The 55,704-nt window shown below is 72.1% G+C and carries 54 protein-coding genes, 1 tRNA gene and 3 riboswitches (1 of these 58 only partly in view); of the genes, 38 read left to right on the forward strand and 17 right to left on the reverse strand.

Features of this window, described 5'->3' with window-relative positions; genetic code table 11:
- Positions 1-21: 21 nt before the first annotated feature.
- Together MJ604_RS08355 and MJ604_RS08360 are read right to left on the reverse strand one after the other, a co-directional pair.
- A tRNA-Arg gene (locus MJ604_RS08355) sits at positions 22-95 on the reverse strand.
- A 38-nt stretch (positions 96-133) separates the two neighbouring features.
- Positions 134-1,801 (reverse strand): SulP family inorganic anion transporter, encoded by a 1,668-nt coding sequence (locus MJ604_RS08360; protein WP_243057874.1) that lies wholly within the window; start codon positions 1,799-1,801, stop codon positions 134-136.
- Between the two features lie 86 nt (positions 1,802-1,887).
- Between MJ604_RS08360 and MJ604_RS08365 the strand changes: the two genes are divergently transcribed.
- The 7 genes from MJ604_RS08365 (at position 1,888) to MJ604_RS08395 (ending at position 9,748) form a co-directional block, all read left to right on the forward strand.
- On the forward strand, positions 1,888-3,687 hold the full coding sequence (locus MJ604_RS08365; protein ID WP_243057875.1) for an alkyl/aryl-sulfatase: 1,800 nt from the start codon (positions 1,888-1,890) through the stop codon (positions 3,685-3,687).
- Positions 3,688-3,929: 242 nt separating this feature from the next.
- Positions 3,930-5,465 (forward strand): ABC transporter substrate-binding protein, encoded by a 1,536-nt coding sequence (locus tag MJ604_RS08370; protein WP_243057876.1) that lies wholly within the window; start codon positions 3,930-3,932, stop codon positions 5,463-5,465.
- Positions 5,466-5,472: 7 nt separating this feature from the next.
- Positions 5,473-6,465, forward strand: a complete 993-nt coding sequence (locus tag MJ604_RS08375) for an ABC transporter permease (protein ID WP_243057877.1) — start codon at positions 5,473-5,475, stop codon at positions 6,463-6,465.
- Entirely contained in the window at positions 6,462-7,325 is an 864-nt protein-coding gene (locus tag MJ604_RS08380) for an ABC transporter permease (RefSeq protein ID WP_243057878.1), read from the forward strand. The genes MJ604_RS08375 and MJ604_RS08380 overlap by 4 nt, the downstream gene beginning before the upstream one ends.
- Positions 7,322-8,302, forward strand: coding sequence for an ABC transporter ATP-binding protein (locus MJ604_RS08385; protein WP_243057879.1), 981 nt, complete (start codon positions 7,322-7,324; stop codon positions 8,300-8,302). Before MJ604_RS08380 ends, MJ604_RS08385 begins: the two co-directional genes overlap by 4 nt.
- Complete coding sequence (locus MJ604_RS08390; RefSeq protein WP_243057880.1) at positions 8,299-9,222, forward strand: oligopeptide/dipeptide ABC transporter ATP-binding protein; 924 nt, start codon at positions 8,299-8,301, stop codon at positions 9,220-9,222. Before MJ604_RS08385 ends, MJ604_RS08390 begins: the two co-directional genes overlap by 4 nt.
- 118 nt (positions 9,223-9,340) lie before the next feature.
- Entirely contained in the window at positions 9,341-9,748 is a 408-nt protein-coding gene (locus MJ604_RS08395; protein WP_243057881.1) for a hypothetical protein, read from the forward strand.
- Here the strand turns inward: MJ604_RS08395 and MJ604_RS08400 are convergent.
- Both MJ604_RS08400 and MJ604_RS08405 read right to left on the reverse strand, forming a co-directional pair.
- The gene (locus MJ604_RS08400) at positions 9,745-10,221 is read right to left on the reverse strand and encodes a DUF6328 family protein (RefSeq protein WP_243057882.1); all 477 of its coding nucleotides are present in this window, start codon (positions 10,219-10,221) and stop codon (positions 9,745-9,747) included. The genes MJ604_RS08395 and MJ604_RS08400 overlap by 4 nt on opposite strands.
- A gap of 34 nt (positions 10,222-10,255) precedes the next feature.
- On the reverse strand, positions 10,256-11,629 hold the full coding sequence (locus tag MJ604_RS08405; protein WP_243057883.1) for an aminopeptidase P family protein: 1,374 nt from the start codon (positions 11,627-11,629) through the stop codon (positions 10,256-10,258).
- Between the two features lie 58 nt (positions 11,630-11,687).
- Here MJ604_RS08405 and MJ604_RS08410 point away from each other — a divergent pair, with 58 nt between their 5' ends.
- The 6 genes from MJ604_RS08410 (at position 11,688) to ettA (ending at position 20,275) form a co-directional block, all read left to right on the forward strand.
- The gene (locus MJ604_RS08410) at positions 11,688-12,800 is read left to right on the forward strand and encodes a PrsW family intramembrane metalloprotease (protein WP_243057884.1); all 1,113 of its coding nucleotides are present in this window, start codon (positions 11,688-11,690) and stop codon (positions 12,798-12,800) included.
- Positions 12,797-14,503: a dynamin family protein gene (locus MJ604_RS08415; protein WP_243057885.1), complete on the forward strand. Its 1,707-nt coding sequence runs from the start codon at positions 12,797-12,799 to the stop codon at positions 14,501-14,503. The genes MJ604_RS08410 and MJ604_RS08415 overlap by 4 nt, the downstream gene beginning before the upstream one ends.
- A gap of 79 nt (positions 14,504-14,582) precedes the next feature.
- A complete protein-coding gene (locus MJ604_RS08420) occupies positions 14,583-16,238 on the forward strand; it encodes a GTPase (protein ID WP_243057886.1) in 1,656 nt (551 codons plus the stop codon).
- Between the two features lie 98 nt (positions 16,239-16,336).
- A complete protein-coding gene (locus MJ604_RS08425; protein WP_243057887.1) occupies positions 16,337-17,995 on the forward strand; it encodes a methyl-accepting chemotaxis protein in 1,659 nt (552 codons plus the stop codon).
- A gap of 147 nt (positions 17,996-18,142) precedes the next feature.
- Positions 18,143-18,529 carry a single-stranded DNA-binding protein gene (locus MJ604_RS08430; protein ID WP_243057888.1) on the forward strand — a complete coding sequence of 129 codons (387 nt, stop codon included), beginning with the start codon at positions 18,143-18,145 and terminating at the stop codon, positions 18,527-18,529.
- A gap of 63 nt (positions 18,530-18,592) precedes the next feature.
- The gene (gene ettA, locus MJ604_RS08435) at positions 18,593-20,275 is read left to right on the forward strand and encodes an energy-dependent translational throttle protein EttA (RefSeq protein ID WP_243057889.1); all 1,683 of its coding nucleotides are present in this window, start codon (positions 18,593-18,595) and stop codon (positions 20,273-20,275) included.
- Positions 20,276-20,409: 134 nt separating this feature from the next.
- Here the strand turns inward: ettA and MJ604_RS08440 are convergent, their stop codons facing one another.
- The 3 genes from MJ604_RS08440 to MJ604_RS08450 all read right to left on the reverse strand — a co-directional run bounded on the left by MJ604_RS08440 (position 20,410) and on the right by MJ604_RS08450 (position 22,906).
- Positions 20,410-20,919: a MarR family winged helix-turn-helix transcriptional regulator gene (locus MJ604_RS08440; RefSeq protein ID WP_243057890.1), complete on the reverse strand. Its 510-nt coding sequence runs from the start codon at positions 20,917-20,919 to the stop codon at positions 20,410-20,412.
- Positions 20,920-21,036: 117 nt separating this feature from the next.
- Positions 21,037-22,251, reverse strand: a complete 1,215-nt coding sequence (locus tag MJ604_RS08445; RefSeq protein ID WP_243057891.1) for an acetyl-CoA C-acetyltransferase — start codon at positions 22,249-22,251, stop codon at positions 21,037-21,039.
- Positions 22,252-22,327: 76 nt separating this feature from the next.
- Complete coding sequence (locus MJ604_RS08450) at positions 22,328-22,906, reverse strand: TetR/AcrR family transcriptional regulator (protein WP_243057892.1); 579 nt, start codon at positions 22,904-22,906, stop codon at positions 22,328-22,330.
- Between the two features lie 115 nt (positions 22,907-23,021).
- On the opposite strand from MJ604_RS08450, the gene MJ604_RS08455 reads away from it, so the two are divergent.
- Both MJ604_RS08455 and MJ604_RS08460 read left to right on the forward strand, forming a co-directional pair.
- Complete coding sequence (locus MJ604_RS08455; protein ID WP_243057893.1) at positions 23,022-23,213, forward strand: hypothetical protein; 192 nt, start codon at positions 23,022-23,024, stop codon at positions 23,211-23,213.
- A gap of 57 nt (positions 23,214-23,270) precedes the next feature.
- The gene (locus MJ604_RS08460) at positions 23,271-24,131 is read left to right on the forward strand and encodes a thioesterase family protein (protein WP_243057894.1); all 861 of its coding nucleotides are present in this window, start codon (positions 23,271-23,273) and stop codon (positions 24,129-24,131) included.
- Here MJ604_RS08460 and MJ604_RS24205 read toward each other — a convergent pair.
- The 3 genes from MJ604_RS24205 to MJ604_RS08475 form a co-directional block, all read right to left on the reverse strand.
- A complete protein-coding gene (locus tag MJ604_RS24205) occupies positions 24,095-24,682 on the reverse strand; it encodes an RNA polymerase sigma factor (RefSeq protein ID WP_243057895.1) in 588 nt (195 codons plus the stop codon). The genes MJ604_RS08460 and MJ604_RS24205 overlap by 37 nt on opposite strands.
- 2 nt (positions 24,683-24,684) lie before the next feature.
- Complete coding sequence (locus MJ604_RS24210) at positions 24,685-25,395, reverse strand: hypothetical protein (protein ID WP_243057896.1); 711 nt, start codon at positions 25,393-25,395, stop codon at positions 24,685-24,687.
- Between the two features lie 190 nt (positions 25,396-25,585).
- Entirely contained in the window at positions 25,586-25,960 is a 375-nt protein-coding gene (locus MJ604_RS08475; protein ID WP_243057897.1) for a globin, read from the reverse strand.
- A 112-nt stretch (positions 25,961-26,072) separates the two neighbouring features.
- Here MJ604_RS08475 and MJ604_RS08480 point away from each other — a divergent pair, with 112 nt between their 5' ends.
- Positions 26,073-26,498 carry an OsmC family peroxiredoxin gene (locus MJ604_RS08480; protein WP_243057898.1) on the forward strand — a complete coding sequence of 142 codons (426 nt, stop codon included), beginning with the start codon at positions 26,073-26,075 and terminating at the stop codon, positions 26,496-26,498.
- 104 nt (positions 26,499-26,602) lie between these two features.
- On the opposite strand, the gene MJ604_RS08485 is transcribed toward MJ604_RS08480, so the two are convergent.
- On the reverse strand, positions 26,603-27,622 hold the full coding sequence (locus tag MJ604_RS08485; protein WP_243057899.1) for a mechanosensitive ion channel family protein: 1,020 nt from the start codon (positions 27,620-27,622) through the stop codon (positions 26,603-26,605).
- A gap of 61 nt (positions 27,623-27,683) precedes the next feature.
- On the opposite strand from MJ604_RS08485, the gene MJ604_RS08490 reads away from it, so the two are divergent.
- A complete protein-coding gene (locus tag MJ604_RS08490; RefSeq protein ID WP_243057900.1) occupies positions 27,684-28,040 on the forward strand; it encodes a hypothetical protein in 357 nt (118 codons plus the stop codon).
- Positions 28,027-28,410, forward strand: a complete 384-nt coding sequence (locus tag MJ604_RS08495) for a DUF5130 family protein (protein WP_243057901.1) — start codon at positions 28,027-28,029, stop codon at positions 28,408-28,410. The genes MJ604_RS08490 and MJ604_RS08495 overlap by 14 nt, the downstream gene beginning before the upstream one ends.
- 273 nt (positions 28,411-28,683) lie before the next feature.
- Here the strand turns inward: MJ604_RS08495 and pepN are convergent, their stop codons facing one another.
- Positions 28,684-31,221 (reverse strand): aminopeptidase N, encoded by a 2,538-nt coding sequence (gene pepN, locus MJ604_RS08500; protein ID WP_243057902.1) that lies wholly within the window; start codon positions 31,219-31,221, stop codon positions 28,684-28,686.
- Positions 31,222-31,276: 55 nt separating this feature from the next.
- Here pepN and chrA point away from each other — a divergent pair, with 55 nt between their 5' ends.
- The gene (gene chrA / locus MJ604_RS08505; RefSeq protein ID WP_374458344.1) at positions 31,277-32,641 is read left to right on the forward strand and encodes a chromate efflux transporter; all 1,365 of its coding nucleotides are present in this window, start codon (positions 31,277-31,279) and stop codon (positions 32,639-32,641) included.
- A gap of 39 nt (positions 32,642-32,680) precedes the next feature.
- Positions 32,681-33,280 carry a DsbA family protein gene (locus MJ604_RS08510; protein WP_243057904.1) on the forward strand — a complete coding sequence of 200 codons (600 nt, stop codon included), beginning with the start codon at positions 32,681-32,683 and terminating at the stop codon, positions 33,278-33,280.
- 285 nt (positions 33,281-33,565) lie between these two features.
- Here MJ604_RS08510 and MJ604_RS08515 read toward each other — a convergent pair whose 3' ends face one another.
- Positions 33,566-34,246 (reverse strand): GPP34 family phosphoprotein, encoded by a 681-nt coding sequence (locus tag MJ604_RS08515; protein WP_243057905.1) that lies wholly within the window; start codon positions 34,244-34,246, stop codon positions 33,566-33,568.
- Between the two features lie 60 nt (positions 34,247-34,306).
- On the opposite strand from MJ604_RS08515, the gene metG reads away from it, so the two are divergent.
- Genes metG through MJ604_RS08535 form a run of 4 tightly spaced genes read left to right on the forward strand, consistent with a single transcriptional unit; the run spans position 34,307 to position 38,216 of the window.
- Positions 34,307-36,094, forward strand: a complete 1,788-nt coding sequence (gene metG, locus MJ604_RS08520; RefSeq protein ID WP_243057906.1) for a methionine--tRNA ligase — start codon at positions 34,307-34,309, stop codon at positions 36,092-36,094.
- A gap of 7 nt (positions 36,095-36,101) precedes the next feature.
- Positions 36,102-36,767, forward strand: coding sequence for a CTP synthase (locus tag MJ604_RS08525; RefSeq protein WP_243057907.1), 666 nt, complete (start codon positions 36,102-36,104; stop codon positions 36,765-36,767).
- A 9-nt stretch (positions 36,768-36,776) separates the two neighbouring features.
- Positions 36,777-37,388, forward strand: coding sequence for a LysE family translocator (locus tag MJ604_RS08530; protein ID WP_243057908.1), 612 nt, complete (start codon positions 36,777-36,779; stop codon positions 37,386-37,388).
- 6 nt (positions 37,389-37,394) lie between these two features.
- Complete coding sequence (locus MJ604_RS08535; protein ID WP_243057909.1) at positions 37,395-38,216, forward strand: SAM-dependent methyltransferase; 822 nt, start codon at positions 37,395-37,397, stop codon at positions 38,214-38,216.
- On the opposite strand, the gene MJ604_RS08540 is transcribed toward MJ604_RS08535, so the two are convergent.
- The 3 genes from MJ604_RS08540 to MJ604_RS08550 are packed head-to-tail and all read right to left on the reverse strand — an operon-like array spanning position 38,200 to position 39,344.
- The gene (locus MJ604_RS08540; RefSeq protein ID WP_243057910.1) at positions 38,200-38,511 is read right to left on the reverse strand and encodes a putative quinol monooxygenase; all 312 of its coding nucleotides are present in this window, start codon (positions 38,509-38,511) and stop codon (positions 38,200-38,202) included. The two genes, MJ604_RS08535 and MJ604_RS08540, sit on opposite strands and share 17 nt — an antisense overlap.
- A 3-nt stretch (positions 38,512-38,514) precedes the next feature.
- Entirely contained in the window at positions 38,515-38,937 is a 423-nt protein-coding gene (arfB, locus tag MJ604_RS08545; RefSeq protein WP_243057911.1) for an alternative ribosome rescue aminoacyl-tRNA hydrolase ArfB, read from the reverse strand.
- A complete protein-coding gene (locus MJ604_RS08550; RefSeq protein ID WP_243057912.1) occupies positions 38,934-39,344 on the reverse strand; it encodes a CoA-binding protein in 411 nt (136 codons plus the stop codon). Before MJ604_RS08550 ends, arfB begins: the two co-directional genes overlap by 4 nt.
- Positions 39,345-39,491: 147 nt before the next feature.
- Here MJ604_RS08550 and MJ604_RS08555 point away from each other — a divergent pair, with 147 nt between their 5' ends.
- From MJ604_RS08555 to MJ604_RS08580, 6 genes are all read left to right on the forward strand, one after another.
- Complete coding sequence (locus MJ604_RS08555; protein WP_243057913.1) at positions 39,492-40,394, forward strand: DUF6801 domain-containing protein; 903 nt, start codon at positions 39,492-39,494, stop codon at positions 40,392-40,394.
- A 103-nt stretch (positions 40,395-40,497) separates the two neighbouring features.
- Positions 40,498-41,670, forward strand: a complete 1,173-nt coding sequence (locus MJ604_RS08560) for an acyl-CoA dehydrogenase family protein (RefSeq protein WP_243057914.1) — start codon at positions 40,498-40,500, stop codon at positions 41,668-41,670.
- An 8-nt stretch (positions 41,671-41,678) separates the two neighbouring features.
- Positions 41,679-41,873: riboswitch (cobalamin riboswitch) on the forward strand.
- Positions 41,874-41,928: 55 nt separating this feature from the next.
- The gene (locus tag MJ604_RS08565; RefSeq protein ID WP_243057915.1) at positions 41,929-42,753 is read left to right on the forward strand and encodes a nitrite reductase; all 825 of its coding nucleotides are present in this window, start codon (positions 41,929-41,931) and stop codon (positions 42,751-42,753) included.
- Positions 42,750-43,406: a precorrin-8X methylmutase gene (locus tag MJ604_RS08570; RefSeq protein ID WP_243057916.1), complete on the forward strand. Its 657-nt coding sequence runs from the start codon at positions 42,750-42,752 to the stop codon at positions 43,404-43,406. Before MJ604_RS08565 ends, MJ604_RS08570 begins: the two co-directional genes overlap by 4 nt.
- Positions 43,403-44,884 carry a precorrin-2 C(20)-methyltransferase gene (locus MJ604_RS08575; RefSeq protein WP_243057917.1) on the forward strand — a complete coding sequence of 494 codons (1,482 nt, stop codon included), beginning with the start codon at positions 43,403-43,405 and terminating at the stop codon, positions 44,882-44,884. The genes MJ604_RS08570 and MJ604_RS08575 overlap by 4 nt, the downstream gene beginning before the upstream one ends.
- A complete protein-coding gene (locus tag MJ604_RS08580) occupies positions 44,881-45,618 on the forward strand; it encodes a cobalt-precorrin-4/precorrin-4 C(11)-methyltransferase (protein ID WP_243057918.1) in 738 nt (245 codons plus the stop codon). The genes MJ604_RS08575 and MJ604_RS08580 overlap by 4 nt, the downstream gene beginning before the upstream one ends.
- On the opposite strand, the gene cbiE is transcribed toward MJ604_RS08580, so the two are convergent.
- Positions 45,585-46,769 carry a precorrin-6y C5,15-methyltransferase (decarboxylating) subunit CbiE gene (gene cbiE, locus MJ604_RS08585; protein WP_279235693.1) on the reverse strand — a complete coding sequence of 395 codons (1,185 nt, stop codon included), beginning with the start codon at positions 46,767-46,769 and terminating at the stop codon, positions 45,585-45,587. The two genes, MJ604_RS08580 and cbiE, sit on opposite strands and share 34 nt — an antisense overlap.
- Positions 46,770-46,828: 59 nt before the next feature.
- A riboswitch (cobalamin riboswitch) is annotated at positions 46,829-46,970 on the forward strand.
- 86 nt (positions 46,971-47,056) lie between these two features.
- On the opposite strand from cbiE, the gene MJ604_RS08590 reads away from it, so the two are divergent.
- The 8 genes from MJ604_RS08590 to MJ604_RS08625 form a co-directional block, all read left to right on the forward strand.
- Positions 47,057-48,949: a VWA domain-containing protein gene (locus MJ604_RS08590; protein ID WP_243057920.1), complete on the forward strand. Its 1,893-nt coding sequence runs from the start codon at positions 47,057-47,059 to the stop codon at positions 48,947-48,949.
- A complete protein-coding gene (gene cobO, locus MJ604_RS08595) occupies positions 48,949-49,563 on the forward strand; it encodes a cob(I)yrinic acid a,c-diamide adenosyltransferase (protein WP_243057921.1) in 615 nt (204 codons plus the stop codon). Before MJ604_RS08590 ends, cobO begins: the two co-directional genes overlap by 1 nt.
- The gene (locus tag MJ604_RS08600) at positions 49,560-51,857 is read left to right on the forward strand and encodes a cobyrinate a,c-diamide synthase (RefSeq protein ID WP_243057922.1); all 2,298 of its coding nucleotides are present in this window, start codon (positions 49,560-49,562) and stop codon (positions 51,855-51,857) included. The genes cobO and MJ604_RS08600 overlap by 4 nt, the downstream gene beginning before the upstream one ends.
- 11 nt (positions 51,858-51,868) lie before the next feature.
- Positions 51,869-52,909 carry a nicotinate-nucleotide--dimethylbenzimidazole phosphoribosyltransferase gene (gene cobT, locus MJ604_RS08605; protein WP_243057923.1) on the forward strand — a complete coding sequence of 347 codons (1,041 nt, stop codon included), beginning with the start codon at positions 51,869-51,871 and terminating at the stop codon, positions 52,907-52,909.
- The gene (locus MJ604_RS08610; protein WP_243057924.1) at positions 52,906-53,814 is read left to right on the forward strand and encodes a cobalamin biosynthesis protein; all 909 of its coding nucleotides are present in this window, start codon (positions 52,906-52,908) and stop codon (positions 53,812-53,814) included. Before cobT ends, MJ604_RS08610 begins: the two co-directional genes overlap by 4 nt.
- Positions 53,811-54,479 carry a ferredoxin gene (locus tag MJ604_RS08615; protein WP_243057925.1) on the forward strand — a complete coding sequence of 223 codons (669 nt, stop codon included), beginning with the start codon at positions 53,811-53,813 and terminating at the stop codon, positions 54,477-54,479. The genes MJ604_RS08610 and MJ604_RS08615 overlap by 4 nt, the downstream gene beginning before the upstream one ends.
- Before the next feature lie 19 nt (positions 54,480-54,498).
- Positions 54,499-54,566, forward strand: a riboswitch (cobalamin riboswitch).
- Between the two features lie 57 nt (positions 54,567-54,623).
- Positions 54,624-54,842 carry a CbtB-domain containing protein gene (locus MJ604_RS08620; RefSeq protein WP_243057926.1) on the forward strand — a complete coding sequence of 73 codons (219 nt, stop codon included), beginning with the start codon at positions 54,624-54,626 and terminating at the stop codon, positions 54,840-54,842.
- Positions 54,843-54,917: 75 nt separating this feature from the next.
- Positions 54,918-55,704, forward strand: the 5' portion of a protein-coding gene (locus tag MJ604_RS08625; protein WP_243057927.1) for a CbtA family protein. 14 nt of this gene lie beyond the right edge of the window; only the first 787 of its 801 coding nucleotides appear in the window; the start codon lies at positions 54,918-54,920; its stop codon lies off the right edge, out of view.

Genomic DNA, 55,704 nt, shown 5'->3' on the forward strand with positions numbered 1-55,704 from the left:
CGCGAGGCCAGATTCCATGGGCGCCCCCGGCAGGATTCGAACCTGCGACCGTCGGATTAGAAGGCCGATGCTCTATCCAGCTGAGCTACGGAGGCCGAGGGCGCAAAGCCCGCGGCAAGTATGACTGATCGGCTCAGCGGTTCCGCGCCACCCAGGCGACCGCGTCGTCGAACGCCGCGTCGAGAGCCGCGAAGAACACCGGTGTGCGCAGGACGACGTCCTCCTCGCCGAGCATCTCGGTGAGGCCCGTGCGCGCGAACAGGTCGGCCTGAGCAACGTCCAGGCCGGCGACCATCAGCCGGCACCCCTGGGCGTCGAGGGCATCCGCGCGCTTGCGCAGCGCCTTGAGGATCGTCGAGGAGGGGATGTCCGGCATCGAGCGGGCGTGCAGGATCACGACCGCGTTGTGCGCGTCCGTGCTGCGCGGCCATTCCTCCTCGAGGCGGGCGACCTCGGCGAACAGCCCGGCGCCCTCGTAGTGGAGCACGGTGACGGCGTCGCTCGGCAGGTCGTCCGGTACGTCGGTGGCGCGCCAGCGGCCGTCGGGCTCGCGGACGAGGGCGGTGAAGCGCCCGCTGCGCTCGGCCCTCACGCAGTAGAGCAACAGCGAGAGCCCGGCGCCGAGGAGGATCGCCTGCTGCAGCGGGAGCTGCGTGGTGGCGAGGAACGTGGCGACCATCCCGGCGGCCGGGAGCCAGCCGGTGCGGAGGACCAGCCGGATGTCCGGCAGCCGCCCGACCACGAGCTCCGCACCGATCACGATCACCAGCCCGCCGATCACCGGCATCGGGATCACCTCGGCGGCGCCCCCGGCGAGCAGCACCACCAGCGTCAGGAAGATGCCCGCGAAGATGCCGGCCCACCGCGTCTGCGCGCCGGCACTGGTCGCGACACCGGTGCGGGAGAGCGAGCCGCCGGTCGGAAGTGCACGGAAGAAGCCGCCCGCGAGGTTCGCCACGCCCTGGGCGGTGAAGTCACCGGAGACGTTGGTACGGCTGCCGTCCGGGTTCGGTACGGCGGCGCCGATGCCGGCCGCCTGGGCGAGCGCGACCAACGCCACCGCGACCGCGCCGGCGAGCAGGTCCGGCGCCACGTCCGGGTCCGGGAGGACCGGGAGCGGAAGCCCGCTCGGGATCGTTCCGATGTCCCCGACGGTCTCGACGTCGATGGAGAACACGACGGCCACCGCGGTGACCACGACGAGCGCGGCCAGGATCGCGAACGGCTCGAGCCTGGGGACGATCCGCACGACGAACCAGACCGCGACCGTCGCCAGCGTGACCGCCAGGGTGGTCAGCTCCCAGTCGGCGACGTGCGCGACCGCGTCGACGATCTTCAGGATCGTGTTGTGGGCGTCGGGTCTGTAGCCGGTCGCGTCGTCGATCACGCCGGCGACGATCTGCAACGCGATGCCGGTGGTGAAGCCGGTCATCACCGCGTTCGACACGAAGCTCATCACCGACCCCAGCCGCAGCAGGCCGAAGATCACCATGATCGCGCCGACCAGCACCGTCAGGGTCGCGACGTTGTCGATGTCGTTCGGGTCGAGGCCCGCGCTGGAGAGCACGCTCTGCGACGTCAGCGCGATCGCGGAGGTCAGCGTGGTGGTCATCAGCACGGTGCGCGAGAACAGCGAGCCGACCGTCGTCGGCACCATCCCCGAGTACAGGCCGAGCGCGGGGTTGAAACCGCCGATGCTCGCGTAGGCCATGCCCTCGGGGATGCTGAACAGCCCGGTCACGAACCCCGCGACGGCGTCCTTCGGCGTCGGGCGTCCCAGCCCCAGCTTCGGTCGGCGCACCCGCCCACCCTCTCGGCCGGATGAACACTTCACGTCACCCAGTTCGGGTGACGCGAGCGCCATACGCCCTCCCTAGCGTCGAGGCCATGGCACTCGACTACTCGGACCGGACTGACTTCGACAACGCGACGCGGGGACTCGTCGCCCGCCTCGAGCCGGCGCAGGTCGCCAAGGCCGACGGCAGCCCCGTGTACGACGCCGACGTCTACGCGCGGGTGACCGCGGGCGACTGCCCGGACACCGTGAACCCGAGCTTCTGGCGGCAGAGCCAGCTCACCGCGATCCAGGGACTCTTCGAGGTCACCGACGGCATCTACCAGCTGCGCGGCATCGACCTCTCGAACATGACGATCGTCGAGGGCGACGCCGGCATCATCGTGATCGACCCGCTGATCTCCGCCGAGGTCGCGGCGGCCGGGCTCGCGCTCTACCGCCGGCACCGGGGCGAGCGTGAGGTCACGGCGGTGATATACACGCACTCGCACATCGACCACTTCGGTGGCGTGCTCGGTGTCGTCGACGCCGACACCGACGTCCCGATCGTGGCGCCGGCCGGCTTCCTCGACCACGCCGTGTCTGAGAACGTGTACGCCGGCACCGCGATGCTGCGCCGCGGGATCTACCACACCGGCATGGGCCTGCCGGTCAGCGCGGAGGGCACGCTCGGTGTGGGCCTCGGGTCCGGCAGCTCGACCGGGACCACCAGCCTGCTCGCCCCGACCCTGGACATCACGCACACCGGCCAGGAGGAGGTGCTCGACGGGGTCCGGATCGTGTTCCAGATGACGCCCGGCACCGAGGCGCCGTCCGAGATGAACTTCCACTTCCCGGACCGGCGTGCGCTCTGCCTGGCCGAGAACGCCACCCACACGCTGCACAACATCCTCACCCTGCGCGGCGCCGAGGTGCGCGACGCACGCGGCTGGTCGCGCTACATCGCCGAGGCGATCGAGCTCTTCGCCGACGACACCGACGTCGCCTTCGCCTCCCACCACTGGCCGACCTGGGACCGCGAGAACATCGTCCGGTTCCTCACCGAGCAGCGCGACCTCTACGCCTACCTGCACGACCAGACGCTCCGGCTGCTCAACAAGGGCTACGTCGGCGCCGAGATCGCCGAGATGTTCGAGCTGTCGCCGGGCCTCGACTCCGCCTGGCACGGCCGCGGCTACTACGGCTCGATCAGCCACAACGTGAAGGCGGTCTACCAGCGCTATCTCGGCTGGTACGACGGCAACCCGGCGCACCTGTGGCAGCACCCGCCCGAGGCGCTGGCGGCGCGCTACGTCGACGTCATCGGCGGCGTCGACGCGACCGTCGCCAAGGCGCGGGAGTACGCCGACTCCGGGGACCTGCGCTTCGCCACCGAGCTCGCGAACCACGCGCTGTTCGCCGACCCGCGGCACCAGGGTGCGCTGGACCTCCAGACCGAGCTGTTCACGAAGCTGGGGTACGGCTCGGAGTGCGGGACCTGGCGCAACAACTTCCTCACCGCGGCGGCGGAGCTCAGCGAGGGGCCGATCGCGATGAAGACCGACGCCAGCGGGATGATGGCCGCGCTCACGATCACCCAGCTCTTCGACAGCGTCGCGATCCGCATCGACGCGCAGAAGGCGGGGAGCACGTCCGTCTCGGTGCGGTGGCACTTCACCGACCGCGACGAGACCTACCGGATGGAGCTCTCGAACGGCGTGCTCGTGCACTTCCCGACCCAGAAGGACCACGCGGCCGACCTCGTCGTCACGCTCACCAAGCCGCAGCTGCTCGCGCTGCTGGGTGGAGCGGGCAACGACGGCGTCGGGTTCGAGGGCGACCCGGCGACCCTGGGCACGATCCTGTCGGTGCTGGACGACCCGGACCCGGCGTTCAACATCGTGATCCCCTGACGGAAGCCGTCATCGGGGCCGCTGATCGGCACGGGGCCGACAGGTTCTGACCTGCGACCGCCCGGCATTCGTCCACGTAACGAGACGGTGCCGGGCGGTTTTGCGCTCGGCCCGGTGTTACGGACAAGTAACCCCCACTAACCCCTTGTCGTCGGCAACGAGGTCGTGGTTCTCTCTCCGGCTATATCGTATAAACTAGCCGATCTACGATTCGGCCCTGACTGATGGGTGTTCGTATGCGCGTGGTCAGTTCCCCCTCCTCCCGCCGGGCGAAAGCCACCGTTCTCGGTGTCGCCTCGCTCGCTCTCACCGTCGTGCTGAGTGGCTGCGGCGGCTCCGACGACACGGCCTCCGGCGGCGGCGAGGAGGTGACCGACGCGCACGTCACGCTGGCGAGCACGGCGATCACCAACAGCCTCGACCCGGCCGCCGCGCTGTCGTCGGTCGGCCGCACCTACACCAAGCAGGTCTTCGACCAGCTCGTGGTCTTCAACGAGGCGGGCGAGATCCAGCCCAGCCTCGCCACGGAGTGGGAGCGCGTCGACGACACCACGATGGAGTTCACGCTGCGTGACGACGTCACGTTCAGCAGCGGCGCCGCCCTCGACGCCGAGGCCGTGGCGGCCAACGTCACCCGGGTCCTGTCCGGGGACCCGGCGTACGCCACCGTCGCCGGTCGTCTCGCGACCGTCGCCAGCGCCGAGGCGGTCGGCGAGGACGTCGTCCGCGTGGTCACCAACGCCCCCGACCCGATCCTGCTGAACCGCATGTCGCTCTTCGACATCGTCGACCCGGCCACGTTCGGCGACGACCGTCCGGCCGGCTCCGGCCCGTTCGAGGTCACCGAGTACGAGGAGGGCGTCAAGGTCGAGCTCACCCGCAACGAGGACTCGTGGCGGCCGAGCGAGTCGGTCAAGGACCTGACCATCCAGGCGATCCCGAACCCGACCACGCTCGCCAGCGCGCTGCGCACCGGCGCCGTCGACGCGGTCTTCGGCCTGCCGGCCGACGTCGTCACCCAGCTCGAGGGCAACGGCTTCGAGACCACCTCGATGCCGGCCGGCTCGTCGGCCATCACCAGCCTGATCGCCGACGTCGAGCCGAAGCTCGAGGACCCCCGTGTCCGTGAGGCGATCAACCTGGCGGTCAACCGCGAGGAGTTCGTGGACGCCGCGCTCGGCGGCTTCGGCACGCCGAACGGCAGCCAGCTCCTGCAGGAGGGCTACTTCGGGTACGACGACTCGCTGCCGTCGTACGAGTACGACCTCGACCGCGCCGAGGAGCTCATCGCCGAGGCCGGCGCCGAGGGCCTCGAGCTCCCGATCGCGACCACCGCACTGTTCAAGGCCCCGGCCGAGGCCGTGGCCGGCTACCTCAACGCGGTCGGCTTCAAGAGCGAGGTCGTGATCCAGGACCTGTCGGCGTTCATCCCGACGCTGCTCCAGCAGAGCGAGTACCCGCTGCTGTACTGGCAGACCGACTACTACGACCTGCGCGACATCACCTCGGTCGCGCGCTTCGGCCCGACGGCGCCCGGCCAGCAGGCGCACATCCCGGTCAACGACTACCAGGACCTGTACGTCAAGCAGACCACCGAGCTGGACGAGGACGCCCGCGAGGCCGACATCCAGTCGATGGCGAGCATCCTCAACGAGGAGGCCGGCGTGCTGTTCCTGGCCTGGCCGGACACGGTGTACTCGTCGGCGCCCCGGGTCGGGGAGCTGCCCCTGGGCGGCGACAGCCTGATCCGCGCCGAGGCCATCGTCGTCACCGAGTGATCGCCGGATGAGCACTGACGTGACGGGGGTGTCGCCGACCGCTGCTGCGGCCGGCGGCGCCCCCGCGCGTCGCCGCCCGAGGCTCGGCCCGGTGGCGACGACCGCACTCCGCCTGGTCCTCACGCTGCTGGGCCTGCTCACCCTGCTGTTCTTCCTCGTCCGGCTCAGCGGTGACCCCGCCGCGGTGCTCGCCGGGCCGTCGGCCACCTCCGAGCAGCTGGAGGAGATCCGCACCGGCCTGGGCCTCGACGAGCCCCTGCTCTCGCAGTACGTCGCGTTCCTCGGCGACATGCTGCGCCTCGACTTCGGCGAGTCGGTCTTCACCGGTGAGCCTGCGCTGGACTCCGTGCTCGCGGTGCTCCCCGCGACCCTGATCCTCGTCGTGACCACGGTCGTGACCTCGGTCGTCGTCGGCATCCCGTGCGGCGTGCTGCTCGCCCGCGCCGGCCGGGTGGCCCGCCGCGGCGTGAGCTTCGCGATGACGCTGGCGCAGGCCGTGCCGTCGTTCGTGCTCGGCGTCGGGCTCATCTTCGTCTTCGCGGTGAACCTCGGCTGGCTGCCCGCGTTCGGCAGCGGCACGCCGGCCACGCTGGTGATGCCGACCATCGCCCTGGCCGCCTTCGCGGTGGCGCGTACGGCGCGCATGGTCGCGGCCGAGCTCGAGCAGGGCGAGGACCACGACTACCTGCGGACGGCGTACGCCAAGGGCGCCTCGTCGCGCCGGGTCCTGTGGCGCCACGCGCTGCCCAACGCGCTGCCGGCCGTCGCGTCGGCGATCGTCGTCGAGGTGTCGTACCTGCTCTCCGGTGCGGTCGTCGTCGAGGTGCTGTTCGCCTACAACGGCATCGGCAAGCGGCTCGTCGACGCGATCTTCGCGCGCGACTACCCCGTGGTGCAGGCCGCCGTCTTCGTGATCGGAGTCTTCGTGATCGTGGTCAACCTGATCGGCGACGCGCTGGTCCGCGTCATCGACCCGCGGACGACCCGGGGATCGGCATGAGCCGCCGGTCCGCGAACCTCTCGCTCTGGCTGTCGCTGGGCACGCTGCTGGCGATCACGCTGGCCTGCTTCCTCGGCTCGGCGCTGCTGCCGGACGACGCCGGCGAACAGGCGCTGTCCGAGCGGCTCCGGCCGCCGTTCTGGTCGCCGGACGCGCTGGCAGGCAGCCCGCTCGGCACCGACGCGTTCGGCCGCGACATGCTCGCCCGCACGCTCGAGGGCGGCCGCGTGTCGCTCGAGGTCGGGTTCGGCGCCGCCACCGGCGCGGTGCTCATCGGGACGCTGCTCGGGGTGGTCGCCGGCTTCTGGGGCGGCTGGCTCGACCGTATCGTGATGGCGCTGGCCGACGTGTGGCTGGCGTTCCCGTTCCTGGTGATCGCGCTCGCGACCGTCGCCGTCGTCGGCTCCGACCTGCCGGTGCTGATCGCGCTCCTCACCCTCGGCGGCTGGGTGCTGCCGACCCGCGTCACCCGCACCATCGCGCAACGGGTGCGCAGCGAGGACTACGTCGTCGCCGCGGCCGGCGCGGGCGCGAGCGACGCCTACCTGATGCGCCGGCACGTGCTGCCGCAGGCGCTGCCGGTCGTGCTCGTCGTCTGGTCGTTCACCGTCGGCGCGCTGGTCGTGATCGAGGGCGCGCTGTCGTTCCTCGGTCTCGGCGTGAAGCCGCCGACGCCGTCGTGGGGAAACATCATGAGCGACGGCACGGTCTACCTCGACACGGCGTGGTGGATCGCCGCCTGGCCCGCCACGATGATCGTGCTGACGGTCATCTGCGCCAACGGCCTGGGCAACGGGCTGCGGCGCCGGTGGGCCACGCCGGACACCAGCCGCGTCGGTGAGAAGGCGGCGGCGCGATGACCGACGTGCTCTCCATCGAGGACCTCTGGGTCGAGGCCGGGGACCCGCGCGACCCGGTCACGCTGGTGCGTGGCGTCAGCCTCAGCGTCGAGGCCGGGTCGGTCGTCGGGCTGGTCGGCGAGTCCGGCTCCGGCAAGACCGTCACCTGCATGGCGTCGCTCGGCCTGGCCGGTCGCGGCGTCCGGATCACCCGCGGCTCCGTGCGACTCGGCGGCACCGAGCTGGTCGGCGCCGACGAGCCCACGATGCGCCGCGTCCGTGGCGGCGTCGTCGGGACCGTGTTCCAGGACCCGCTCGGCGCGCTCAACCCACTCCAGCGCGTCGGCGACCAGATCGCCGAAGCGGTCCAGCTCCACCGCGGCGGACGGCGTCGTGCGCACCGTGACCGCGTCGTGCACCTGCTCACCCAGGTCGGGGTACCGGACCCGGCGCGACGGGCGCGGGCGTACCCGCACGAGCTGTCCGGCGGCATGCGCCAACGCGTCGCGATCGCGATGGCGCTGGCCAACGACCCCTCGTTGGTGGTCGCCGACGAGCCGACCACCGCGCTCGACGTCACCGTGCAGGCGCAGGTGCTCGACGTGATCCGCCGGGCCACCAAGGACGACGGGCGCGCCGCGCTGATCATCACCCACGACCTCGGGCTGGTGGCCGAGGTCGCCGACCGGGTCGCGGTGATGTACGCCGGCCAGATCGTCGAGAAGGGCAGCGTCGCCGAGGTGTTCGCGGCGCCACGGCACCCGTACACGCAGGGGCTGCTCGCGAGCCGGCCGGCGCTCGAGCCGGGACGCCGCCGGCTCAGCGCGATGGGCGGGCGCCCGCCGCTGCCCGGCAGCTGGCCCGTCGGCTGCGCGTTCGCCCCGCGGTGCCCGGTCGCCGTCGAGGCCTGTACGACGCCGCCGCCGGTCGACCAGTCCGACGGCCGGTGGTCGCGCTGCTGGCACCCGCAGGTCGAGTCCATGGAGGGAGTGTCATGAGCCCGGTACTGGAGCTGGACGCCGTCGCGAAGCGGTACGCCGTCGGCGGCCGGACCCTGACCGCGGTCGACGGCGTCAGCCTGCGGATCGAGGCGGGGGAGACCTACGCGCTGGTCGGCGAGAGCGGCTGCGGGAAGTCGACGCTGGCCCGCATCGCGGCGATGCTCGGCGGCACCGATGAGGGCCGGGTGCGCTGGTCGGGCAAGGAGGTCTCCCACCTCGGCCGCCGCCGGATCCGCGCCGAGCGGTCCCACACGCAGTTCGTGTTCCAGGACCCGTCGGCGGCGCTGTCGCCGCGGATGACCGTCGGTGAGGCCGTGGCCGAGCCCTTCACGATCACCGGGCGCAGCGGCGACGTACCGGCCCTGCTGCACGCGGTCGGCCTGGACGAGGCGCTGGCCGCGCGCTATCCCGCCCAGCTCAGCGGCGGCCAGCGGCAGCGGGTCGTGATCGCGCGGGCGCTCGCGCTGGAGCCGCGGCTGCTGGTGCTCGACGAGCCGGTCGCCTCGCTCGACGTGTCGGTGCAGGCGCAGGTGCTCAACCTGCTCGCGGACCTGCAGGAGGAGCGGGCGATCTCGTACCTCCTCATCGCCCACGACCTCGCGGTCGTGAGCAGCGTCGCCGACCGGATCGGCGTGATGTACCTCGGCCGCGTGGTCGAGGAGGGGCCGGCCACCGAGGTCGTCGCCCGGCCGCGCCACCCGTACACGCAGCTGCTGATCGCCTCGGCGCCGCGGCGCGACCCGGGGGAGCGGGTCGAGCGGATCGTGGTGTCCGGCGACCCGCCGAGCCCCCTCGACCTGCCGCCGGGCTGCGCGTTCGCGTCGCGGTGTCCCGCCGCCACGGCGGTGTGCCTGACGCAGGCCCCGCCGCCCCGAGAGCTCGACGGCGTGACCGTGCGGTGCCACCACGCCGCGTGACCGGAGGGCCTGCGGCGCGGGCCGCTGCGGATCCGGCGCTTGCGTCGAGCGGACGGCAGGTGAAGGTCGTCCGATCCGGGTGATCTCGACGGACGGTTCCCGTCCCTAGCCTCGGCGCATGAGCCAACGCAACGCGAGCCCGCGCCAGATGATGTGGGCGGACGGCGGGACGATCTTCGCCGCCGTGATGCTGACGACCGTGGGCGTCTTCCAGGTGCTCGAGGGCATCTCGGCCATCGCCGAGGACGACGTCTTCGTGAGCGCGACGAACTACGTCTTCAACATCGACCTGACCGCGTGGGGCTGGGTGCACCTGCTCGTCGGGGCGGCCGCCGTCCTGGTGGGCCTCAGCATCCTCTACGGCCAGGGCTGGGCGATGATCGCGGGCATCGTGGTCGCGATCTTCTCGGCGCTCGCGAACTTCATGTTCATCCCGTACTACCCGCTCTGGGCGCTGGTCGTGATCGCGTTCGACCTGTTCGTGATCTGGTCGCTCAGCACGGTCTGGGGGCAGCGGTCCCGCTAGTCCGGGTCGGAGGACTCCCCGCCGGCGAGGCTGTACGGCAGGGCGAGCATCAGGCTCGCCACGACGAGACCCATCGCCCCGGCGACCACGAATGCCGCCGTACGGTCGATGACGACGTCGAACGTGAAGAAGATGATGCCGACGATGATGGTCGCCAGCGTCGTGAGCGCCGCGGCCATCAGGCGGTGCGTCGACCGCACGACGCGCTCCTTCACGTGGGTGCCGGTGAGCTTGCGGTGGATCGCCACTGGGGTCAGCAGCAGCGCGGTCGTCAGGCCGGCGCCGAGGACGAGCGCCAGGTAGACGCCGCGCTGGAACTGGTCGAGGTCCTCGAACGGCTCCTGGAACGGCAGGGTCAGCAGGAAGCCCGCGGTCAGCTGTGCCCCGGTCTGCATGACCCGGAGCTCCTGGAGCATGTCCTGGAACTTGCGGTCCAGGCGCTCTTCGTCGGACTCGTCGCGATCGTCTCCCACAGGGGAGACGTACCCCGGACGGCGGTCGGGGAACCTAGCGCCGGTGCTCGGCCATCCACGCCTCGACCTCGGTCGAGGTGCGGGGGAGCGCCGCGGAGAGGTTCCGGTAGCCGTCGGCGGTGACCAGGATGTCGTCCTCGATCCGGATGCCGATGCCGCGCAGCTCCTCGGGGACGAGCAGGTCGTCCTCCTGGAAGTACAGGCCGGGCTCGACGGTCAGCACCATGCCCTCGGCGAGGGTGCCCTCGGCGTAGGTGTCCGGCGCGGCGCGGCCGCAGTCGTGGACGTCCATGCCGAGCATGTGGCTGGTGCCGTGCAGCGTCCACCGCGCGTAGACGCGGCTCTCGGGGTCGAGCGCCTCCGCAGCCGAGACCGGAAGCAGCTTCAGGTCCTCGAGGCCGTGCGCGATCACGTGCATCGCGGCGTTGTGCGCGACCTTGAACGGCTCACCGGGGCGGATCGCCTCGATGCCGGCCTGCTGGGCGGCGTACACGAGGTCGTACAGCTCGCGCTGGAGCGCGGTGAAGGTGCCGTCGACCGGCAGCGTGCGGGTGACGTCGGCGGTGTAGAGCGAGCGGTTCTCGACCCCCATGTCGAGCAGCACCAGCGAGCCGGGCGTGATCGCGCCGGTGTTCTCGATCCAGTGCAGCGTGGTGGCGTGCGAGCCGCCGCCGACGATCGAGTCGTAGCCGATGTCGTTGCCCATCGCGCGAGCGCGGCGGAAGAACGTGCCCTCGATCCAGCGCTCGCCGTACGTCAGCGCCTGGTCCCACTCGCGGACGGAGTCCTCGAAGCCGAGCGTCGTGATGTCGCACGCCTCCTGCAGCTGCTCGACCTCCCAGTCGTCCTTGATCAGGCGCAGCTCGTCGGCGACCCGGGCGAGGTCGTCGTCGGTGGTGACGTCGCGGGTCTTGCGGTCGTCGTCGAACGACGGCAGGTCCTCGATGTGGCGCACCTCGATGCCGAGGGAGTCCGAGATCTCCTTGAGCGACGGCCGGCGGCCGACCCACAGCTCGCCGTACTGCCGGTCGCGGAAGAACTCGTCGGTGTCACGCGAGGAGCGCGGCCGGGCGTAGAGCACCGACTCGCCGTCGTCGACCACCAGGACGGCGTCGCTGGTCTGGTTGCCGGAGAAGTAGGTGTGCGCGGTGTCGGGGCGGAACCGGTAGTCGGTGTCGTTGGCCCGGACCTTGAACGTGCCGGCGGGCAGCACCAGGCGCTCGCCCGGGAACGCCTCGGCCAGCTTGGCGCGGCGAGCGGCGGCCGGGCCGGCGACGGCCTCGACGGGGAGGTCGAGCTCGCGGTCGCCCCAACCCTCACGCATGAACGCGGCGTACGCCGCCGGGACGGCGGGGTCGTGCGACTCGGTCTTGGGCTCCGCCGACTGGCTCTCGTTCTGCTCGCTCACGCCGCCACTGTACGCCGCTGGCGCGGCTCCACCGGAATGCCCGGATAGGCTTCCCCCCATGCCCAGGACCGGTCGTGCGTTCACGGTCGTCGTGACGGTCCTGACGTGTCTCGGAGCGCTCGCGATCCTCGCGCTGCTCGCCTTCTCCGGAGCGCCCGGCACGCTCGCGCTGGCGACCGTCCTCGCGGTGCTCCCGGTCGGCCCGCTCGTCGCGTGCTACCTGTGGCTGGACCGCTACGAGCCCGAGCCACGCTCCCTGCTCGCCGCCGGGCTGTTGTGGGGGAGCTTCGTCGCGACCGCGGCGGCGCTGGTCCTCGCCGGCGTCGGCGGCCTGGTGCTCGGCCTCGGCGACGACGCGAGCCTGGTCCTCGAGGCGCCGGTCGTCGAGGAGGCCTGCAAGGGCATGTTCCTCGTGCTGCTCCTCTGGTGGCGGCGCGCCGAGCTCGACGGCGTGCTCGACGGGATCGTGTACGCCGGCATGGTGGGGATCGGGTTCGCCTTCACCGAGAACATCCTCTACCTGCTCGCGGCGTACAACGGCACGGACGGCACCGGCCCGGGAGGCACCGAGGCGCTGACCGCGACCTTCGTGATCCGCTGCCTGTTCAGCCCGTTCGCCCACCCGCTGTTCACGACGTTCATCGGCATCGGGGTCGGGCTCGCGGTGAACGCGCGCAGCAGCACCGCGAGGTGGCTCTGGCCGATCGGTGGGTACGTCGTGGCTGTGACCGCCCACGCGATCTGGAACTCGTCGACCGCCTACGGCTTCGACAGCTTCCTGCTGACCTACTTCGTGCTGATGGCTCCGGCGTTCGTCGGGCTCGTCGGCCTCGCGGTCTGGGCGCGCAGCTCCGAGCGCCGGATGCTGACGTCCGCGCTCACCGACGCCGCCGGGCGCGGCCTGATGCCCGCGACCGACATCGGCTGGGTCGTGGACCTGGGCGGACGGCGGCAGAGCCGTGCCTACGCACGGGCCCGGGGCGGTCGCGAGGCCGAGCAGGCGATGCGGGACTATCAGCAGGCGGCGGTGGAGCTCGGGTTCCTCCACTACCGTTTCCTGCGCGGCACCCCGCCGCCCGACTACGCCGCGCGCGGACAACAGTTCCTCCAGAGGATCGACGACCTACGCCCGTCGATCGCTTTCCCCGGACAGGTGGTACCCACGCGATGACCGTCTCCAGCGACCAGAACACGCGGATGCTGACCGCGCTGGTGCGGCTCCGCGGTGCGCTGCAGGAGGCCCGGCTGCCGCTCGAGGTCGCCGGGGTCGCGCAGCACCGCATCGAGCTCGAGCAGATGATCGACCAGCTCGAGGACTACGTCATCCCGCGCCAGATGAGCGTCGAGGCGCCGCTGCTGGTCGTCGTCGGCGGCTCGACCGGCGCCGGCAAGTCCACGCTGGTGAACTCCCTCGTGGGGCGCCGCGTCACCACGTCCGGCGTGCTCCGGCCCACGACGCGATCCCCGGTCCTGGTGCACCACCCCGACGACGGCCACTGGTTCGGCCAGGACCGGCTGCTGCCGGACCTCGCCCGGGTCGATCACGTCACCAACGACCAGAGCTCGCTGCAGCTGGTCGCCTCCGACACCGTCCCCGCGGGCCTCGCGATCCTGGACGCGCCGGACATCGACTCCGTCGAGGAGCACAACCGGACGCTCGCCGGGCAGCTGCTCGCCGCGGCCGACCTGTGGCTGTTCGTCACCTCGGCGGCCCGCTACTCCGACCAGGTCCCGTGGGACCACCTCAAGCGCGCCGCTGAGCGGTCGACCGCGGTCGCCGTCGTGCTCGACCGCACGGCCGCCGACGCGGTGCCGACCGTGGCCGCGCACCTGGCCCGGATGCTCGCCAGTCGCGGCCTCAAGGACTCGCCGCTCTTCACCGTCGCCGAGGCGACGGTGGACGAGGAGGGGCTGCTGCCCGCGACCGAGGTCGCCGACATCCGCAGCTGGCTGGTCTCGCTGGCGGCCGACCCCGGGGCTCGGGGCGCGGTGGTCCGGCAGACGCTCGACGGGACGATCCGCACGCTCGCGCGGCGTACGCACGTGCTCGCGGACGCGTTCCAGGAGCAGGTGTCCGCGGCCGAGGAGCTGCGCGCCGCCGCCGCCGCGGCGTACGACGAGGCCGCCGCCGCACTCGCCCTCCAGACCGGTGACGGCACGCTGCTGCGCGGCGAGCTGCTGGCGCGCTGGCAGGAGCTGATCGGCACCGGCGACCTGCTGCGCTCGCTCGACCGCCCGGTCGGCCGGCTGCGAGGCCGCGTCGTGAGCGCGGTCAAGGGCGCGCCCCAGCAGGCGGACCGGGTCACGCTCGCGGTCGAGTCGGCGCTGGAGAACCTCGTCCTCGACCACGCCGAGCTGGCCGCCGCGCGGACCCGCACCGCGTGGGAGGAGAGCGACGCCGGCCGCGCGCTGGTCGCGGGTGAGCCGTCGTTCGGGCGTGCCGGACCGGACCTGCGCCGCCGCGCCGAGGCCGAGGTACGCGCCTGGCAGGAGGAGCTGCACGGGATGGTCCGCGCCGAGGGTGCCGAGCGGGCGGGCAAGTACCTCGCGCACGGCGTGCCCTCGCTCGGCGTGGCGCTGTCGGTCCTGGTGTTCGCGCGCCGCGTCCCCGAGCTGCACGACGCGGAGCTCGGCCGGACCCTGCTCGACGCGGTCCTCGGTCCGGAGGCGGTGGCCACGGTGGTCGAGCGTGCCGGTGCCTCGCTGGAGCGGCGGATGGGCGAGCTGATCGAGCGCGAGCGCGGCCGTCGCCTGGAGATCATCGACGGGCTGGAGCTGCCCGCGGAGGCTGCCGAGCAGCTCCGGGCCGCCTCCCGGCGCATCGACGACCGGCGCTTCGAGCAGTCGACGGGCCGTGCCGACGACACGCCATGACGACCATCACCACCGCACCCCCTAGGGTAAGAACAGAACTGTTCACCGCTGCCCTCCTGCGGGCGGGTCGAGGGAGAAGATGACGTCCTTGCTCGAGGGTGCCAAGAGGCTGGTCACCCGTGGCACCGACATCGGTGCCCGGATCGAGGGGCTCGACGCCGCTGCGCACGCTGCCCGCGGTCGCCTGGACGACGCTCTCGTCGACGAGGCGAGCACGGTCGTCGACCGCGCCACCGGCCGGCTCCGGCTCTCCGCGACCCACACCGTGGTCGCGATCGCCGGCGCGACCGGGTCCGGCAAGTCCTCGACGTTCAACGCACTGACCGGCCTCGAGCTCTCCGCGGTCGGCGTCCGCCGGCCCACCACGTCGTGGGCCTCCGCGTGCGTGTGGGGGAGGGACGGTGCCGACGAGCTGCTCGAGTGGCTCGGGATCCCGCCGCGCCACCAGACCACCCGCGACTCGATGCTCGACAACGGCCGCCGCGACCAGCAGTCCGAGCTCGACGGCGTCGTGCTCCTCGACCTGCCCGACCACGACTCCACCGAGGTCTCCCACCACCTCGAGGTGGACCGGCTCGTCGACCTCGCCGACGTCCTGGTGTGGGTCCTCGACCCGCAGAAGTACGCCGACGCCGCGATCCACGACCGCTACCTCGCGCCGTCCGTCGATCACCAGGACGTGCTCGTCGTCGCGCTGAACCACATCGACACCGTGCCCGAAGAGCGTCGCCAGTCGATGCTCGACGACGTACGCCGGCTGCTCGACGACGACGGTCTCCACCGGGTCCCGGTGCTCCCGATCAGCGCCCGTGAGGGCATCGGCATCCCCGAGCTGCGCGCCGAGATCGCGCGCCGGGCCGCCGAGAAGCAGTCCACCCGGCTCCGCCTCGACGCCGACATCCGGTCGATCGCGACCCGCCTCGAGTCCGCCACCGGCGACGCCCCCACCCGGGTGCTCCCGGCCGAGCGGGTCGCCGCGCTCGACGACGCGTTCGCCGACGCGGCCGGCGTCCCGGTCGTGGTCGACGCGGTCGAGCGGTCCACCCGGATGCGCGTGGGCCGTGCCACCGGCTGGCCGGTCGTCGGCTGGGTCTCCGGCCTGAAGGCCGACCCGGTCAAGGCGCTGGAGCTCGACCTCGGCGACGACAGCCGAGAGTTCGCCGGTCGCGGTCGCACGACGCTGCCGCAGGCCACCCAGGTGCAGCGCGCCCGGGTGGACGGCGAGGTCCGGTCGCTCGCCGACGACGTGTCCGCCGGGCTGGCGCAGCCGTGGGTCGAGGCGGTACGCCGCGCGTCGACCGCGCGGCTCGGCGAGCTGGGCGACCGCCTGGACGCCGCGCTCGCGACCGCGCAGGTCAAGGCCGGCCGGACGCCCTGGTGGGCACACCTCGTCCGCGTCCTCCAGTGGCTCCTCCTCGCCGCTGCTGTCGGTGGTCTCGTGTGGACGGGCGTGCTGGCCGCCACCGGCAAGCTCCAGGACGCCGACACGCCCCAGGTCGCCGGCGTCGCGCTGGCGCTGGTGCTGCTCGTGGGCGGTCTCGTGCTCGGCATCGTGATCGGGCTGGGGTGCCGCCTCGCGGTCGCCGGGGTCGCCCGACGTCGCGCGGAGGACGCCGACCAGCGGCTGCGCGAAGCGGTCCGCGAGGTCTCGCACGAGCTCGTCGTCGACCCGGTCGAGGTCGAGCTGGCGGCGTACACGAGCGTCCGGACGGCGCTCGGCAAGGCGTTGGCCTAACCCGAAAGGGCGAACTTCTCAGCGCGGGTTCAGGTTCTCGGCGGGACGGCCGATGGGGCGATCAACGTCTTCGACCTTCAGCCTAAGGACCACCCCGCATGAGCTCTCCCCTGGACGTCTCCCCGGAGACGACCGCCGGTACGTCGCGACCCGGCCGGTTCCGGCCGCTGCGTCGCTTCAACGACCTCGGGGTGCGCCCCAAGGTCCTCTCTGCGGTGGCGGTCGGCGCCGTCGTCTCCGTGTCCGTCGGTGTGATGGGCCTGGTCTCGCTCAGCGACTCGGCCGACCAGGCCGACCTGATCTACTCGTCGAACGTCAAGGGCGCCGACATGCTCGGCGACCTGCAGGTGGCGGTCGGTGACATGCGGATCCAGGCGCGCAGCGTTGCGCTGGCCCCGACTCACGACGAGCGGGTCGACGCGGCCCAGAAGATGACGGAGGCCCACGCCGCCGCCGTGGAGCTCGCCGACGCGTACACCGCGACCGGAGTCTCGTCCGAGCAGGCCCGGCACCTCGCCGACCTGATGACGAACATCGCCGGTTACCTGGGAGTCCAGCAGGACGTGCTCGTCCCTCTGGCAGACAAGGAGCAGACCGACCTCTGGTGGGCGGCGAACAACGAGCAGGCCAGGCCGTTCACCGACGCCATGGCCGAGCAGTTCGACTGGCTCACGGACAAGGAGGCCGACAACGCGGCCGATGCGGCGGCCGCGGTCAAGAGCAGCTACGAGTCCAACCGGCTCACCGCGATCCTGCTCCTCGTCATCGGCACGCTCGTGTCGGTCGCGCTCGGCTGGTGGGTCGCCACGGCGCTCGCCCGCCGGATCGCGAAGGTGAAGTCCGTCGCCGAGTCCCTCGCCGACGGCGACCTCACCCGCAGCGCGGACCTCGACTCGCGTGACGAGGTCGGCCGGCTCGGCGACGCGCTCGACGAGGCGACCGCCAAGCTGCGCGGCCTGATCGGCACCGTGATGGGGTCCTCGGACGCGGTGGCTGCCGCCTCGGAGGAGCTCGCGGCCTCGTCGCAGCAGATCGCTGCCGGTGCCGAGGAGACCTCGGTCCAGGCCGGTGTCGTGTCCGCCGCCGCGGAGGAGGTGTCGCGCAACGTGCAGACCGTCGCCGCCGGCGCCGAGCAGATGGGTGCCTCGATCCGCGAGATCGCCGGCTCCGCGAACGACGCCGCCCGCGTCGCCGCCCAGGCCGTCGGGATCGTCGAGACCACCAACGAGTCCGTCGCCAAGCTGGGCGCGAGCTCGCAGGAGATCGGCAACGTCGTCAAGGTGATCACCTCGATCGCCGAGCAGACCAACCTGCTCGCGCTGAACGCGACCATCGAGGCCGCGCGTGCCGGTGAGGCAGGCAAGGGCTTCGCGGTCGTGGCGAACGAGGTCAAGGAGCTCGCTCAGGAGACCGCGCGGGCGACCGAGGACATCGCCCGCCGGGTCGAGGCGATCCAGTCCGACACCACCGGCGCGGTGAACGCCATCGGTGAGATCTCCACGATCATCTCGTCGATCAACGACTACCAGCTCACGATCGCCTCGGCGGTCGAGGAGCAGACCGCGACCACCAACGAGATGGCGCGCAACGTCGCCGAGGCCTCGACCGGCTCGGGCGAGATCGCGATGAACATCTCCGGTGTGGCCGGGGCGGCCGAGACCACCACGCAGGCGGTCACCCAGACGAACTCCGCCGTGGACGAGCTGTCCCGGATGGCCGCCGACCTGCGGACCACGGTCTCGACGTTCCGGACCTGATCCGCACGGGGGTCCGCCCCGAACCGGTTTCCTTGCACAGCGTCGCTTCCGACGCGGTGCTCCACAGGCTGCCGGCGCCGACAGCAGGACTGTCGGCGCCGGCGCCGAGCCTCGGTGTGTCCACCCGATCGAGGCAAGGAGACCTCCATGAACGACACGACCATCACGCTGCAGGGCTGGCTCGGGAGCGACGTCGACCTGCGCCGCGCCGGCGACGTCCCGGTCGCCAGCTTCCGGCTCGCCTGCACCCCGCGCCGGTTCAACCGGCGCACGGAGAACTGGTCCGACGGCGTCACCCAGTGGTACACCGTCAACGCCTGGCGCTCCCTGGCGGAGAACGCCGCCGGCTCGCTGCACCGCGGTGACCCGGTGGTGGTGACCGGCCGGCTCCAGGTGCGCACCTACGTCAACAAGGAGGACGTGGAGGTCGCAGTCTTCGAGGTCGAGGCGACCCACCTCGGACACGACCTGAGCCGGGGCACCAGCGCCTTCACCCGTACGCCGAAGCCGGAGCAGGCGGAGGTGGCCGCCTGACGAGAGTCCGGGCCGTCCCCCCGATACGACTCCGAGGGCCGTTGCCCCGTAGGCTCGGGGACCATGGCGGAGTATGTGTTCACCCTGCGCAATGTGCGTAAGGCCCACGGCGACAAGGTCGTCCTCGACAACGTGACGCTGTCGTTCCTGCACGGAGCGAAGATCGGCGTCGTCGGCCCGAACGGCACGGGCAAGTCCTCGCTGCTCAAGATCATGGCGGGGCTCGACCACGCCAACAACGGCGACGCGATCCTCGACCCCGACGCGACCGTCGGGATGCTGCAGCAGGAGCCCCCGCTGACCGAGGGCAAGACGGTGCTCGAGAACGTCGAGGAGGCCGTCGCCGAGATCAAGGGCAAGATGGCCCGGCTCGACGAGCTGTACATGCTGATGGGCGACCCGGACGCCGACCAGGACAAGGTCGCGGCCGAGGCCGGCGACCTGCAGACCGAGCTCGACGCGGCGAACGTCTGGGACCTCGACAGCCGCCTCGACCAGGCCATGGACGCGCTGCGCTGCCCGCCGGCCGACGCGATCGTCGACAACCTCTCCGGTGGTGAGCGCCGCCGGGTCGCGCTCTGCAAGCTGCTGCTCCAGCAGCCCGACCTGCTGCTCCTCGACGAGCCCACCAACCACCTGGACGCGGAGTCGGTCCAGTGGCTGGAGGGTCACCTCAAGGACTACCCGGGCGCCGTGCTCGCGATCACCCACGACCGGTACTTCCTCGACAACGTCGCCGAGTGGATCCTCGAGCTCGACCGTGGCCAGACGCACCCCTACGAGGGCAACTACTCGACCTACCTCGAGACCAAGAAGGAACGTCTCAAGATCGAGGGGCAGAAGGACGCCAAGCGCGCCAAGATGCTGGAGAAGGAGCTCGAGTGGGTCCGCTCCAACGCCAAGGCACGCCAGACCAAGAGCAAGTCGCGTCTGGCCCGCTACGAGGAGATGGCGGCCGAGGCCGACCGCGCCCGCAAGATCGACACCTCCGAGATCAACATCCCGGCGGGTCCGCGGCTCGGTGACGTCGTCCTCGAGGCCAAGGGCCTCACCAAGGGCTTCGAGGGACGCACCCTCATGAACGACCTCACGTTCAGCCTCCCGCGCGCCGGCATCGTCGGCGTCATCGGCCCGAACGGCGTCGGCAAGACCACGCTGTTCCGGATGATCACCGGCACCGAGACCCCGGACTCCGGCGAGCTCAACGTCGGCCAGACCGTGAAGCTGTCGTACGTCGACCAGAGCCGCGGCGGCATCGACCCGAACAAGAACGTCTGGGAGGTCGTGTCCGACGGGCTCGACTTCATCAAGGTCGCCAACTTCGAGATGAACTCCCGCGCCTACGTCGCGTCGTTCGGCTTCAAGGGCCCCGACCAGCAGAAGAAGGCCGGCGTCCTCTCCGGCGGCGAGCGCAACCGTCTCAACCTGGCGCTGACGCTCAAGATGGGCGGCAACCTGCTGCTCCTCGACGAGCCCACCAACGACCTCGACGTCGAGACCCTGTCCTCGCTCGAGGACGCGATCCTCGACTTCCCGGGCTGCGCGGTGGTCACCTCGCACGACCGGTGGTTCCTCGACCGCGTCGCCACCCACATCCTCGCCTGGGAGGGCGACGACGAGGACTCGGCCAAGTGGTTCTGGTTCGAGGGCAACTTCGCGTCCTACGAGGAGAACAAGATCGAGCGCCTCGGCATCGAGGCGGCCCGGCCGCACCGGGTCACCCACCGGCGGCTCACGCGCGACTGACGCGAGGCCGGTGGTCGCGCTCGTCGAGACCCCGTGACTGACGAAGGACGGCGACCCCATGGGTCGCCGTCCTTCGTCGTCTCACCGGATCTCGTCACGCCGGTCGCCTCGCTCGACCAGCGTCGTGGGGTCCGCTACGCGTCCCTCACCCGGATGTCCATCTCGGGGTGTCCGGCGGCCAGGTGGTCGGTGACGGCGTCCATGACCCGGCCGAGTGCGCGGAAGTCCTCGGGGCTGACCAGGTCGACGAGGTTCTTGCGCACCCCGCCCACGTGCACGGGCGCCATCCGGATCAGCAGGTCGTAGCCGGCGTCGGTGAGGGTGGCGACCACGCCGCGGCCGTCCTCGGGGGAGCTGGTGCGCTCCACGAGGCCGGAGCGCTCCATCCGGGCCACGGTGTGAGTGACCCGGCTGCGGCTGTGCGCGAGCGCGTCCGCGAGCTGGGCCATCCGCATCTGCCGATCGTCACGCTCCGACAGCCGGACCAGGATCTCGTACTCCACGAGCGACAGGTTGCACGAGCGGTGCAGGTCGTCGTCGAGGCGGTCGAGCAGCAGCGTCATGCCGATCATCAGCGCACGCCACGAGTTCTGCTCGTCCTCGTCGAGCCACCTTGTCTCCGTCGTCCCCGGGGTCTCGGTCACCTCGGCAGTGTAGGACGTGTTACACCCTGGATCTCGACACGGTGGTCGCGACCTCGTGCCTCGGTCGCGCACCTCGCTCGATCACCATCAGCGGGTCTCGCGGTCGCTTCGCTAGCGCTAGACCCGCTCCAGGATCAGCGCCATGCCCTGGCCGCCACCCACGCACATGGTGATCAGGCCGGTGGACTTGTCGTGCCAGTCGAGCGAGTTGAGCATGGTGTTCTGCAGCCGAGCCCCGGTCATGCCGAACGGGTGGCCGACCGCGATCGCGCCGCCGTTGACGTTGAGCCGGTCGATGTCGATGCCGAGGTCCTGGTACGACGGCACCACCTGCGCCGCGAACGCCTCGTTGATCTCGACCAGGTCGATGTCGCCGATGCTCATCTTGGCGTTGGCCAGCGCGCGCTTGGTCGCCTCGACCGGGCCGAGGCCCATGATCTCGGGGGAGAGGCCGGACACGCCGGTGGCGACGATCCGGGCGAGCGGCTTCGCGCCCAGCTCGGCGGCCTTGGTGTCGGACATGATGACGACCGCGGCGGCGCCGTCGTTCAGCGCGCAGCAGTTGCCGGCGGTCACGACGCCGTCGGGACGGAACACCGGCTTGAGGTCCTTGATGCCGTCGTAGGTGACGCCGGCCCGCGGGCCGTCGTCCGCGCTCACGACGACGCCGTCGGGCGTGGTGACCGAAGTGATCTCGCGCGCCCAGAAGCCGTCGTTGATCGCCTTCTCGGCGAGGTTCTGCGAGCGCACGCCGAACTCGTCGAGCTCCTGGCGCGACAGGCCGCGCAGCCGGGCGACGTTCTCGGCGGTCTGGCCCATCGCGATGTAGGCGTCCGGCAGCTGGCCGTCCTCGCGCGGGTCGTGCCAGTCGATGCCGCCCTCGGCCATCTTCTCGGTACGCGCCATCGCGTCGTCGTACCGGTGGTTCTTGGTGTCGGGCCAGTGGTCGGAGGTGCCCTTGGCGAAGCGGGACACCGTCTCGACGCCGGCGGAGATGAAGATGTCGCCCTCGCCGGCCTTGATCGCGTGGAACGCCATCCGCGTGGTCTGCACCGACGACGCGCAGTAGCGGGTGATCGTCGCGCCGGGCACCAGGTCCATGCCGTTGAGCACGTTCACGATGCGCGCCATGTTGTTGCCGGACTCGCCGCCGGGCAGGCCGCAGCCGAGGTAGAGGTCGTCGACGGTGTTCGGGTCGAGGCCGTCGACCTTGTCGAGAGCGGCCTTGATGATCAGCGCGCTCAGGTCGTCGGGCCGGAAGTCCTTCAGCGAGCCCTTGTTGGCCCGGCCGATGGGGGACCGGGCGGCACTGACGATGACTGCCTCGGGCATGGGGACTCCATTCGCTGGGGGACTGCTCGGAGCGCCAAGACTAGACCGTGTTCTAGTTCTGCGGGCGAGGCGTACGTCACCCTTCGCCGGGGCCGGCCAGCGAGCTGCTGAGCAGCTCCAGGGTCTGCGTCAGGAACTCGCGACGCTCCGCGGGCGGCTTGAGGAGCGCCGCGATCAGCGCTCCGTCGTACGACGCCACCAGCGCCTCGGCCCGCTCGCGGCTGTGCTCCTTGCCGAGCGAGCCCATGATCGCGTCGACCAGCTCGACGAGCCGGGCCCGGTGCACGGCGAGCCGCGCGGCCAGGTCGGCGTCGCGGGTGGCCAGCATGGTCAGCTCCAGCCGGGCGACGAGGAGCTCGCGCTGGTCGAGCCAGCGCAGGAACAGGTCGAGGGCCGCCTCGACGCCCTCGTCGGACGGCGGGGCGTCGCGCAGCCGCTCGGCGAGCTCGTCGACGTCGGCGACCAGGGTGGCGGCGACGTGGTCGGTCAGCGCCTGCTGGAGCGCGCTGCGGGTGCGCAGGTAGGCCGAGCAGCTGCCCTCGGGGAGGCCGGCTCGGCGGTCGACGGCACGGTGGGTGAGCCCACGCAGGCCCTCGTCGGCGATCACGTGGAGTGCCGCGTCGAGCAGCTGGCGACGCCGGGGACTAGCGGCCATCACATCTCTCCTGCCGGTTGTGAGGGGGGACACTACCGCTCCGACTGGCGTCCGGGCAGGCACCGGGCGTACCTTCTACATACGTAGAAATCTACATCTGTAGAAAGGATTCATCATGGACCTCTCCTCGAACCTCACCACCCTCGACATGACCGCGATGGTCACCGTCGTCGCCCTCGCCGTCCTCGGTGCGCTGATCTCCACCGCCGTGATCGCCAAGACGGTCGCCACGAACCGGCACGAGCGGATCTCGCGCCAGGAGTCGCTGCGCACGTACTACGGCCGCCAGCTCTCCCCGTCGCACTGAGCCCGACCCGCTGAGACCGGTGCGCCACCACTGCCGCGGTCTGGCACGATCGGGCAGGTGCGGCACACCTACGAGTGCCCGATGCGCTGGGCCGATCTCGACCTGCTCGGGCACGTCAACAACGTGGTCTACGTGGACTACCTCCAGGAGGCCCGCGTCGACCTGTTCCGTGCGAACGGCGCGAACCGCATCGACGACCCGGACGACGGCCTCGCCGAGGCCGCGGTCGTGGTGCGCCACGAGGTCAGCTACCTCGCGCCGCTGAACTTCGGGTCCCGCCCGGTCAGCATCGACTGCTGGGTGACCGAGATCCGGATCGCGTCGTTCACGCTCGCCTACGAGCTCTTCCACGAGCGCGACGGCGAGCGGGTGGTGTACGCCCGGGCCAAGACCGTGCTCACGCCGTACGTCTTCGCCACCGAGCGCCCCCGCCGCCTGACCGACGTCGAGCGGGAGACGCTCGGCGCCTACCTCGAGCCCGAGGAGAAGGTCGCCCGGAACCCGCTCCCGGCCGCCCGTCCCGAGACCGCCACCCGCTACCCGGTGCAGGTCCGGTTCTCCGACGTCGACGTCTACGGGCACGTCAACAACGTGAAGTACTTCGAGTACCTCCAGGAGGCGCGGATCCGGCTGATCGGTGAGGTCTGGAAAGGCCTCGACCCGATCTCGATCGTGGTCGCCCAGACCGACGTCGACTACAAGGTGCCGATCCTCTTCCGTCAGGAGCCGTACGACGCCTGGAGCTGGGTCGCCCGCGTCGGCAGCCGCTCGGCCACCATCGAGTCGCTGATCGTCGACGGCGAGACCGTGCTGGCCCGCGCCCGGGTCACGATCGTCTTCTTCGACCAGGTCACCCAGCGCTCGACCGCGCCGCCGGAGCCCTACCTCGAGAGGCTCCGGGCGCTGCTGCCGTCCTGAGCCTGCCCGTCGTCGAGGACGCTGCGGAGCCGCTTCAGTCCGCGGTGGTGCGCCACCCGGACGGCCACGGCGGAGATCCCCAGCGCTGCCGCCGTCGTCGCGACGTCCAGCCCGACGACCTCCCGGCAGCCGACGACGTCGCGCTCGCGCTCCGGGAGCACGGACAGCGCTCGCACGATCCAGTCGTCGGCGGCGTACGACGCCTCCGGCCCCGGCACGGACGGCAGGGTGCCGAGCTCGTCGGCCACGCCCAGGTCGGTCGGGTGCGTCTGCCGGCGCTGCCCGCGGCGGCGGGTGTTCGCGCCGTGGTTGCGGGCGATGCCGAACAGCCAGCCCGCGAAGTCGTCGGAGGTCCCGGTGAAGCCGTGGATGCGTTCGGCGGCGGTCAGCCAGGCCTGGGCCGCCAGGTCGTCGGCGCCCTCGGAGGAGTCGCCGGTCGGGCGGGTGCTCAACCACACCAGCAGCCGGCCCGCGTGGGCGCGGTACAGCGCCCGCCAAGCCTCGCTGTCCCCGCGCTTGGCGAGCGTGATGAGTTCGTCGTCCCCGGCCACTTCTAGTCCACCCGGCTCCTCGGTCCGCGGTCCGGTTTCGGCCCGGGCGGCGAGTGGTTGCCGTTGTTGGACTTCGTGGTCGCGTGCTCGTTCGGGTGGTCCCCGGCGTGCGCGTTCGGCCCGCGGTCCTTGTCCTTGTCCTTGTTCTTGCCCTGGCTCTTGCCGGGGTCCGGGTTGCCGCCGGCGTTGTTCCCACCGGCGTTGCCGCTGGTGCTTCCGGCGCCGTTGCTGTTGCCGGCGCCCTGCCCCGGAGTGGCGCCCGCGCTGTGACCGGCGCCCTTGCCCGGCTCGCCGGCGTGGCGGCCGGGCTGGCCGCTGTGCTGGCCGCTGTGCTGGCCGCTGCTCTGGCCGGCGGGCGGCTGGGTGGACGCGGTGCTCGCAACCCCCGGCACCGCTGGGTCGAAGGCGCCCGGGCCGCTCGTGCCCGGGTTCGAGAACCCCGGTGAGCCCGACGACGTGGTCGACTCGGGCGCCGGCGGACTGGTGGCCGGTCCCGGGGCGGGCTGCGGGCTGCCCGTGGGGCTGAGGCCCGCGAGCCAGGCCACTCCGACCAGGATCGCCGCGACCCCCGCCGCGGCCAGCGTCACGCGCCACGCGCTCACGGGGGAGCGCCGCCCGGTGGCGACCGGCGCTCCAGCGGCGGCGAGCGCGCTCAACCGAGCGACGAAGGCGTCGTCCGGCTCGAGTGTGGGGATCGGTGTCCGGAGGTTCACCACTGTCTCCTACCCAGAAGGACGGTCCCGGACTCCGGGGACGTTGTTGGCTCCGGGACCGCCCAGCCTGGGGTCAGCTCCCGGACCCCTCGTGGGTGGTCCCGCGCATGTGGATCCTCCGGAGCCGGGGGCGGCGGTTGTCCGCCCGTTCACCCCACTCCTGTCGCGACCGTGCCGCCGCGTTACACGCCTACTCGAAAGAGTTGACCATGAACTGTGCGGCGTGGGTCACGTAGCCCCAGAACTGCGCGTCCTGCTCCGGCGTCAGCTGCACCTCGTCGAGCCCGGCACGGAAGTGCAGCAGCCAGCGGTCCCTCGCATCCGGGGTCACCGCGAACGGCGCGTGCCGCATCCGCAGCCGCGGGTGGCCGCGGTTGTCGGAGTACGTCGTCGGCCCGCCCCAGTACTGCACCAGGAACAGCAGGAAGCGCTCCTCGGCGGGGCCCAGGTCCTCCTCGGGGTAGAGCGGCCGCAGCACCTCGTCCTCGGCCACGCCCTCGTAGAACTTCGCGACGATCCGCCGGAAGGTCTCGAAGCCGCCGATCTCCTCGTAGAACGTGGTCACCCGTCCATTCTGCAAGGGAGCCGGTCGCCGGCTGACACCGGCGTGCCAGACTCGCTGTCACAGTCCTGTAGAGCAAAGTCCTGTTGAGCAACGCACGAGGAGTGATCCGCACATGGCAACGACCCGCAACGCCACCACGCACTGGGAAGGCACCCTGTTCGAGGGCGCCGGCAAGGTCACCCTGGAGTCCTCCGGCGTCGGCACGTTCGACGTGTCCTGGCCCTCGCGCGCCGAGGAGGCGAACGGCAAGACCAGCCCCGAGGAGCTGATCGCCGCGGCTCACTCGTCCTGCTTCTCGATGGCCCTGTCGAACGGCCTGGCCAAGGCGGGTACGCCGGCCACCTCGCTCGACACCAGCGCAGCGGTCGACTTCGTCCCCGGCACCGGCATCACCGAGATCCGGCTGACCGTGAAGGGCGTCGTCGAGGGCATCAGCAACGACGACTTCGTCGCCGCGGCCACCGCGGCCAAGGAGGGCTGCCCGGTCAGCCAGGCGCTCTCCGCCGTGACCATCAAGCTCGAGGCGTCGCTGGCCTGAGCGGGGACGCGCAGCGGACCCGCTGATGGTGGTCGAGCGAGCCGCGCGGCTGAGGAACGAAGTCGCGACCGGCGTGTCGAGACCCAGCTAGCGCATCGGCAACATCAGTCGCGGACGGGCTCTTCCCCCTCGGGGGAGGGGCCCGTCTTCGCTTGCCGCTGCCAGACGACCTGCTGGGGGATCGCGATCTCGATGCCCTCGTGGTCGAAGCGGGCCTTGATCCGCTCGCGCAGCGCCCGGGCGATCGCCCACTGCTCCATCGGCTGGGTCTTGAGGAGCACCCGCAGCGTGATGCCGTCGGGGTCGAACAGCTCGACGCCGGTGACCTCGGGCTCCTCGATGACCACGCCCCGGAAGTCCTCGTCGTCCCACAGGTCGTGGGCGACGTCGCGCAGCACCGCCTGCACCCGCGCGAGGTCCTCCTGGTAGCCGACCTTGATGTCGACCACCGCGCGCGACCAGTTCTGGCTCATGTTGCCGACGCGCAGGATCTCGCCGTTCGGGACGTACCAGACCGTGCCGTTGAGGTCGCGCAGGCGCGTGACCCGCAGGCTGACCGCCTCGATCGTGCCGCTCGCCTCGCCGACGTCGACCACGTCGCCGACGCCGTACTGGTCCTCGAAGATCATGAAGATGCCGGACAGGAAGTCCTTCACCAGCGACTGGGCGCCGAAGCCGAGCGCGATGCCGATGATGCCGGCGCTGGCGATGATCGGCGCGATGTTCACGCCGAGCTCGCTGAGGATCATCGTCCCGAAGATCGCGATCAGCAGGCCGGTGATGATGCTCTTGAGCAGGTCGCCCATCGTCTTGGCTCGCTGCACCCGGCGCGTCGCCGTGGCCAGGTCGCGGGCCTCCGCGTGCTGGGCGGCCTTGCCGCGGAACCCGAACCGGCTGATCTTGTCGGGCAGCATGCCGTCCTCGGCGCTGGCCACCAGGCGGTCGACCACCCGGTTCAGGATCCAGCGGATCACGAAGAACAGCAGGAGCAGCATCGCGATCGTGAGCGGCCGCCCGATCAGCACGTCGGAGGCGTTCGCCAACGTCTGGTTGTCGGTCCAGTCCATGACCTGCTCGCAGATGTCGTGACCTGACTCACAGGTGGCGTCGTCGAAGCCGAACATGGGCCCCATGTCTACCGCACCGGGCAAGAACTCGGGGGCGCGGGGACGATACGCTTCACCCGTGACCACGAAGCTCGCTCACCTCGTCCGCCGTACCTCCGCCGTCCTCGTCACGGTGGGTCTCGTCGCCCTGGCCGGGCCGGCCGGCGCGGACACTCCCGAGAACTGGACGGGTGAGCCGCCGTACGAGATCGACGGCGTGCACGCGGCGCTGATCTTCGTCGGCATCCCGGTCCTGCTGTTCGCGGTCATCACGCTGCTCGTGCTGCTGCCCAGCCTGATCCGCGGCGAGCGGTTCACGGTCGGTGGCCAGGCGACCGCCGACCAGTGGTTCGGTGGCCCCTCGAAGGGCACCGCCGAGCTGCCGGCGGCCGACGACAAGGACTCGAAGGCGGGTGGCGCAAGTGCCCGTTGGTGAGCTCAACACCGCGGAGCGGTACCAGGTCGACGAGGCGATCCGTCAGGCCGAGCAGATCTCGCGCTTCGAGTTCAGCGTGTTCGTCGGGCGCGTCGACGGCGAGCCGCGCGCGTTCGCGACCCGGCTGCACAACTCGCTGGTCGCGCCGGCGCGCAGCATCCTGATCCTGGTGGACCCGAACGCCCGGGTCCTCGAGATCGTCACCGGCGGCGTCGTACGCCGCAACCTCACCGACCGCGAGGTCGAGCTGACCGCGTTCCAGATGCAGGCGTCGTTCGCCGAGGGCAACCTGGTCGACGGCTTGCGCCGCGGGATCCAGCAGCTGGCTGAGCACGCGCGGGCGCCTGAGACGCTCCACGCCGAGTCGTAACCGCGCGGGGGCGCGGCTCCGGATGCGGTCCTCGCCCGGCATGAGCGTCCTGCCTCGCCGCCGGCGGCGGCCCCGCGGCTGCGCCACGGGTCGCTTACCTCGCCGTGTCTCCGCTTCGCTCCGCCACGCCTCGGTTTCACGCTTCCCCGCGGCGCTGCCCCGTGCCGCCGGCGGCGGCTGTGTTGGCTGCTCGCGTTCTCGGTTGTCACCTTCGTGAAATGGGAGAAGGGGCCGTGAGCTGCTGCGCAGCTCACGGCCCCTTCTGTCCTTCGGTCAGCCTTGGGCGTCGCGCTTCTGGGCGGCGAGGGCGCGCAGGACGTCGGCGCGGCCTTCCTGGACGTAGCGCAGGGCGCCCTTGGGGGCGTCGTTGTCGGCGAGCCAGGCGTCGACGCGCTCGACGAGGGCCTCGGAGCCGAGGGCCTTGGGGAAGCCGTACTCGAGGAGGACGGAGCCCTTGTGGAAGCCGAGGTTGTCGATGACGGTCTCCGCGGCCTCGAGGTAGAGCTCGAGGTACGGCGCGACGACCTCGTCCTGGCCGTAGCGGAAGATCGAGAAGACCGTCTCGCGGTGGGTCTCGTTCGGCGTGCCGGGGTCGAGGATGGCGCGCCAGCCGTCGGCCTTCGCCTCCGCGGTCGGCTGGGCGACCCGGGCGGCGGCGGCCTTCTCCTTGCCCGAGATGGTGTTGTCCTTCTCGAGCTCGGCGTCGATCTCGGTGTCGCCGAAGCGGCCGGCGGCGGCCAGTGAGGTGATCAGCGTCCAGCGCAGGTCCTGGTCGACCGCGAGGCCGTCGACGACGAACGAGCCGTCGAGCAGGCCGGCGACGTCACCGAGGGCGGCGTCGCTGTGGGCGACGGCGGCGTACGCCCGGGCGAACGTCAGCTGGTGGTCGCTGCCCGGCTCGGCGGCGAGCAGCAGGTCGCGCAGGCCGGACTCCCACTCGGCGCGCAGCGCGGCGCGCCCCTCGGGGGCGCTGTAGGCGTTGACGGCCATCGCGGCGTACGTCGGGATGCGGGTGACGCCCCACGAGTCGGTCTCGGAGCCGATGTTCGCCAGCACCAGGCGGACGAAGTCGGTGGCGGCCATCTCGGCGTCGCGGGTCATGTCCCAGGCGGCGCCCCAGACGAGGGCGCGCGCGAGCGAGTCGTCGAGCTTGGAGAGCCCGCCGATGACGGTCGCGAGCGAGCGCTCGTCGAGACGGATCTTGGCGAACGCGTGGTCGTTGTCGTTGAGCAGCATCAGGTCGGGCTGCTTCACGCCGACGAGCGCGGGGACCTCGGTCTCCGGGCCCTCCACGTCGATCTCGAGGTAGTCGCGGCGGACCAGGCGGCCGTCGACCTCGTCGTACAGGCCGAGGCCGAGGCGGTGGCGGCGCAGGGTCGGGTGGTCCGGGTGCGCGGTCTGCCGGACCGTGAACGACGAGTAGGCGTCGCCGTCGAGGTCGAACGCCGGGGTGAGGGTGTTCACGCCGGCGGTCTGCAGCCACTCCTGGGCCCAGCTCTGGAGCTCGCGGCCCGACGACTTCTCGAGGGCGAGGAGGAGGTCACCGAACTCGGCGTTGCCGAACTCGTGGTCCTTGAAGTACTGGCGCAGGCCGGCGAGGAACGGCTCCAGGCCGACCCAGGCGACGAGCTGCTTGAGCACCGACGCCCCCTTGGCGTAGGTGATCATGTCGAAGTTGACCTCGACCGCGTGCAGGTCGACGTTGTCGGCCGCGATCGGGTGGGTGCTGGGCAGCTGGTCGGCGCGGTAGCCGGTCTGCTTGCGGGCGTTGGTGAAGCCGGTCCACGCGTCGGTGAACTCGGTGGCCTCGGCCTCGCAGAAGTAGCAGGCCCACTCGGCGAACGACTCGTTCAGCCAGAGGTCGTCCCACCACTTCATGGTGACCAGGTCGCCGAACCACATGTGCGCCATCTCGTGGGTGATGACGGAGGCGCGGAACTCGTAGAACGAGCGCGGCTGGCGGCTGCGGGGGAGGTACTCGTCGCGCAGGGTCACGCAGCCGGCGTTCTCCATCGCGCCCATGTTGTACTCCGGCACGTAGAGCTGGTCGTACTTGCCGAACGGGTACGGGTAGTCGAACTGCTCCTCGAAGAACTCGAAGCTCTGCTTGGTGAGCTTCACGAGCTCGTCGACGTCGAGGTACTCGACGAGCGACTGGCGGCAGTAGTGGCCGAGCGGGATGTCGCCGTGCTTGCCGTTGTAGACGTGCTGGACCTCGTGGTACTCGCCGGCGACGATCGCGGTGATGTACGTCGACATCCGCTTGGTCGGCTCGAAGCGCCACACGCCCTTCTCGCCGTCGACCTCGGGCTCCGGCGAGGGGGAGTTCGAGACGACCTTCCAGCTGCTCGGGGCGGTCACGGTGAACTGGAACGGCGCCTTGAGGTCGGGCTGCTCGAACGTCGTGAAGACGCGGCGGGCGTCCGGGACCTCGAACTGCGAGTACAGGTAGACGCGGCCGTCGGCCGGGTCCACGAAGCGGTGCAGGCCCTCACCGGTGTGGGAGTAGGTGCAGTCCGCGCGGACGACGAGCACGTTCTCGGCCTGCAGGCCGGGCAGCGCGATGCGGCTGTCGGCGTACGCCGTGGCCGGGTCGAGCGGCTCGCCGTTCAGCGTGATCTCGTGGACGATCGCGTCCACGAGGTCGGCGAACGTCTCGCTGCCGGGCTCGCGCGAGGTGAACTCGATCGTGGTCGTCGATCCGAAGGTCTTGTCGCCCGTCGTGAGGTCCAGTTCGATGGAGTACGACGTGACGTCCAGGAGGGCGGCGCGGGTGGCGGCCTCGTCCCGGGTGAGGTTGGTTCCAGGCATGCCTAGCATCCTGCCATTGGGCAGGTCACCCGCGAAAAGCGGAATCCCCGGCATGATGTCCCGCGTGATCGACCGTGGCCGGAACGTCATCCCGCTGCGCGACGCTTTCCGGGCCTGGTTCGCGATCTCGTGGCAGACGTTCGGTGGGCCGGCGGGGCAGATCGCGGTCATGCACCGCGAGCTCGTCGAGGAGCGGCGCTGGATCGGCGAGCGCCGGTTCCTGCACGCGATGAGCTACTGCATGCTGCTGCCCGGCCCGGAGGCCCAGCAGCTCGCGGTCTACAGCGGCTGGCTGCTCAACGGCTGGCTGGGCGGGCTGATCGCGGGGGTCCTGTTCGTGATCCCGGGGCTGATCACGATCCTCGCGCTCTCGTGGGTGTACGTCGCCCACGGGGACTCGACCCTCGTCACCGGCGTGCTGCTCGGGCTGGCCGCCGCGGTGATCCCGATCGTGCTGCAGGCGGTGCTGCGGCTCGGCAAGCGGGCCGTGATGAACCGGGTGCTGCTGGTGCTGGCGGTGCTCGCCTTCGTCGCCCTGGCGGTGCTGGCGGTCCCGTTCCCGCTGGTCGTGCTCGCGGCCGGCCTGGTCGGCTGGCTGCTCGGCCGGCGCCGGCCGGACCTGGTCCGGATCCCGGACCCCCACCTGACCCCCGACGAGGTGCCGCCGCTGATCCCCGACGACGCGTTGCACACCGCGCCCCGGTCGGGCCGGCGCTCGCTGGCGATCCTGGTCGCCGGCCTGGCGATCTGGGTCGCGCCGGTCGTCGCGGCGTACGCCCTCGCCGGTGGGCAGTCGACGGTCTTCACCGACCAGGGGCTGTTCTTCGGCGGGATGGCGCTGGTGACGTTCGGCGGTGCGTACGCCGTGCTGTCCTACGTCGCGCAGGCGGCGGTCGAGCACTACGGCTGGCTGAGCGCCCAGGAGATGGTGCGCGGGCTGGCGCTCGCCGAGACGACGCCCGGCCCGCTGATCATGGTCGTGCAGTTCGTCGCGTTCCTCGGCGCGTTCCGCGCCCCGGGCGAGCTGGACCCGTGGGCGGCCGCGGTGCTCGCGTCGCTGATCGTCGTGTGGGTGACGTTCGTGCCGTGCTTCCTGTTCATCTTCCTGGGCGCGCCGTACGTCGAACGGCTGCGCGGCAACGAGCCGCTGTCGGCGGCGCTGACCGGCGTCACCGCCGCGGTCGTCGGCGTGATCGCGAACCTCGCCTACTACTTCACCGTGCACACGCTGTTCGCGGAGACCACGCACGCGGGGCTCGAGCACCTCGGCCTGCTGGTGCCGGTGTGGTCGTCGTTCCAGTGGGAGCCGGCCGTGCTCGGCGTGCTCGGCACGGTGCTGATCTTCGGGCTCAGGTGGCCGGTGCTGCGCTCGCTCGGCGTGTGCGGTCTCGCGGGACTGGCGGTCGCCTATCTCGTCTGACGGGGAATGCGGACCCCGGTCCGGTTTGTTCCGTCCGATATGACCAATGCTGACTTCTGGTTCGACCCCGCCTGCCCGTTCGCCTGGATCACCTCGCGCTGGATCCTCGAGGTGGAGAAGGTCCGTGACATCGAGGTCACCTGGCAGATCATGAGCCTGGCCTACCTGAACCAGGACAAGGACATCTCGCCGGAGTACCGCGAGTTCCTCTCGACCGCGTGGCAGCCGGTGCGCGTGCTGATGGCCGCCGAGCAGAAGTACGGCAAGGAGGTGCTCCTCCCGCTCTACACCGCGATGGGCACCCGCATCCACATCGAGAAGCAGGCCAAGGACCGCGACATGATCGAGGCCGCGCTTGCCGACGCCGGCCTCGACCTCTCCCTCGCCGACGCCATGGACGACTCGTCGTACGACGAGGCGATCGCCGCGTCCCACGAGGCGGGCATGAGCCAGGTCGGCAACGAGGTCGGCACCCCGACCATCGCGTTCGAGGGCCGCGCGTTCTTCGGCCCCGTGATCAGCAAGGCCCCCCGGGGCGAGGACGCCGGCCGGATGTGGGACGCGTTCGTCACCCTGTCGAAGTTCGAGCACTTCTACGAGCTGAAGCGCAGCCGGACCGAGGACCTCGACTTCAGCTGAGCGGAGCCGCGTCAGCGGCTGTGCTGATCGTGGTCGAGCGAGCCGACGTCGGCGCTCGTACGAGAGGTCTCGACAGGCTCGACCACCGGGTCGGTGGGGTCTCGACAGGCTCGACCACCGGGTCGGTGGGGTCTCGACAGGCTCGACCACCGGGTCGGTGGGGTCTCGACAGGCTCGACCACCGGGTCGGTGGGGTCTCGACAGGCTCGACCACCGGGTCGGTGGGGTCTCGACAGGCTCGACCACCGGGTCGGTGGGGTCTCGACAGGCTCGACCACCGCTGCGTCAACTGGCGCTGGAGGCCGCCACGGCGCCGGCGACGGCCACCGCGGCGACGGCGGCGGTCGCGGCGCTGATGGCGTCCTTCACGGCCTTGGCCGCCCAAGCGCCCTCGGAGATCTCCTTGGCGCGCTTGCGGACGACCTTCGCGGGCACCCCGTCGTGGTCGACGACCTTGTGGGCTCGGTCGACCGCGGACAGCAGCGCGATCAGCGCGGCGGTCCGCTCGTCGGGCTCGACGCCCTGCACCAGCGCGGCGGTGAGGCGGTACCGGACCGCCCGCTCGTGACCCGGCTCGACGGTCGGCCAGCGCTTGGTCGGGAACAGGCCCAGCACCTTGGTGTCCTGGCGCGCGAGGATGCCGCGAGCGACGAGGCGGTCGGCGAGCTCGTCGCGCCGGTTCTTGCCGAGCCGGGTGACCAGGTCCTGAGCCGTGCGCGGCCGCTCCGCGACCACGTCGTACGCCGCGGCGAGCGTGGGGTCCTCGGGTCGGGCGTCGGCCACCGTGCGCACCTTCGCGGTGCTCCACATCCCGGCCTTCTCCTGGACCTCGACCGCGCCGATCAGGGCGAGCTCGGTGAGCACTGCGCCACCGAGGGCGGCCGGCAGGTTGATCGTTCCCGTGACGGCGCCCTTGGTGTCGTCGAGCACCAGCAGGAGCAGGTCCTCTGAGATCAGCGTCTCCATGCAGGAACGCTAGCAACGGCCCCTGGCAATCCAGTGGCGCAGACTCAATAGGATCAACCCATGACTCGTGTTCTGTCCGCCGTCGCCTGGCCGTACGCCAACGGCCCGCGCCACATCGGCCACGTTGCCGGTTTCGGTGTGCCCTCCGACGTCTTCAGTCGGTACATGCGGATGGCGGGCCACGAGGTGCTGATGGTCTCCGGCTCCGACGAGCACGGGACGCCGATCCTGATCGCCGCCGGCGAGGAGGGGCTGACCCCGCAGGAGCTCGCCGACCGCAACCACCGGGTCATCGCCGAGGACCTCGCGGCGCTGGGTCTCACCTACGACCTCTACACCCGCACCACCACGCGCAACCACCACGCGGTGGTGCAGGAGCTGTTCCTCGGTGTGTACGAGAACGGCTACTTCGTCGAGCAGACGACGTACGGCGCGATCTCGCCGTCGACCGGCCGCACGCTGCCGGACCGCTACATCGAGGGCACCTGCCCGATCTGCGGGTACGACGGCGCGCGCGGCGACCAGTGCGACAACTGCGGCAACCAGCTCGACCCGCACGACCTGATCGACCCGCGCTCGAAGATCAACGGCGAGACGCCGGAGTTCATCGACACCCAGCACTTCTTCCTCGACCTGCCGGCGCTGGCCGACGCGCTGACCGAGTGGCTCGACGAGCGCGAGGCGACCGGGCTGTGGCGGCCGAACGTGATCCGGTTCAGCCAGAACATCCTCAAGGAGATCCGGCCGCGGGCGATGACCCGCGACATCGACTGGGGCATCGCCGTACCGCTCGACGGCTGGCGCGACGACCCGACCAAGAAGCTCTACGTCTGGTTCGACGCGGTGATCGGCTACCTCTCGGCCAGCATCGAGTGGGCCCGCCGCCAGGGCGACCCGGACCGCTGGCGCGAGTGGTGGAACGAGCCCGCGGCCGAGTCCTACTACTTCATGGGCAAGGACAACATCACCTTCCACAGCCAGATCTGGCCGGCGGAGCTGCTGGCCTACTCCGGCAAGGGCAGCAGGGGCGGCACGCCGCGGCAGTACGGCGAGCTCAACCTGCCCACCGAGGTCGTGAGCAGCGAGTTCCTGACCATGGAGGGCAAGAAGTTCTCGTCCTCGAAGAAGGTCGTGATCTACGTGCGCGACCTGCTGAGCCGCTACCAGCCCGACGCGTTCCGCTACTTCGTCGCGGCGGCCGGCCCGGAGAACCAGGACTCCGACTTCACGTGGTCGGAGTTCGTGCGCCGCACCAACGACGAACTGGTCGCGGGCTGGGGCAACCTGGTCAACCGTACCGCGACCCTGATCGCCAAGAACTTCGGCGAGATCCCGAAGGCCGGCGAGCTCACCACCGAGGACCAGGCTGTCCTCGACGCGACCCTGGCCGCCTTCACCAGCGTCGGCGAGCTGCTCGAGCGGCACCGCCTCAAGCAGGCGATCGGCGAGGCGATGCGCGTCGTGGCCGAGGTGAACAAGTACGTCTCCGACACCGAGCCGTGGAAGATCAAGGACGACCCCGAGCGTCTCGGGACGGTCCTGCACGTCGTCGCGCAGTGCGTCGCGGACCTCAACCTGGTGCTGTCGCCGTTCCTGCCGTTCTCGGCCAACGAGGTCGACAAGGCGCTCGGCGGCGCCGGCGACGTGGCGCCGATGCCGCGGATCGAGGAGGCCGACGACCTGGACGGCGGCGCGCCGTACCCGATCATCACGGGCGACTACTCGAGCACCCCGCGCTGGGAGCGGCGCCTGATCGTGCCCGGCACGCCGGTCGCGAAGCCGACGCCGATCTTCACCAAGCTCGACCCGTCGGTGGTCGACGAGGAGCTGGCCAGGCTTGGGGAGTGACCGGGGCGTGATCGCGCTCCTGGGGGACGACCGCGGTCACCGCAGCCACCAGGAGCTCAACGCGCTGCGGCCGATGCTCGCCGACATGGGGGCCGACACGAGGTGGGTGCCGACCGACTCGGCGTTCGACATCCGCGAGTACGACGGCGTCTGGCTGGTGCCGGGCTCGCCGTACGCCGACGACGACGCGGTGCTCCGAGCGCTGACCGTCGTCCGCGAGCAGGGCATCGCGTTCATCGGCTCGTGCGGCGGCATGCAGTACGCCGTCATCGAGTTCACGCGGTCGGTGCTCGGCGAGTCCGCGACCCACGCCGAGTCCGACGGTGAGGCTGACGACAACGTCGTCACCGCGCTCGCCTGCAGCCTGTACGGCGAGGAGCGGCTGGTCACGCCGGTGCCCGGCACCCGCTTCGCGGAGATCGTCGAGGAGCCGTTCGTCGGCATGCACTTCTGCAACTACGCGCCGACCGCCGAGGCGGTGCGACGTCTCGAGAAGGCCGGCGTGGTCGTCGGGGCGACCGCCGACGACGCGGGCGCCGAGGTGCTCGAGTTCCCGGACCACCCGTTCTACGTCACCAGCATGTTCCAGCCGCACATCGGCGCGCTGGCCGGGAAGCCCGTGCACCCGCTGGTCCGCGCTTTCACGGCAGCGGTCGCGGCCCGCAACCGCTAACGTCGCGGCATGAGCATCGCCTTCCTGGTCACGGCGCTCGTGATCGTCGCGACGCCCGGCACGGGCGCGCTCTACACGATCGCCACCGGGCTGGCGCGCGGCACCCGGGCAAGCGTCCTGGCGGCGTTCGCCTGCACCCTGGGCACCCTCCCGCACCTGCTCGCCGCGATCACCGGCCTGGCCGCGGTGCTGCACGCGAGCGGTGTCGCGTTCCAGACGATCAAGTACCTCGGCGTCGCCTACCTGCTGTGGATGGCCTGGGCCACCTGGCGCGACACCGGCGCCCTGTCCGTCGATGCCGGCACGACCCCGGGCTCGCGCCGGCAGGTGCTGGTCGCCGGCATCACCTTGAACCTGCTCAACCCGAAGCTGACGATCTTCTTCTTCGCCTTCCTCCCGCAGTTCGTGCCGGCCGGCACTCCGCACGAGGTGCCAAGGATGCTGGCGTTGAGCGCGGTCTTCATGGCGATGACGTTCGTCGTCTTCGCGACGTACGGCGCCGCGGCCGCCGCCCTGCGCGACCGGGTCCTCACCCGGCCGCGGGTGGTGCGCCGGATCCGGCAGGCGTTCGCGGCGTCCTTCGTGGCGCTCAGCGCGCGGCTCGCGGTCGAGTCGCGGTAGTCAGGCGTGCGTGACGGCGAGCCGAGCCGGACGGCGTTCGGCGCGGCGGCGCTCCGGGCGGCGCACCAGGACGACCCGGACCCGATCTTCACCGACCCGCTCGCGGTGCAGATCCTCGGCGACGACACCCCGCCCGACCGGGCGTGGGACCAGCCGCGGCTGCGACTGTTCATCGCCGTACGCCACCGGTTCGCCGAGGACGCCCTCGCCGCCGCGGTCGCCCGCGGCACCCGTCAGGTCGTGGTGCTCGGTGCCGGGCTCGACACGTTCGCCTACCGCAACCCCTACGCGGACACCCGGGTCTTCGAGGTCGACCACCCGGCGACCGGCGGTTGGAAGCGCGAGCGGCTGGCCGAGACCGGCATCGACGTACCTGCGAACGTCACGTACGTCGCCGTCGACTTCGAGCGCGACGCCTTGGCCGCGCGGCTGACGGCCGCCGGCTTCGACGTGACGCGGCCGGCGTTCTTCCTGTGGCTCGGCGTGGTGCCGTACCTGTCGGTCGACGCGATCCGCGCGACGCTGGCCGTGGTCGCGAGCGTCCCCGACGGCGAGGTGGCCCTCGACTACGTGCGGCCGGTCGACCGGGCGCCCGCCGAGGCCCGCGCCGCCCGCCAGGAGCTCGTCGCGAACGTGGCCGGGTTGGGCGAGCCGCTGCAGCCCGGACTCGAGTCCGAGGAGCTGCACGCGATGCTCGCCGAGCTCGGCTTCGGTGACGTCGAGGACGTCGGCCGCCGCGAGATCCGCAGCCGCTACCTCGGGCTGCCGCCGGGCGACGCCGACGGCGACGCCCACGTGCTGCGGGCTCGCGTCACCCGGCCGGGATGACGTCGTACTCCGCGACGTCGGCGGCGAGGATCGTCGCCCGCTGGTCGTCGCTCGGTCCGCTGCCGCGGAACGCCTCGAGCGAGGCGCGCGAGTCCCACCGTTCGAGGACGGTCACCCGGGCCGGGTCGACGAGGTCGGCACCGACGGCGAACTCCCGGCACCCGGGCGCGCGGCGCGCGGCCTCGACGACCGGCACGCAGCCCTCCAGGTAGGCCGCCCGCTCTGCGGGATCGACGGTGAGGTGGCCGGCCACGATGATCATGGTGATGGGACCGAGCAGCGGGCTCGGACTCATCGGTCACTGGTCGCGCACGCGCCCGCGCATCGACTTGGTCTGGCCGCGCTGCTTCTTCGCGTCGAGCCGGCGCTGCTGGGAGCCGCGGGTCGGCTTCGTCGGCCGGCGAGGTGGGGGAGGCGGGGCCAGTGCCGCCTTGATCCGCTCCACCAGCCGCTCGCGGGCGGCGACCCGGTTGCGGTGCTGGGAGCGGTGCTCGGACGCCACGATCACCACCGGCGAGCCGACCCGTCCGACCAGCCGGGCCCGCTGTGCGTCGGAGAGCACGCCGGAGGTGGCGACGTCGTACTCGAGCTCCACCCGGCTGTCGGTGGTGTTCACCGACTGCCCGCCCGGCCCCGAGGACCGCGAGAACCGCTCCACCAGCTCGACGGCCGGGATGACCAGCCGGGCGTCGATGACCAGGTCTTCTCCAGGTCGGCTCAACCGCGCCGCCGCCACTCGATCAGGGGACAGGTGTCCATGACCATCGGTACCCCCGCGGCGGTGGTGCGCTCGAACGCCGCCTCGTCGACGACCCCGAGCTGGAACCAGACGGCCCCGGCGCCGACCGCGACCGCCTGGTCGGCGAACTCGCCGGCCGCCGCCGAGCGCCGGAACACGTCGACGACGTCGAGGGGGAAGGGGACGTCGGCGAGCGTGGCGTACCCCTGCTCGCCGAGCACGATCGGGGCGTCCGGGTGGATCGGCACGATGCGCTTCCCGCGGGCCTGGAGGGCGCGAGCCACGCCGTACGCCGTCCTGCTCGGATCGCCCGACAGGCCGACGACCGCCCACGTCTCGGCGTCGTCGAGCATCGCCTCGACCCAGTCCGAACGCTGCCAGTCCGCCATGCGTCCATTGTATTTCAGGACGACGGTTTCCCATTTTTGCAAACTTTCAGGGGTTCCCTCCCCGGCGCCGACAGCCACCAGTTAACGTGACGCCCGTCGCACTACCTCCTGGTAGCGCACTCGAGTTGCTCGGGAGGGAGCACACACATGAATCTTCGAAAGATCAGCACCCGCGTCGTCGTCGCCGGTGCCACCACCGCGCTGGCCGCAGGCGCGCTCGTCGGCGTGACCGGCACGCCCGCCAACGCCGCAACCGGCTCGGCCGGCTACACCTGCTCCGTGGCCGGTCAGTCGCTGCCGATCACCGTCGCCGCGACCGGTGAGATCCCGGTCAACTCGCTGGCGACCGGCACCGAGATCAGCGGCCTGGCGATCCCGGTCGGCGTCGACTTCACGCTGCCCGCCGCCGTCGCCCAGGGCCTCAAGGGCTTCGGCGTGAACACCGTCGGCATCGCCGGCGCCGGCTTCGGTCTCGCGCTGGGCTCCAAGAGCATCCCGGTCTCGGGCATCACCACCGCCGACCCGGACGCCGAGGGCCCGAAGGTCGCCGGCGACCCGCTGGTCCCGATCACCGAGGCCGACCTGGTCCTGCCGACCACCGGCGCCATCACCGAGGTCTCCACCCCGGCGCCGGGCAGCTACTCGATCTCGCTGCCGCAGTCGTTCACCGTGAACATCTCCACGGACTCGCTCGGCACCCTGCCGAACGTCCCCTGCACCCTGAACCAGGGCGAGGACCCGTCGATCATCCCGTTCGAGGTCACCAAGCAGGGCGCGACCGTCACCGGCAAGGCCCCGGCCTCGGTGAAGAAGAAGAAGGCGTTCAAGATCGTCGCCACCGTCCTGGGCAACAACGTCCCGGCCACCGGCAAGGTCGTCGCGTCGGAGAAGGGCAAGACCCTCGGCGAGGGCAAGCTCAAGAACGGCAAGGTCACGATCTCGATCAAGGGCATCAAGAAGCCCGGTCTGCACACGATCGACCTGAAGTACAAGGGTGACAAGCTCACCGCCCCGGCTGCGGGTGGCGTGTTCGTCAACGTCAAGAAGTAGCACCTGCTCGTCGAACACCCGGCCGGGTTCTGCCCCGGCCGGGTGTTCGCCATTTCGAGACCTGGCGTCGGGGGACCGAACCGGAAAATATACAATCTGGGTCATGAGCTCCGAGTTCCCCATGTACGCCCTCTCCGAGGAGCACCAGGCGATCCGCGAGGCCGTCCGGGCCGTCTGCGACGCCAAGGTCGCGCCGTTCGCCGCCGACGTCGACGAGCACGCGCGTTACCCGCAGGAGGCGGCAGACGCGCTGCTGGCCGCGGACTTCCACGCCCCGCACGTGCCGGAGGAGTACGGCGGCGCCGGGGCCGACGCCCTGGCCACCGTGCTCGTGATCGAGGAGGTCGCGCGCGCCTGCGCGTCGTCCAGCCTGATCCCCGCGGTGAACAAGCTCGGCTCGCTCCCGGTGCAGATCGCCGGCTCCGAGGACCTCAAGAAGAAGTACCTCGGTGCGCTGGCGCGCGGCGAGGGCGGCTTCTCGTACTGCCTGTCCGAGCCCGACGCCGGCTCCGACGCCGTCGGCATGAAGTGCCGCGCCGTCCGCGACGGTGACCACTACGTCCTCGACGGTGTGAAGCGCTGGATCACCAACGCCGGCGAGTCCGACTTCTACACCGTGATGGCCGTGACCGACCCCGAGAAGCGCAGCAAGGGCATCTCGGCGTTCGTCGTCGAGAAGTCCGACGAGGGCGTCTCCTTCGGTGCTCCGGAGAAGAAGCTCGGCATCAAGGGCTCGCCCACCCGCGAGGTCTACCTCGACAACGTGCGCATCCCGGCCGACCGGATGATCGGCGCCGAGGGCACCGGCTTCGAGACCGCGATGAAGACCCTCGACCACACCCGGGTCACGATCGCCGCGCAGGCGGTCGGCATCGCGCAGGGTGCGCTCGACTACGCGCTCGAGTACGCCAAGGAGCGCAAGCAGTTCGGCAAGCCGATCGCGGACTTCCAGGGCCTGCAGTTCATGCTCGCCGACATGGGCATGAAGGTCGAGGCGGCCCGTCAGATGACGTACGCCGCCGCCGGCCGCTCCGAGCGTGGCGACGCCGACCTCACCTTCTTCGGCGCCGCGGCCAAGTGCTTCGCCTCGGACGTCGCGATGGAGGTCACCGTGAACGCCGTGCAGGTGCTGGGTGGCTACGGCTACACCCGCGACTACCCGGTCGAGCGGATGATGCGCGACGCCAAGATCACCCAGATCTACGAGGGCACCAACCAGGTGCAGCGGATCGTGATGGCCCGCCAGCTCCTCGCCGGGGTGCAGAGCGAGCTCTGAGCACGACCACTAGACTGACCGCTGCCAGTCGTACTCCACTCGTGGGGTCAGGGAACCCGGTGCGAATCCGGGACTGACGCGCAGCGGTGAGGGTGACGGGCGGAGCGTGCCGGCGACGGCAGCCACTGGAGGTCGACTCCGGGAAGGTGCTCCGGCCCGGTTGAGCCCGAGTCCGAAGACCTGCTGGCCCTAGCGGCGACCGCCGCCAGGTCAGATGCGGATCCCGCGACAGGGTCCCAGACCTTAGGGGCTCCACCAGTGACAGTCATCCGCGATCGCGGCGACAAGTGCCCCGGGGCGATGCGCCCGTGGGAGGCGGACGACGGGATGCTGGTCCGGCTCCGGCTGATCGGTGGCCGGATCCCGTCCGACTCCCTGTGCGCCCTCGTCGACGCCGCCGAGCGGTACGGCGACGGGCGCGTCCACCTGACCGCGCGGGCGAACGTGCAGGTGCGCGCCTTCCCGGGCGCCGACGGCCGGCTGGACGACGACGCGCTCGCGGCGCTCGACGCGACCGGGCTGCTGCCGACCCGCACGCACGAGCTGGTCCGCAACGTGATGGTCTCCCCGCAGAGCGGGCTGGCCGGCGGCCGCGCCGACCTGCGCCCGGTCGCGGCGGAGCTCGACCGGCTGGTGTGCGCGAGCCCCGCCCTGGCCGGGCTCCCGGGCCGGTTCCTGTTCGTGCTCGACGACGGCCGCGGTGACCTCGTCGACCGCACGTGCGACCTCGGCCTGGTGGTGCTCGACGAGGACACCGCCCAGCTCCGCGTCGGTGGCCACTGGGGCGAGGTGGTCGCGCTGGACGCGGCCGCGGCTGTGATCGTCGACCTGGCGCACGACTTCGTCGACCGGCGCGGGGCGGCGTGGCACGTGGCCGAGCTCGACCGCCCCCTGGCTCCGGCGCTGCGACCGGACGCGCGGGTCCCGAGCCCGAGCGAGCGACTGCCCCACGGCCTGGTCCCCGGCGGCCGACACGTCGTCATGCCCGCGGGGATCGACCGCCCGCTGCTCGGGCGGCTCGACGCCCCCGAGCTCGTCGTCACGCCCTGGCGCGGCGTACTCGTCCCGGAGGAGACCCGATGAGGCCGCCCACCCGCCACTACGACTACGTCACGAGCGGGCCCGACATCTACGTCGACTCGTTCGCGACGATCCGCCGCGAGGCCGACCTCAGCGGTGTCCCGGCCGATGCCGAGAAGCTCGCGGTGCGGATGATCCACGGCAGCGGCCAGGTGGACCTGGCCGCCGACCTCGTGGTGCACCCGCGCCTGGTCGTCGCCGCCCGGGCCGCGCTGGAGGCGGGCGCGCCGATCCTCTGCGACGCCACGATGGTCGCCACCGGCGTCACCCGGAGCCGGCTGCCCCGCGACAACGACGTCGTCTGCCTGCTCAACGACGAGCGCGTGCCGGCCCTCGCGCAGGAGTGGCGCACGACCCGGACGGCGGCCGCCGTGTCGCTGTGGGAGCCGCGGCTGGAAGGCGCCGTCGTCGCGATCGGCAACGCGCCGACCGCGCTGTTCCACCTGCTGGAGATGGTCCTCGACGGCGGGCCGCGTCCGGCCGCGATCGTCGGCTGTCCGGTGGGCTTCATCGGCGCCGCCGAGTCCAAGCAGGCGCTGATCGACCTCCAGATCCAGCACGATCTCGACATCCCGTACGTCACCGTCCGCGGCCGCCGAGGCGGCTCCGCGATGACGTCGTCGGCCCTCAACGCACTGGCTCAGGAGCAGGAATGACCGGCCACTTCTACGGCGTCGGCGTCGGCCCCGGCGACCCCGAGCTGATCACCCGCAAGGCCGCCCGCCTCATCCAGAGCGCCGACGTGATCGCGTTCCACGCCGGGGTCGGCAAGGAGTCGAACGCGCGCCGCATCGCCGCCGAGCTGTTCCCCGCCGGCGTGGTCGAGGAGCAGCTGACCTACCCGGTCACGACCGGGACGACCGACCACCCGGGCGGGTACGCCGGCGCGCTGGCCGACTTCTACGAGCAGTCCGCCGCCCGGCTGGCCGCGCACCTCGACGCCGGCCGCGACGTCGTCCTGCTGTCCGAGGGTGACCCGCTGTTCTACGGGTCGTACATGTACATGCACGACCGGCTGGCCGAGCGGTACCCGACCGAGATCGTGCCCGGCGTCCCCGCCTTCCTCGCCGCCACCGCGGCCGTCGCCAGCCCGCTGGTCCGCCAGACCGACGTGCTCACGGTGCTGCCCGGCACGCTGCCCGAGCCCGAGCTCGCCCGCCGGCTGGCCGGCACCGACGGCGCGATCATCATGAAGCTCGGCCGCACGTTCCCGGTCGTCGTCCGCGCCCTCGAGGCCGCCGGCCGGCTCGGTGACGCGATGTACGTCGAACGCGCGTCGATGCCCGAGCAGCGCTGGCTTCCGGTGGCCGAGGTCGACGCCGAGACCGTGCCGTACTTCTCGCTGATCGTCGTCACCGGCGACTCGCGCAACGGGCAGCGGTCCCGCGTCGTGGCGGAGCCGTCGGCGGCCGAGCTGCTCGTCGTCGGTCTCGGCCCAGGACCCGAGTCCTGGTTGACCCCTGAGGTCTCGGCGGCGCTTGCCGAGGTGAGCCACGTCGTCGGCTACGGGCCCTACGTCGACCGGGTCCCGCAGCGCGCCGGGCTCACCCGGCACGCCTCCGGCAACACCGTCGAGGTCGATCGCGCCCGGCACGCCCTCGAGCTCGCGAGGGCGGGGGAGAAGGTCGCGGTCGTCTCCGGCGGCGACGCCGGGGTGTTCGGCATGGCGGCCGCGGTCTTCGAGGCCGCCGAGGACCCGGCGTACGCCGGTGTCGCGATCCGCGTGCTGCCCGGGGTCAGTGCCGTGCAGGCGGTGGCGGCCCGGGCCGGGGCGCCGATCGGGGCGGACTTCGCGGTGGTGTCGCTGTCGGACCGGCTCAAGCCCTGGGCGGTCGTCGAGCGGCGGCTGCGCGCGATCGCCGAGGCCGACCTGGTGCTCGCGATCTACAACCCCGCGTCGCGCTCGCGTACCGAGCAGGTCGCGACCGCGCAGCAGGTGCTGCTGGAGCACCGCAAGCCGGACACGGTCGTCGTCGTCGGTCGCGACGTGGGCCGGGCCGAGGAGTCGCTGACCGTCACGACGCTGAGCGAGCTGGACCCGGCGAGCATCGACATGAAGTGCCTGCTGATCGTCGGCGCCGAGTCGACGCGGGTGAGCCCGGCCGGCGTCTGGACGCCGAGGTTCGTGGAATGACCGTCCACTTCGTCGGCGCCGGCCCGGGCGCGGCCGACCTGCTGACCGTGCGCGCGACGCGGCTGCTGGCGTCGGCGGACGTGGTGCTCTACCCGGGCACGTACCTCGACCCCGAGGTCCTCAGCCACGTCAGCCCGGACGCGGAGCTCGTCGACACCCAGGACCTCGACCTGGACCAGATCACGGAGCGACTGGTCTCCGGCGGCGACGTCGTGCGGCTCGTCTCCGGCGACCCGTCGGTGTACTCCGCGCTCGCCGAGCAGACCCGCCGGCTCGACGCGGCCGGCGTCGCGTGGGACGTCACCCCGGGCGTGCCGGCGTACGCCGCTGCGGCCGCCGAGGTCGGTCGCGAGCTGACGGTCCCGCTGCTCGCCCAGTCGGTCGTGCTGACCCGCACCCGGGCACGGTCGACGGCGATGCCGGAGTCCGAGTCGCTGACCGCCTTCGCGCGCACCGGCGCGACGCTGGTGCTGCACCTCGCGATCACGCGCACCCGCGAGCTGATGGCCGAGATCGCGCCGGAGTACGGCGCCGACTGCCCGGTCGTCGTCGTCCACCGCGCGAGCCAGCCCGAGCAGCAGGTGCTGCGCGGCACCGTCGCGACGATCGCCGACGCGGTGGAGGCCGCCGGTCTCAGGCAGGCGGCGGTGATCCTCGTCGGCCGTGCCCTCGACCCACGCCCGGGCGGTGAGTCCTACCTCTACGACCCGGCGCGGGTCCGGAACGCCCACTGAGTCACGGCCCGCGCCGGCGTCCAGCCGGTGAACGTGCCGATCGGGGCGGTGGTCTCGACGCTGATCCGGGTGAGCTCGCCGCCGTGGTCGGCGTACGCCGCGGCGAGCAGCTGCTCGGTCTCGAGCGTCACGCCGTGGACGACGATCCGGCCGCCCGGCCGCAGCACTCCCAGGCAGGCGTCGAGCACGCCGGGTGCGGTCGCGCCGCCGCCGATGAAGACCGCGTCGGGAGACCGCAGGCCGGCCAGCGCGTCGGGTGCCGGGCCGTTCACGACCTGTAGGTCCGGAACGCCCAGAGCCCTTGCGTTGCTGGCGATCCGGGCCGCGCGCTCGGCGTTCGCCTCGACGGCCGTGGTCGTGCAGGACGGGTGCGCGCGCATCCACTCGATGCCGACGGAGCCGGCTCCGGCGCCGACGTCCCAGAGGTGCTCGCCAGGGACCGGCGCCAGCCTGGAGAGGGCGGAGGCGCGCAGGTCCCGCTTGGTCAGCTGGCCGTCGTGCTCGAAGGCGTCGTCCGGCAGCCCGGCGACCCAGCCGCCGGCCGGTGGTCCGCCGAGCTCGAGGGCGAGCACGTGCAGGGCGGGTACGTCGGCGGGCAGCTCGGCCGCAGTCGTCTCCAGGCGCGACTCCGTCGCCGACCCCAGGTCGCTGAGCACGGTCACCCGGGATCGGCCGTAGCCGGCGCCGACGAGCAGGCTCGCCACCGCCGGCGCGTCGGACGACAGCACGAGCACGCGATGCCCGGGAGCGAGCTGACGCAGGACGGCGTGCGGGTCCCGCCCCACCACCGTTACGACGGTCGAGGACTCCGCCGACCAGCCCATCCGGGCGCGCGCCAGTGCGACCGACGACACCGCGGGGAGGACGCGGACCCGCTCGGCGCCGAGCAGCTCGATCAGCGTCGTACCGATGCCGGACACCAACGGGTCACCCGACGCGAGCGCGACTGCGGTGCCGTCCAGGGATGCGAGCAACGACGGCAGTCCGTCGCGGAGCGGCGAGGGCCAAGGCTCGCGGCGCTGGCCGGGCACGTCGGGGAGGAGGTCGAGGTGCCGTCGCCCGCCCAGCACGACCGACGCGGACGTCACCTCGTCGCGAGCCGCCGCGGGGAGCCCCGCCCAGCCGTCGGCGCCGATGCCCACCACGATCATCACGCGGCCAGACGCTATCGTGTCCGCCAACAGGCACGAGGTGCCCCAACGGCCCGGCCATCGGAAACGGTGGGAAGGGTGGGCGGGGAGAATCTGGGAAGCCGGTGAGACTCCGGCACAGGCCCGCTGCGGTGAGCCGAGCCTTCGCGAGAGCGAGGGACTCGACAAGTCCGAAGACCGGCCTCGCGCCCGACCATGACCCATGGCGAATCGAGCGGGAGCCTCAGATGCCGGTGCCGTACCCATTTTCAGCCGTTGTCGGATGTGACTCCGACGGTCTCGACGACATGGGCCTGGCCCTCGTCCTCACCACGATCGCCCCGGAGATCGGCGGCGTCCTGGTGCGCGGCGAGAAGGGCACCGCGAAGTCGACGACGGTCCGCGGCCTGGCCGCCGTGCTGCCGCCGATCGAGGTGTACGCCGACGACCGCTTCGGCATCGACCCCACCGACCCCGCGGCCACCTCGCCCGACGGGCCGTTCGCGGCCGACGCCGAGACGCTGACCCGGCCGGTGCGCCTGGTCGAGCTCCCGGTCGGCGCGACCGAGGACCGCGTCCTCGGCTCGCTGCACCTGGAGCGCGCGCTCGCGCAGGGCAGGGTCGAGTACGAGCCCGGGCTGCTGGCCCGCGCGCACCGCGGGATCCTGTACGTCGACGAGGTGAACCTGCTCCACGACCACCTCGTCGACCTGCTGCTCGACGCCGCCGCCATGGGCCGCGCGACCGTCGAGCGCGACGGCGTCTCGGTCGAGCACGCCGCGCGGTTCGTGCTGATCGGCACCATGAACCCGGAGGAGGGCGAGCTGCGCCCGCAGCTGCTCGACCGGTTCGGGCTCACCGTCGAGGTGGCCGCGTCGCGCGTCCCGCCCCAGCGGGTGGAGGTGGTGCGCCGCCGGATGGCGTACGACGCCGACCCGGCCGGGTTCGCCGCGCGCTACCGCGACGCCGACCGTGCGCTGACCGAGCGGATCGAGGTGGCGCGCGAGCGGGTCGGCAAGATCCGGCTGACCGACGCCGCGCTGCTCAAGATCGCCGAGGTGTGCGCGGCGTTCGAGGTCGACGGGCTGCGCGCCGACATCGTCACCGCCCGCGCCGCGATCGCGCACGCGGCCTGGGAGGGCCGCGACGAGGTCACCCGCGCCGACATCCGCCGGGCCGCGCTGCTCGCGCTGCCGCACCGCCGGCGCCGCAACCCGTTCGACGCCCCGGGCCTCGACGAGGACCTGCTCGACCAGGTCCTCGGTGACGAGGAGCTGCCGCCCGAGCCGCCCGAGGGGCCGGCCAGCGGTGAGCAGGCAACCGAACCCGAGGCCGATTCGGTTGCTGACGCACCGCCGGCCGGCAGCACCGCCGCCCCGGCGCCGGGACCTTCCGGTGGCGAGTCGGTGGTCGACGCGGCAGCGCCGTACCGCCCGAAGCTGTTCACGGTCACCGGCCTCGGCTCGGGGACCGCCGGCCGCCGCAGCCGGGCCATCGCCAGCAGCGGCCGTCGCATCGGCGCGCGGCCGGGCACCTCCGGGTCGGTGCACCTGGTCGAGACGCTCAAGGCGGCCGCAGCCCGGCCCGATCGCGCCCCCGGGCGGGTCGTGCTGCAGGGGGACGACCTGCGGATCGCCGTTCGCGAGGGCCGGGAGGCCAACCTCGTCCTCTTCTGCGTCGACGCCTCGGGATCCATGGCCGCGCGCAAGCGGATGACCCAGGTGAAGACGGCCGTCCTGTCGCTGCTGCTCGACGCCTACCGGCGCCGCGACAAGGTCGGGCTGATCACGTTCCGCGGTGCGGACGCCGCGCTCGCGCTGCCGCCGACCCACAGCGTCGACATCGCGGCGGTCCGTCTCGACGAGCTCCCGGCCGGCGGCCGGACCCCGTTGGCCGAGGGCCTGCTCGAGGCCGCCCGGGTCCTGGAGCGCGAACGGGTCCGCGATCCGCACCTGCGGCCGCTGCTCGTCGTGGTCACCGACGGCCGCGCCACGGGAGGGACCGACCCGGTCACCCGCTCGCTCCAGGCCGCCGACCACGTGGCCGCTCTCGGCGTGACCACGATCGTCGTCGACGGTGAGAGCGGCCCGCTGCGCCTCGGCCTGGCCGCCCGGCTGGCGGCGCACCTGCGCGCCGAGTACTTGCCGGTCGCCGAGGTCAGCGCCGAGACGCTGGCCGGTGCCGTGCGAGGAGCAGCCTGATGCCGCAGGGACAGCCGACCACCGTCCCCGACGACGGCCTCACCACCCGGCAGCGCCGCAACCGGCCGCTGGTGATGGTGCACACCGGCGACGGCAAGGGGAAGTCGACCGCCGCGTTCGGCCTCGCCCTGCGCGGGTGGAACCAGGGCTGGCGGATCGGGGTCTTCCAGTTCGTGAAGTCCGCCAAGTGGCGGATCGGCGAGCAGACCGTGCTCGAGCGGCTCGGCGCCCTGCACGACGAGACCGGTGAGGGCGGTCCGGTCGAGTGGCACAAGATGGGCTCCGGCTGGTCGTGGAGCCGCAAGCAGGGCGAGGCCGAGGACCACGAGGTCGCGGCCCGCGAGGGCTGGCAGGAGATCAAGCGCCGCCTCGCCGACGAGACCCACGACCTGCTGGTCCTCGACGAGTTCACCTACCCGATGAAGTGGGGGTGGGTGGACGTCGACGATGTCGTCGCGACGCTCGCGAACCGGCCGGGCTTCCAGCACGTGGTGATCACCGGCCGCAACGCCGACCCGCGGCTCGTCGAGGTCGCCGACCTGGTCACCGAGATGACCAAGGTCAAGCACCCGATGGACGCCGGCCAGAAGGGCCAGAAGGGCATCGAGTGGTGAGGCTGCCACGGCTGGTGGTCGCGGCGCCGTCGACCGGCCAGGGCAAGACCACCGTCGCCACCGGCCTGATGGCCGCGCTCCGCAGCGCGGGACACGTCGTCAGCGGCCACAAGGTCGGACCGGACTACATCGACCCGGGCTACCACGCCCTCGCGACCGGACGGCCCGGCCGCAACCTCGACCCGCACCTGGTCGGGGAGGAGCGGATCGTCCCCCTGCTGCTGCACGGCGCCGCGGGTGCCGACGTCGCGGTCGTCGAGGGCGTGATGGGCCTGTACGACGGCCGCCTCGACACCGACGGGTTCGCGTCCACCGCCCACGTCTCCACGCTCACCGCCTCGCCGGTGGTGCTCGTGCTCGACGTCGCGCGGCTCTCCCGCTCCGCCGGGGCGATCGCGGCCGGGATGGCGGCGTACGACCCGGACGTCGAGATCGCCGGCGTCATCCTCAACCGCACCCGCTCGGAGCGGAACACCGCCGAGATCGTGCGGTCGATGGAGCGCACCGGGCTCCCGGTCCTGGGCACGCTGCCGCACGACGGCGACCTCGTGGCGCCGTCGCGGCACCTCGGGCTGGTGCCGGTCGCCGAGCGTGACGAGTCGGTGCGGATGATCGAGAGGCTCGGCGAGCAGGTCGCGCAGCACCTCGACCTCGAAGCGCTGCTCGCGATCGCCCGCGGCGCCCCCGACCTCGACGCCGTGCCGTGGACTCCCGAGATCACCACCCCGGGCGCGAGCCGCCCCGTCGTGGCGATGGCCGGCGGCCGCGCGTTCACCTTCCGCTACGCCGAGACCGAGGAGCTGCTCGCGGCGGCGGGCTGCCGGGTCGTCACGTTCGACCCGCTGACCGACCGCGCGCTCCCTGCCGGCACGCGCGGGATCTACCTCGGCGGCGGGTTCCCCGAGATGTACGCCGCCGAGCTCGCCGCGAACACCAGCCTGCTCGCCGACCTGCGCTCCGCCGTGACGTCGGGGGTGCCGACGGTCGCCGAGTGCGCGGGCCTGCTCTACCTGGCCGAGTCGCTCGACGGCGTGCCGATGGCCGGCGCGATCCCGGCCGTCGCCGCGATGTCGGAACGGCTGACGTTGCGCTACCCGGTCGTCACCGCGACCGCCGACTCGCTGCTGGTGCGGGCGGGGGAGCAGGTGACGGCCCACGAGTTCCACCGCACCCGGACCACGCCGGACCAGGAGTTCACCAGCGCGACCCTGCACGCGTCCTACCTGCACACCCACTGGGCCGGCCACCCGCACCTCGCGCAGCGGTTCGCGGACGCGGTCCACGCGGCCGACGAGCCTGTCGATCCGCTGCGCCACCACGGTGACCGCGAGGTCGGCGCCGGGCTGCTCGACTTCGCCGTGAACGTGTACGACGGAGCGCGGCCGGCGTGGCTCGACCGCGCGCTGCACGCCGCGGTGGAGGACGTCGCGGCGTACCCCGACGCGCGGCCGGCCGTGCGGGCGCTCGCGGCCCGCTACGGTCTCCCGGAGCAGCACGTCCTCCCGACCGCGGGGGCCGCCGAGGCGTTCACGCTGGTCGCGCGGCTCCGCCCGTGGCAGCGGCCGGTCGTCGTGCACCCGCAGTTCACCGAGCCGCAGGTCGCGCTGGAGGCCGCTGGTCGCAAGGTCGCCGAGGTGGTGTGCCGCGCCGAGGACGGCTTCGCGCTCGACCCCGACGCGGTGCCGGCCGACGCCGACCTCGTGATCGTCGGGAACCCCACCAACCCGACCGGTGTGCTGCACCCGGCGGAGCTGGTCGCGCGGCTGCGCCGACCGGGCCGCGTGCTCGTGGTCGACGAGGCGTTCATGGACGCGGTGCCCGGCGAGACCGAGTCGCTGCTGCCGCACCGGCTCGAGGGCGTCCTGGTCACCCGGAGCCTGACCAAGCACTGGTCGATCCCCGGCATCCGGGCCGGCTGCGTCGCCGGCGACCCGGAGCTGGTCCGCGAGCTCGCGCTGGTCCAGACGCCGTGGTCGGTCTCGGGTCCGGCCGTCGCGGCGATGGTGGCGACGTCCACCCCGGTCGCCGCGGAGGAGGCGCTCCGCCGGGCCGCCGAGATCGGCGAATGGCGCGCACACCTCGAGGCCGGCCTGCGCGACCGCGGCATCGAGCACGTCGCCTCGACCGCCCCGTTCGTCCTCGCCCGCCTGGGCTCCGGTGTGCGCGAATCCCTGCGTGCGCAGGGGATCGCCGTGCGCCGGGCCGACACGTTCCCCGGCCTCACCGACTCCTGGGCGCGGATCGCCGTCCGCCCTCCCCGCCTCACCGACCGGCTCCTCGCCGCCCTCACCTGACAGGAACCGCCATGCCGTACGTCTCCGCACCCTCCGATGTCGCCCGCGGCCACGCCGCCAAGCGGCTGGCCGCACTCGCCACGCCCCCGGGTGCTCTCGGCCGCCTCGGCGAGCTCGGCGTCTGGGTCGCCGCCTGCCAGGGGCAGGTCCCTCCGGAGCCCGTCGACGCCGTGCGCCTGGTGATCTTCGCCGGCGACCACGGCGTCGCGCAGCACGGCGTCTCGGCGTTCCCGCCCGCGATCACCGGCGCGATGGTGCGCACGTTCCTGGCCGGCAAGGCCGGTGTCAACGCGCTGGCGGACGCGCACGGCGTCGCCGTGCGGGTGCTCGACCTCGGCGTCGACGAGGACTTCGACGACCTCGACGCGGACACGCGCGCCGCGCTGACGGCGTACAAGATCCGCCGCTCCAGCGGAGCCATCCACCTCGAGGACGCCCTCACCCGCGCGCAGGCCGAGGCGGCGCTGGCGGCCGGCGCGGCCGTGGCCCGCGAGGAGATCCTGGCCGGCGCGCAGCTGCTGCTGAGCGGCGACATGGGCATCGGCAACACGACCCCCGCTGCTGCGCTGATCGCCGCCGGGCTGGGCCTTCCCGCCAGCGAGGTCGTCGGGCGCGGCACCGGCATCGACGACGAGGCGCTGCGTTTCAAGGCCCACGTCATCGACGACGCACTCGTGCGCGCGGGCGAGCGGGCCGAGGACCCCGTCGAGACCCTGGCCGCGCTCGGCAGCGCCGACCTCGCGGCCACCACCGGCTACCTGCTCGCGGCGGCGCAGGACGGCGTGCCCGTGCTGCTCGACGGGTTGATGAGCGTGGCCTGCGCGTTCACCGCCGACCGGATCGAGCCCGGCGCCGCGGCGTGGTTCGCCGCGGGGCACCGCTCGACCGAGCCGGCCCAGTCCCTGGCGCTGGCGAAGATGGGCCTCGAGCCGCTGCTCGACCTCGGCATGCGGCTGGGTGAGGGCACCGGTGCGGTCGCGGCCGTCCCGGTCGTCCGCAGCGCCACCGCCCTCCTGCGCGACGTGGCGCTGCTGTCCGAGCTCGGGACGTGAACCCGCGCGCCGCCGGCCTGCTGATCGGGTACGCCGCGGACCGGCTGCTCGGCGACCCGCAGCGGTGGCACCCGGTCGCCGGCTTCGGGGCGCTGGCCACCCGGCTCGAACGGATCTCGTACGGCGACTCCCGCGGCCGAGGCGTCCTGCACGAGGCCGTGCTCGTCGGCGGAGCGGTCGGGCTCGGCCTGGCCGTCGACCGGGTCCCCGTTGCCCGGACGGCCCTGGTGGCCGCGACGACGTGGGTCGTCCTCGGCGGCCGCTCGCTGGAGCGGGAGGCCGACGCCGTGCACGCGCTGCTGGCGGCGGGGGACCTGCCGGGTGCGCGGGTCCGCGTACGCCGACTCGTCGGTCGGGACACCGAGCACCTCGACGCCTCGGAGATCTCGCGCGCGGTCGTCGAGTCCGTCGCCGAGAACACCTCCGACGCGGTCGTCGCGCCGCTGGTCTGGGGCGGTCTCCTGGGGCCGGTCGGCCTGCTCGGCTACCGCGCCGCCAACACCCTCGACGCGATGGTGGGTCACCGCAACTCGCGCTACGAGCGCTTCGGCTGGGCCGCGGCCCGACTCGACGACGTGGTGAACCTGCCCGGCTCCCGGCTCTCGGGCCTTCTCGTGCTGGTGGGCGATCCGGCCCGCGCGCCCCACGCCTGGCGGGCCTGGCGGCGTGACGCCGCTGCGCACCCGAGCCCCAACGGCGGCGTGGTCGAGGCGGCGTTCGCAGGCGCGCTCGGGATCCGGCTCGGCGGCACGAACCGCTACTACGGCGACCGCACCGAGCACCGCGCGGTCCTCGGTGACGGGCGGCCCACGGAGCCCGGCGACATCCCGGCCGCGAACCGGCTCGCGCGCCGCGTCGGGATCGGTGCCGCCCTCGTTAGTGCGTGGATCGCGAGGCGCCGATGACCGACCACCTGGTCCTCGTCGGGATGTCGGTCAGCGACGTGGACGCGCGCGACGAGCTGCGGGCGGAAGCCGAGAATCGTCAAGCCACGTTGGCCTTCCTGCAGATGGGCGACCCGTCGCTGTCGGCCGAGCTGACGCGGCTCGCCGACGCCGGCGCCACCACGATCACCCTCGTCGGCATCGACAGGGGGCCCATCGCGCCGGGCCACTCGTGGCTGCGCAGGATCGCCGCCCACTGGTGGCGGGAGCGGGCCGGCGCCCGTCCCGACGTCCTCGTCACCACCGACCTCGGGGTCGCCGTCCCGATCACCGGGGCCGAGCCGGGACTGACCTCGGCCGCCTGGGCGGACGTCTCCGGGCACCGGCACCAGGTCATGCTCTGCCGGGGTCCGCGGTGCACGGCGATGGGAGCGGTCGACGGCCTGCGCGCGATGGTGCTGGCGATCATCGAGCACGAGCTGACCGACGACGACGTGCTCCTCGTGCACACCGGGTGCCAGTTCCCGTGCAACCAGGCGCCGGTCGTCAGCGTCCAGCCCGACGACGTCTGGTACGGCGGCGTGGATGCGACCGTGGCCGCCGAGATCGTGGCCGAGCACCTCGTCGCCGGCCGGGTCGTGGACAGTCATCAACTCCCGAGAAATAAGGGCCCTGAGACCTGCTAGCCTGCTCCCACGGACGTGAGGAAGCCGGTGGGATTCCGGCACAGTCGCGCTACTGTGACATCGCTCGAGAGGGCGGTGGAGTCAGACCCAAGTGTCCGTTACATCCCATTGACCGGGGGCGCATCCACCCCCTGAGGAGGACACATGTCTCAGTCCATTTCGGCGCCGTCGACCGGCGCCGTTGTTGTTTCCACGATCCCGCTCCGCGAGCTGGCGCCGTGGGCGCTGTTCTTCGGCCTGCTGGGCACGCTGGTCCTCTTCTTCGTGAGCGCCGACCAGGGCGCCGTCTCGATCCCGGCCGGTACCGCGATCCACGAGTGGGTCCACGACGGGCGTCACCTCCTCGGCTACCCCTGCCACTGACGCCATCCCTCGCCAACCGCTGTCTCCCTATGGAGACAGCGCGACTCGTCGTCCCCACTCGAACGGAACAACTCCATGAACGCACGCGCCTTTCTCGTCCGTGGCCTGATCGCCGGCCTGATCGCCGGCCTGGCCACCTTCTTCGTCGCCCACCAGGTCGGTGAGCCGCACGTCGACACCGCCATCGCCCTCGAAGAGGCGGGCGAGCCCGCCGCCGTCGTCGAGGAGCACACGCACTCGCACGACGACGGCGAGGAGGCCCACACCCACTCGCACGGCGAGGACGCCGAGGTCTCCCGCAGCACCCAGCGGACCTGGGGCCTGCTCACCGGCAGCCTCGCTGTCGGCCTCGCGCTCGGCGGGCTCGTCGCGCTGGTCTCGGCGGGACTGGTCGGTCGGATCGGCCGGTTCCTGCCGGGGCAGACGGTCGCCCTGGTCTCGCTGCTCGGCTTCGTGTCCTTCGCCCTCGTCCCGTTCCTGAAGTACCCCTCGACCCCGCCGGCGGTCGGCAGCGGCGACACCATCGGTGACCGGACCGCGCTCTACTTCGGCTTCGTCGCCGTGTCCCTCATCGCGGCCGTGGCGGCGACGTACGTCGCGCTCCGGCTGCGCGACCGGATCGGCACGTACGGCGGCACCGTGGTCGGCGTCGCGGGCTACCTCGTCGTGATGGTGGTCGCCGGCCAGGTGTTCGGCACCGTCAACGAGATCGGTGACTTCCCGGCCGACGTGCTCTGGTACTTCCGGCGCGCCTCGCTGATCACGCTCGCCACCATGTGGGGCGTGCTGGGCGTCGTCCTCACCGGGCTGGTCGCGCACCTGTATCGCCAGGACACCGCGGAGGCCGAGCGCCGGGCACTGG

It is taken from the genome of Nocardioides sp. SR21 (assembly GCF_022761125.1).
Taxonomy (GTDB): Bacteria; Actinomycetota; Actinomycetes; order Propionibacteriales; family Nocardioidaceae; genus Nocardioides.

Bases quoted from the DNA above. Each gene is read 5' to 3' on its own strand.
- MJ604_RS08365 (WP_243057875.1), top strand. From the start codon at position 1,888: ATGGCACTCGACTACTCGGACCGGACTGACTTCGACAACGCGACGCGG.
- MJ604_RS08375 (WP_243057877.1), top strand. From the start codon at position 5,473: ATGAGCACTGACGTGACGGGGGTGTCGCCGACCGCTGCTGCGGCCGGC.
- MJ604_RS08380 (WP_243057878.1), top strand. From the start codon at position 6,462: ATGAGCCGCCGGTCCGCGAACCTCTCGCTCTGGCTGTCGCTGGGCACG.
- MJ604_RS08385 (WP_243057879.1), top strand. From the start codon at position 7,322: ATGACCGACGTGCTCTCCATCGAGGACCTCTGGGTCGAGGCCGGGGAC.
- MJ604_RS08390 (WP_243057880.1), top strand. From the start codon at position 8,299: ATGAGCCCGGTACTGGAGCTGGACGCCGTCGCGAAGCGGTACGCCGTC.
- MJ604_RS08395 (WP_243057881.1), top strand. From the start codon at position 9,341: ATGAGCCAACGCAACGCGAGCCCGCGCCAGATGATGTGGGCGGACGGC.
- MJ604_RS08410 (WP_243057884.1), top strand. From the start codon at position 11,688: ATGCCCAGGACCGGTCGTGCGTTCACGGTCGTCGTGACGGTCCTGACG.
- MJ604_RS08415 (WP_243057885.1), top strand. From the start codon at position 12,797: ATGACCGTCTCCAGCGACCAGAACACGCGGATGCTGACCGCGCTGGTG.
- MJ604_RS08420 (WP_243057886.1), top strand. From the start codon at position 14,583: ATGACGTCCTTGCTCGAGGGTGCCAAGAGGCTGGTCACCCGTGGCACC.
- MJ604_RS08425 (WP_243057887.1), top strand. From the start codon at position 16,337: ATGAGCTCTCCCCTGGACGTCTCCCCGGAGACGACCGCCGGTACGTCG.
- MJ604_RS08430 (WP_243057888.1), top strand. From the start codon at position 18,143: ATGAACGACACGACCATCACGCTGCAGGGCTGGCTCGGGAGCGACGTC.
- ettA (WP_243057889.1), top strand. From the start codon at position 18,593: ATGGCGGAGTATGTGTTCACCCTGCGCAATGTGCGTAAGGCCCACGGC.
- MJ604_RS08445 (WP_243057891.1), bottom strand. From the start codon at position 22,251: ATGCCCGAGGCAGTCATCGTCAGTGCCGCCCGGTCCCCCATCGGCCGG.
- MJ604_RS08450 (WP_243057892.1), bottom strand. From the start codon at position 22,906: ATGGCCGCTAGTCCCCGGCGTCGCCAGCTGCTCGACGCGGCACTCCAC.
- MJ604_RS08455 (WP_243057893.1), top strand. From the start codon at position 23,022: ATGGACCTCTCCTCGAACCTCACCACCCTCGACATGACCGCGATGGTC.
- MJ604_RS08480 (WP_243057898.1), top strand. From the start codon at position 26,073: ATGGCAACGACCCGCAACGCCACCACGCACTGGGAAGGCACCCTGTTC.
- MJ604_RS08485 (WP_243057899.1), bottom strand. From the start codon at position 27,622: ATGTTCGGCTTCGACGACGCCACCTGTGAGTCAGGTCACGACATCTGC.
- pepN (WP_243057902.1), bottom strand. From the start codon at position 31,221: ATGCCTGGAACCAACCTCACCCGGGACGAGGCCGCCACCCGCGCCGCC.
- chrA (WP_374458344.1), top strand. From the start codon at position 31,277: ATGTCCCGCGTGATCGACCGTGGCCGGAACGTCATCCCGCTGCGCGAC.
- MJ604_RS08510 (WP_243057904.1), top strand. From the start codon at position 32,681: ATGACCAATGCTGACTTCTGGTTCGACCCCGCCTGCCCGTTCGCCTGG.
- MJ604_RS08515 (WP_243057905.1), bottom strand. From the start codon at position 34,246: ATGGAGACGCTGATCTCAGAGGACCTGCTCCTGCTGGTGCTCGACGAC.
- metG (WP_243057906.1), top strand. From the start codon at position 34,307: ATGACTCGTGTTCTGTCCGCCGTCGCCTGGCCGTACGCCAACGGCCCG.
- MJ604_RS08530 (WP_243057908.1), top strand. From the start codon at position 36,777: ATGAGCATCGCCTTCCTGGTCACGGCGCTCGTGATCGTCGCGACGCCC.
- MJ604_RS08540 (WP_243057910.1), bottom strand. From the start codon at position 38,511: ATGAGTCCGAGCCCGCTGCTCGGTCCCATCACCATGATCATCGTGGCC.
- MJ604_RS08550 (WP_243057912.1), bottom strand. From the start codon at position 39,344: ATGGCGGACTGGCAGCGTTCGGACTGGGTCGAGGCGATGCTCGACGAC.
- MJ604_RS08555 (WP_243057913.1), top strand. From the start codon at position 39,492: ATGAATCTTCGAAAGATCAGCACCCGCGTCGTCGTCGCCGGTGCCACC.
- MJ604_RS08560 (WP_243057914.1), top strand. From the start codon at position 40,498: ATGAGCTCCGAGTTCCCCATGTACGCCCTCTCCGAGGAGCACCAGGCG.
- MJ604_RS08570 (WP_243057916.1), top strand. From the start codon at position 42,750: ATGAGGCCGCCCACCCGCCACTACGACTACGTCACGAGCGGGCCCGAC.
- MJ604_RS08575 (WP_243057917.1), top strand. From the start codon at position 43,403: ATGACCGGCCACTTCTACGGCGTCGGCGTCGGCCCCGGCGACCCCGAG.
- MJ604_RS08580 (WP_243057918.1), top strand. From the start codon at position 44,881: ATGACCGTCCACTTCGTCGGCGCCGGCCCGGGCGCGGCCGACCTGCTG.
- cbiE (WP_279235693.1), bottom strand. From the start codon at position 46,769: ATGATCGTGGTGGGCATCGGCGCCGACGGCTGGGCGGGGCTCCCCGCG.
- MJ604_RS08590 (WP_243057920.1), top strand. From the start codon at position 47,057: ATGGGCCTGGCCCTCGTCCTCACCACGATCGCCCCGGAGATCGGCGGC.
- cobO (WP_243057921.1), top strand. From the start codon at position 48,949: ATGCCGCAGGGACAGCCGACCACCGTCCCCGACGACGGCCTCACCACC.
- cobT (WP_243057923.1), top strand. From the start codon at position 51,869: ATGCCGTACGTCTCCGCACCCTCCGATGTCGCCCGCGGCCACGCCGCC.
- MJ604_RS08615 (WP_243057925.1), top strand. From the start codon at position 53,811: ATGACCGACCACCTGGTCCTCGTCGGGATGTCGGTCAGCGACGTGGAC.
- MJ604_RS08620 (WP_243057926.1), top strand. From the start codon at position 54,624: ATGTCTCAGTCCATTTCGGCGCCGTCGACCGGCGCCGTTGTTGTTTCC.